At 54.3% G+C, this 54,526-nt stretch carries 31 protein-coding genes; 14 read left to right on the forward strand and 17 right to left on the reverse strand.

The annotated features are described in order from the left end of the window. On the forward strand, nt 1-901 hold a 901-nt coding region (locus RE6C_RS15580; protein ID WP_039962241.1), incomplete at its 5' end, for a Gfo/Idh/MocA family protein. Between the two features lie 465 nt (nt 902-1,366). Then, the gene (locus tag RE6C_RS33575; protein ID WP_039962243.1) at nt 1,367-1,606 is read left to right on the forward strand and encodes a hypothetical protein; all 240 of its coding nucleotides are present in this window, start codon (nt 1,367-1,369) and stop codon (nt 1,604-1,606) included. Here the strand turns inward: RE6C_RS33575 and RE6C_RS15595 are convergent. Continuing rightward, a complete protein-coding gene (locus RE6C_RS15595) occupies nt 1,594-3,129 on the reverse strand; it encodes a hypothetical protein (RefSeq protein ID WP_008657990.1) in 1,536 nt (511 codons plus the stop codon). The genes RE6C_RS33575 and RE6C_RS15595 overlap by 13 nt on opposite strands. Continuing rightward, a complete protein-coding gene (locus RE6C_RS15600) occupies nt 3,122-3,859 on the reverse strand; it encodes a hypothetical protein (protein ID WP_008657991.1) in 738 nt (245 codons plus the stop codon). Before RE6C_RS15600 ends, RE6C_RS15595 begins: the two co-directional genes overlap by 8 nt. A gap of 925 nt (nt 3,860-4,784) precedes the next feature. Here RE6C_RS15600 and RE6C_RS15605 point away from each other — a divergent pair. From RE6C_RS15605 to RE6C_RS15635, 7 genes are all read left to right on the forward strand, one after another. Beyond that, nucleotides 4,785-6,320 (forward strand): ATPase domain-containing protein, encoded by a 1,536-nt coding sequence (locus tag RE6C_RS15605; protein WP_201766880.1) that lies wholly within the window; start codon nt 4,785-4,787, stop codon nt 6,318-6,320. 67 nt (nt 6,321-6,387) lie between these two features. Beyond that, the gene (locus RE6C_RS15610) at nt 6,388-7,953 is read left to right on the forward strand and encodes a response regulator (protein WP_144054789.1); all 1,566 of its coding nucleotides are present in this window, start codon (nt 6,388-6,390) and stop codon (nt 7,951-7,953) included. Nucleotides 7,954-8,438: 485 nt separating this feature from the next. Then, nucleotides 8,439-8,933 carry a fasciclin domain-containing protein gene (locus RE6C_RS15615; RefSeq protein WP_008657997.1) on the forward strand — a complete coding sequence of 165 codons (495 nt, stop codon included), beginning with the start codon at nt 8,439-8,441 and terminating at the stop codon, nt 8,931-8,933. A 586-nt stretch (nt 8,934-9,519) separates the two neighbouring features. Then, complete coding sequence (locus tag RE6C_RS32485; RefSeq protein ID WP_008657999.1) at nt 9,520-9,663, forward strand: hypothetical protein; 144 nt, start codon at nt 9,520-9,522, stop codon at nt 9,661-9,663. A 998-nt stretch (nt 9,664-10,661) separates the two neighbouring features. Next, complete coding sequence (locus RE6C_RS15620) at nt 10,662-11,276, forward strand: chemotaxis protein CheB (protein ID WP_236618247.1); 615 nt, start codon at nt 10,662-10,664, stop codon at nt 11,274-11,276. 571 nt (nt 11,277-11,847) lie between these two features. Continuing rightward, nucleotides 11,848-17,067, forward strand: a complete 5,220-nt coding sequence (locus RE6C_RS15630) for a PAS domain S-box protein (protein ID WP_008658004.1) — start codon at nt 11,848-11,850, stop codon at nt 17,065-17,067. 5 nt (nt 17,068-17,072) lie between these two features. Continuing rightward, nucleotides 17,073-17,579: a response regulator gene (locus tag RE6C_RS15635; RefSeq protein WP_008658005.1), complete on the forward strand. Its 507-nt coding sequence runs from the start codon at nt 17,073-17,075 to the stop codon at nt 17,577-17,579. Between the two features lie 956 nt (nt 17,580-18,535). On the opposite strand, the gene RE6C_RS15645 is transcribed toward RE6C_RS15635, so the two are convergent. Next, nucleotides 18,536-19,267 (reverse strand): hypothetical protein, encoded by a 732-nt coding sequence (locus RE6C_RS15645; RefSeq protein ID WP_236618248.1) that lies wholly within the window; start codon nt 19,265-19,267, stop codon nt 18,536-18,538. Nucleotides 19,268-19,682: 415 nt separating this feature from the next. Between RE6C_RS15645 and RE6C_RS15655 the strand changes: the two genes are divergently transcribed. Next, nucleotides 19,683-21,320, forward strand: a complete 1,638-nt coding sequence (locus RE6C_RS15655; protein ID WP_008658008.1) for an alpha-amylase family protein — start codon at nt 19,683-19,685, stop codon at nt 21,318-21,320. Continuing rightward, nucleotides 21,317-23,407: an amylo-alpha-1,6-glucosidase gene (locus RE6C_RS15660; protein WP_008658009.1), complete on the forward strand. Its 2,091-nt coding sequence runs from the start codon at nt 21,317-21,319 to the stop codon at nt 23,405-23,407. Before RE6C_RS15655 ends, RE6C_RS15660 begins: the two co-directional genes overlap by 4 nt. 302 nt (nt 23,408-23,709) lie before the next feature. Here the strand turns inward: RE6C_RS15660 and RE6C_RS15665 are convergent, their stop codons facing one another. Further along, entirely contained in the window at nt 23,710-26,079 is a 2,370-nt protein-coding gene (locus RE6C_RS15665; RefSeq protein ID WP_008658013.1) for an arylsulfatase, read from the reverse strand. Nucleotides 26,080-26,778: 699 nt separating this feature from the next. Between RE6C_RS15665 and RE6C_RS15670 the strand changes: the two genes are divergently transcribed. Then, nucleotides 26,779-27,849, forward strand: a complete 1,071-nt coding sequence (locus tag RE6C_RS15670) for a diguanylate cyclase domain-containing protein (RefSeq protein WP_008658014.1) — start codon at nt 26,779-26,781, stop codon at nt 27,847-27,849. A gap of 43 nt (nt 27,850-27,892) precedes the next feature. Here the strand turns inward: RE6C_RS15670 and RE6C_RS15675 are convergent, their stop codons facing one another. The 11 genes from RE6C_RS15675 to RE6C_RS15725 all read right to left on the reverse strand — a co-directional run bounded on the left by RE6C_RS15675 (nt 27,893) and on the right by RE6C_RS15725 (nt 45,819). Beyond that, nucleotides 27,893-29,293, reverse strand: a complete 1,401-nt coding sequence (locus RE6C_RS15675; RefSeq protein ID WP_236618249.1) for a right-handed parallel beta-helix repeat-containing protein — start codon at nt 29,291-29,293, stop codon at nt 27,893-27,895. Nucleotides 29,294-29,429: 136 nt separating this feature from the next. Then, a complete protein-coding gene (locus RE6C_RS15680) occupies nt 29,430-30,851 on the reverse strand; it encodes a Gfo/Idh/MocA family protein (RefSeq protein ID WP_236618250.1) in 1,422 nt (473 codons plus the stop codon). After that, nucleotides 30,848-31,930 (reverse strand): sugar phosphate isomerase/epimerase family protein, encoded by a 1,083-nt coding sequence (locus tag RE6C_RS15685; RefSeq protein WP_039962248.1) that lies wholly within the window; start codon nt 31,928-31,930, stop codon nt 30,848-30,850. Before RE6C_RS15685 ends, RE6C_RS15680 begins: the two co-directional genes overlap by 4 nt. A 54-nt stretch (nt 31,931-31,984) precedes the next feature. After that, nucleotides 31,985-32,767, reverse strand: a complete 783-nt coding sequence (locus tag RE6C_RS15690; protein WP_008658018.1) for an SDR family NAD(P)-dependent oxidoreductase — start codon at nt 32,765-32,767, stop codon at nt 31,985-31,987. Continuing rightward, nucleotides 32,764-34,056, reverse strand: coding sequence for a DUF1552 domain-containing protein (locus tag RE6C_RS15695; RefSeq protein WP_008658019.1), 1,293 nt, complete (start codon nt 34,054-34,056; stop codon nt 32,764-32,766). The genes RE6C_RS15690 and RE6C_RS15695 overlap by 4 nt, the downstream gene beginning before the upstream one ends. 22 nt (nt 34,057-34,078) lie before the next feature. Beyond that, nucleotides 34,079-36,628, reverse strand: a complete 2,550-nt coding sequence (locus RE6C_RS15700) for a DUF1588 domain-containing protein (RefSeq protein WP_236618251.1) — start codon at nt 36,626-36,628, stop codon at nt 34,079-34,081. Between the two features lie 313 nt (nt 36,629-36,941). Next, on the reverse strand, nt 36,942-39,617 hold the full coding sequence (locus RE6C_RS15705; protein WP_039962249.1) for a sulfatase-like hydrolase/transferase: 2,676 nt from the start codon (nt 39,615-39,617) through the stop codon (nt 36,942-36,944). Continuing rightward, the gene (locus tag RE6C_RS15710) at nt 39,617-40,897 is read right to left on the reverse strand and encodes a DUF1552 domain-containing protein (RefSeq protein WP_008658022.1); all 1,281 of its coding nucleotides are present in this window, start codon (nt 40,895-40,897) and stop codon (nt 39,617-39,619) included. The genes RE6C_RS15705 and RE6C_RS15710 overlap by 1 nt, the downstream gene beginning before the upstream one ends. A 10-nt stretch (nt 40,898-40,907) precedes the next feature. Further along, the gene (locus tag RE6C_RS15715) at nt 40,908-43,508 is read right to left on the reverse strand and encodes a DUF1592 domain-containing protein (protein WP_236618252.1); all 2,601 of its coding nucleotides are present in this window, start codon (nt 43,506-43,508) and stop codon (nt 40,908-40,910) included. Continuing rightward, entirely contained in the window at nt 43,505-45,250 is a 1,746-nt protein-coding gene (locus RE6C_RS15720; protein ID WP_008658025.1) for a FecR family protein, read from the reverse strand. Before RE6C_RS15720 ends, RE6C_RS15715 begins: the two co-directional genes overlap by 4 nt. Beyond that, nucleotides 45,250-45,819 carry a sigma-70 family RNA polymerase sigma factor gene (locus RE6C_RS15725; RefSeq protein WP_008658027.1) on the reverse strand — a complete coding sequence of 190 codons (570 nt, stop codon included), beginning with the start codon at nt 45,817-45,819 and terminating at the stop codon, nt 45,250-45,252. The genes RE6C_RS15720 and RE6C_RS15725 overlap by 1 nt, the downstream gene beginning before the upstream one ends. Before the next feature lie 865 nt (nt 45,820-46,684). Here RE6C_RS15725 and RE6C_RS15735 point away from each other — a divergent pair. Next, on the forward strand, nt 46,685-48,637 hold the full coding sequence (locus RE6C_RS15735) for a HEAT repeat domain-containing protein (protein ID WP_160167215.1): 1,953 nt from the start codon (nt 46,685-46,687) through the stop codon (nt 48,635-48,637). 625 nt (nt 48,638-49,262) lie between these two features. On the opposite strand, the gene RE6C_RS15740 is transcribed toward RE6C_RS15735, so the two are convergent. Continuing rightward, nucleotides 49,263-51,077: a mechanosensitive ion channel family protein gene (locus RE6C_RS15740; protein ID WP_008658031.1), complete on the reverse strand. Its 1,815-nt coding sequence runs from the start codon at nt 51,075-51,077 to the stop codon at nt 49,263-49,265. Nucleotides 51,078-51,167: 90 nt separating this feature from the next. After that, on the reverse strand, nt 51,168-51,419 hold the full coding sequence (locus RE6C_RS15745; protein WP_236618253.1) for a hypothetical protein: 252 nt from the start codon (nt 51,417-51,419) through the stop codon (nt 51,168-51,170). 659 nt (nt 51,420-52,078) lie between these two features. On the opposite strand from RE6C_RS15745, the gene RE6C_RS15750 reads away from it, so the two are divergent. Then, complete coding sequence (locus RE6C_RS15750) at nt 52,079-54,235, forward strand: ATP-binding protein (RefSeq protein ID WP_008658033.1); 2,157 nt, start codon at nt 52,079-52,081, stop codon at nt 54,233-54,235. Nucleotides 54,236-54,526 lie beyond the last annotated feature (291 nt).

Below are 54,526 nucleotides of genomic sequence, written 5' to 3' on the forward strand. Positions count from 1 at the left end.
GAAGACCGTTGCGGATGCCTACGGAATCGAAAAGAACGCGATCTATAACTACGAGAATTTCGACAAGATCTTAGAAGACGACCGCATTGATGTCGTCTACATCGTCTTGCCAAATTCAATGCACGCCGAGTTCACAGTCCGCGCGCTGCGGGCAGGGAAGCATGTGCTGTGCGAGAAGCCGATGGCGGTGTCCATCGAAGAGTGTCAGCGAATGATTTCCGCGGCCGAGGAGGCAAAACGCAAGTTGATGATCGCCTACCGGCTGCACTACGAACCACTGAATCGCAAAGTCATGCAGATGTGCGATGAAAAACGGTTTGGTGAAATCAAGACGTTTGACGGTAGTTTCAGTATCAACGTCGAAGCCCCCAACATTCGATTGGCCGCGGAACTAGGTGGCGGGCCGGTCGGCGATGTGGGCGTCTATCCGATCAACGCGGCTCGTTATGTCACCGGTGAAGAACCTGTCGAGGCGTTCGCTCAAGCACACCAGCCCGCCGACGATCCACGGTTTCGCGAAGTGCCCGAAAGCGTTTCGTGCGTGCTGCGGTTTCCCTCCGGCGTTCTGGCCAACATCAGTTGCGGATTCGGTACCCATCGCAATGACTTCTACCGCGTCGCATGTACCGATGGTTTGATCGAGCTGACGCCGGCATTCAGCTACAACGGCCAGCGATTGATGACACATCAAAAGAGCAATGCGGATTCGCATTCTGTGGTGACCCATCATGAGATTGCCGAGGTCAATCATTTCGCGTCGGAGATGGATCATTTCTCACGTGACATTTTGGAGGATCGAAAGCCGCGAACGCCGGGGGAAGAAGGTCTAGCCGACATGCGAGTGTTGGCGGCGATGGCCCAATCCATCCGCGACGGCCGAGCGGTTCAATTGAACGAGTAGCGTGACTCATGCGGCGCAACGATCTGAGGTAGCGAAGTCGCCAACAGTCTCGGCTTCTACTGGCTAAGGAACGGTTCGAGAACGACGTTCCGAAGTTGGTCGAGCTGATTGATTGGACCATGTCGTTTCTCTTTCCTGTGAGTCTGTCACGGTTGGATACAACGAAGTCATTGAACAGAATATCGTGAATCTTTACGAGTCACTGAGTGAGAAAGACCGGCGTCGCTACGCTGCGATTGAAGCGGAGAAGCAGCCCCCATTGCGGCACCGAGTACATTGCAACACTGTTTGGCGGCGATCCAAAACCATCCGCCGCGGAACGCGAGAAGTCGGCCAGCTCCCCGAAGATATGGCCGCCGATCGGATCTGGAAAATGTGGGCGGCCGGCGAATTGCTAGCTATCGCCAGCCGGAACCCACTCCGGCGCTCCGGTAAGAAATTGAAACGGAAACAGCGGGCTTGCTGGTGAACCCGGATCAGCTTTGGACCAACCGATCGCCCCGTGATCTTGCATCGGTTTTGAGCGAACAAGGTATCTCGGTCAGACCGAATGCGGTTCACCGTTTGCTTCGAGTTGAACTTGGTCTTGGCCGCCGGCAGGCGTCAAAGGATCGCCCGCTCGGAGACTGCCCGGATAGTGTCTCGCAGGTTAAGCGCATCGACGAACTTCGTCGGCACTTCACGTGTTGGGGTCACAGTGGATGATCGCCCAGACTGCGATGTGGCCCCACTTCAAACCAGACCCATTCTCGACTGCCCCGCTCGAGCTCGATTACAAGCTGCTGAACCACTGGACCGCCTGGCAATGGTATGGAGAGATTCGGATGACGGTCGGAAGTTTGAGCCGATACGTTTTCTGTGATCGAGCGTGGGAGTTTCATTCCGAAGGATGACGGCAGGCCGCGGTTGAGTTGCATTGACGCGTATTGCTGCTTGGTCCGCTGAACGATTTGCAACGGAAGCGTCTCGTTGGTTTGCCATCGGATTGCTATCTCGCTTTCGGTGCCATCGCTGATGTTCAGGGAAATCAGATTTTCGTTTGGCTCAACTGGTGCTTCTGACATCAGTTCGCCAAGCGTCACCGAGTGCTCGCCAATTTCGATTTCTCGCCACAAATGTTCCAAGCCGCCCAGGATGCGAAGCCGCCATCGGGTAATGCGATCGTTTGCTGGCGTATTGGCTAGTCGAAGCCCGACTTCGTCTGGGCGGCTTGCATCCCACTTCAATTCCACCACCGGCTGATACTCAGCTTTGGGACCTAAGGACGCATGCAAGAACGCGGTGAGGGTTTGTTTCGTCGATTCATTTTCCCAACGTTGTGTCGCCGAACCGCTGGCCGCGTCCCGAATCTGCCATGAGGCAAATGACTGCGTTCGATCGGAAAGAACCGATTTTTCGCCGTCGAAAAATTCCGCGACAATTCGCAACATTGGATCGTTGGTAGCCAGGCTTGGTCGCGTGAATGTCCAGTGATAGGGCGGGCGATTGGACATCGTGTAACGCAGACCGTCGCGCAAGCCGATGCCTTGATGCAGTGGATCGAATGGCGGAACCATCAGGGGCGACGGTGGCTGGTAAGTCTGGTCGGCTGAATCGATCCACAGCCTGTATCCCAGCCGCGTCACGTAGTTGTCGCTGTTGCCGTTAAAGTAATTGCGTTTTCCAAAATCGGGCTTTGCACGGTAGCTCCGGGCGGCCAGTTGAAGTGGAGAAGAAGACGATGCTGACTGGCGTGGCCAACCCATGCCGTGGGACGACGACCATCCGCCAGGAATCCAGTCTTGTCCCATCTTTACTGAGATGACTTGCTCACCGTCGACATAGACGACGTATTGAAATTCTTCGTCAGGAGAGTCACCCGACTGGAGCGTCACCCGATGTTGCCCAGCGAGAATTCGCACCTTGTCAACGATTGGCGGAACTCCTTGCTCAGAAATGTCTCCTGCCCCAAGTCGAAGTTCGTAATCGTCGTTTTCTGGAACATGCACTCGCCACGAGAGAAAGTCGTCGGCCACTCGGGGCATCGCTGCCAAAGTCAACTCGTCCTCGTTGTCAACGATCAAACGACTGGACAACGACAGCAGTTGCTCCCTTTGTTGGTGCAGCAAACGGTTCTTTCGGTGCACCATAACGACGGCGATGCCCACCGCGATCAGCGTCGTGAGGATGATTAAATGACGCAACGAGAACTTCAGCCGTGCCGATCGAGGCGAGTTGCCGCTATTCATCACTCACCTCTGACGCAACCCAACTGGGATCGAAATCGCTGGGCGTTTCGCCTTTGTGCAATTGGTTGAATTCTGACGTCCGGGTTTTCGGAAACAACACAAACAGTCCACCGGCGTAGGTCGTGAACTTCTTACCGGCGACTTCCTTCTCCTCAGCGGTGCTCGGGTCATAGATTTTCAGCAATGGCAGGATGGTGTCTTGGTCGAACGATCGCGGTCTTTGGTTGCTGGCTGCCAGCTTTTGCACCACCAGCGAATCGTCAAGTTGCTCTTGATTGAAACGATGCCACGAAGTCGTCCCTGCCGACCCGCCGAAGCAATCAAACAAGACCGAACGGTTATCCTTCTTTTGAAAGCTGATAGTCAGCAACTCGTGAGTCGCTTCGGGATTTGGCGAACCGCTGCTCGAACCGGAGGAACCGCTATGATAGATCCCGTTTTCAGCGACCCGGCCACCGCCGCTCATTCGCATAAAGTCGTAGCCGGGCGGGATGTAACATCGGAATTGCCAAACTCGATCAACGTGAGATGCGACTTCGGGTGGGACTTGTGGCGTCTCGATTTCCACGAGATAAATCCGGTCCGCATCGTCGATCGACATCCGCCCCAGCTCGGCTTCTAGCTGCGCGATCTCTTCGCCTAACCGACCGTTCTCCCGTGTCAATCTGATCAAGACACTCCCCCCAAGAATCAGGGCGAGAATCAGCAACAGACGGAGCGCATGCTTCATGATATGGCCTCACGCAGAGGTTGACGGCGTCGGTACCCGCTCTTTGTCGGTCTACGGCGTGGGGGATACCACCGAACCGCTGACGATCAGGCTGCGTTCGTGCTTGTCGTTAAAAACTGCGGTAGCCCACGACTGGCGGACACCTGAAGATCGTCCAAGCCGTTTTAAGGAGTCCCACTGTATTAAAGAAACCCACTCGCCGTTTGTTCAGCAAAGCGTTTTACCATCTTCTCGGAAATACATCCCACCTGTGGCGCCGGGAAGGTATCGAGCTTTGGGCGACCGGATCAAACGTGAACGTTGACGCATCTCGCACTGGAATATGTTAACGCGTGCTCACTGTTGATGACATTGTTGTCGAACAGATCAGTATCAACAAAAGCAACTTAGCACCGAAGAAGTGGGGTTAAGTTTGGAGTGCGTGCCTGCAGCTTGATGGTGTTCGCGAAAAGCGATGGGGCGAATGTACAGGGCTTAGACCGACGAGGGCTCTTCTTCCGCTTCCTTCGTGAGTGACTGGAAAAGCACTTCGAGCGATACCGAATGCATATGCGGTCTGATCCGAAACCGGTGAACTGAGCCAAGGTGAAGCATCAGTTTGATGTGCCGAAGCATTTTGCATTTCAAAGTCTTCACGATCAGTTGGAGGATTGATCGCTGTCAATCCGAGAAGTCAGCAGAGCATAGACGTCAAAAAATTCACGTCGGGAGTTCCGACGAGAAATCGACATCGTTGACTGCCTGATTCTGACTGAATCAGCCATCTGCAGACTCTGTGTTTGAAAGCTGAATCTGTGAACTGCCGCTCAGACGCGACCGCGAGCACGCTCAATTTACGCAGTCGAGAAGTTCGGTTGGAACAGCGATTGCTTTACAAGAAACCCAAGCCAAACAAGCAACGAATAGCAAGATCGAGGCCAGTTTTTTGAATTCGCGACGACCAATGGATGCAACGGAGCAGTTTCAAGACCAAATCGACAAGCAGAACGAGTCGCTCATCTCAACTGGGAACGATCACTTGGACTATATCCTTGGTGGTGGGCTCTCGGCCAATTGCTTTGTCCTGATTGAAGGAGACCCTGGCGTCGGAAAGACGACCATGGCAATGCAGTTTGCCTTGGAAGGAATCCGGCAGGGTGAGTCGGTTCTTTATCTGTCGCTTTCTGAGGGCGAGGAAGAACTGCGGAGCGTTGCTGCATCGCACGGGTTCGATTTGGAAGGGCTGACAATCGTCGATTTGTCGCCAGGCAGCGAAACTCTCGGTGCGGATGAAGCGACAATCTTCCACCCGTCCGAAGTCGAGTTAACAGAACTAACCCAGGCGATCACAAATTCTTTTGAAGAACATCAGCCCAATCGAGTCGTGATTGATACGCTTCGCGAACTGCGTCACCTCGCTCAAAGTGACCTTCGCTATCGTCGCCAGTTGATTGCGTTGAAAGCGTTCTTTCGGGCCAAAGACTGCACCGTACTGTTGATCGACGATCTGCTACCCGACGCGGACCTGCAACTGCAAGGCGTGGTTCGTGGCGCGATCGAACTGCAGCGGCACACGCCCGACTATGGGCGGGTGCGACGTCGGCTTCAAGTCACCAAGATGCGTGGTCATGTCGTGCGAACTGGGTACCACGATTTTACCATCGTTCGCGGCGGTCTCGCGATCTACCCGAGGTTGGTGGCGGCTGAGCACCATACGAAGTTCGATCACGGCGCGGTATCGGGGGGCGTACCTGAATTGGATGAACTGCTCGGCGGTGGGTTGCAACGTGGAACCAGCACATTGATCATCGGCGCGGCGGGCACAGGTAAAAGTTCGTTGACTGCCAACTACGCTGTTGCGTCGGCCAATCAGCAAGGTAGATCAGCGATTTTCGTCTTCGACGAAACGGCGCAAAACTATTTGGAACGCTGCGAAGGGTTGAACATCCCACTTCGCAAATATCGCGACGACGGTCGGATCACGCTTCGGCAAGTAGATTCGGCAGAATTATCGCCCTCCGAATTTGCGTGGCACATTCGCAGGATTGTTGAAGAAGACAATGTGCGATTTATTGCCATCGACAGTTTGAATGGTTACATGCATTCGATGCCTGATGACGACTACTTGCGTGGTCAACTTCATGAGCTGCTTAGCTACCTCAACGGTAAGGGTGTTACCACGTTGATCACGCTCAGCCAGCACGGCATGGTCGGCGACGTTGAGTCACCGGTGGAGACCAGCTACCTCGCCGATACGAACATCCTGCTTCGATACTTTGAACATCAGGGAAAGGTCCGAAAGGCAATTAGCGTGATCAAGAAACGAACCGGCGGACATGAGAAAGCAATTCGCGAGCTCGCTTTTACCAGTGACGGTATTCGTATCGGCGGCCCGTTGACTGAGTTCCGAGGGGTTTTAACCGGAACGCCTGAATACTTCGGCGATGCGGATCCCTTATTGACCGCGGAGGACGACCGGTAATTTTTTCGGTGTGAGCAGCACGCTATCGCTTGCTCAACAACAAGACCGAAATAGCGGAAACATATTCATGAGTCATCGTGATCGAATCGAAAGACGACTACTGATGGTTGCCGCCTCGGTCCGCGATGAAACACACGCGCAACGCATGTTTCGTGAAGATGGAATCGAGGTCGACTTTTGTCGGTCCCTTTACGATGTGGCAGATTGCATTGAGGACGGTGCTGCTGTGGTGTTGCTCACCGACCAGATAGTTCGGCGGGATCCGCTCCAACCCCTGCTTGACGTGTTAAGGGCTCAGCCTGCGTGGTCAAACGTTCCGTTGATTCTGACTACCACCGACGAACGATTGAGTTGGTTCGCCCAGCAGCCTGGTATCAACGCGACCCTGCTGAGGCAGCCGATTCATGTCGAGACTTTGCTAAGCGTGGTTCGCTCAGCCATTGCGTCCCGGTTGAAACAGTACGAGGTCCGCGATCTGCTCGAACAGCAAGAGCGAACACAAGGAGAACTTCGCGATATCGATCGCCGCAAAGATGAATTTCTAGCGACACTCGCACACGAGCTACGCAATCCGATCTCGCCGATCAAGAACTCGTTGGATCTGCTGGACATGAGCCAAAGGTCATTGCAGGAAGAGATCGAACTACGCGGGATCATGCAAAGGCAAGTTCACCAGTTAACGCGGTTGGTCGATGACTTGCTGGACGTCTCGAGAATCACTCGAGGGAAAATTCGGTTGGATCGAAAATGCTTCGATTTTCGCGAGGCAATCCAGGCGGGAATTGAGTCATCCCGACCGTTCATTGTGCAGTCTCATCAGGAACTTCACGTCGATCTCGGTGACAGCGAGATCCACGTTGACGGTGACCTGGCACGACTGGCTCAGTGTGTTGCAAACCTATTGAACAATGCCGCGAAGTATACACCGCCAAACGGAAAAATTTGGCTGGAATTGAGGCCATCAAGCAGCATGGTAGAGCTGCTTGTTCGCGACAACGGAATTGGAATCGCGACCGAGCAACTCGCTTCGGTGTTCGAATTGTTTCAACAACACGATGTCGATCAAGAACGTGGGCAGGCTGGTCTCGGCATTGGACTGACGTTGGTCCGAAGTCTGCTCGACCTCCATGCCGGAAGCATCGACGTTCAAAGTGACGGCGTGAACAAGGGCTCAACGTTCACAATGCGACTTCCACGTGTGATAGCGGCAGCCAGCGAACCGGTAGCAAACCCATTTCCCGAAGACGCCTATTCCAAACGGTCTTTCGACGTGTTGGTAGTCGAAGACACTCGAGCGATTCGAATTGTGTTGCGTCAACTTTTCGAAGCAATGGGACACAACGTAGTGATGGCGGAAGACGGATGCGAGGGATTGAAATTAGCCAAAAAACTCAGGCCAGAGGTCATCTTCTCGGATATTTCAATGCCCAAGATGAACGGACTGGAAATGGCAAAGCAGCTTCGACGCGATCGGGAATTTGACCGGACGACGCTCATCGCGATGACCGGCTATGGTCGCAATGAAGATCGTGAGGAAGCGCTAGCGGCGGGCTTCAATCGTCACTTGACCAAGCCGGTGGACGTGAACGAGTTGCGAGAAGTTTTCAGGGCAATCTGTTCGGCAACCGCATAGCGCGTTGGCACTTAGGCAATTGCTACTCTGGCAGCGAACCACCACTTTCTTAAGGCGAGAGCAGATTAGCCGCAGGATGTACGGTGGAGCTAGCGTACACAACTGATGCTGCGTCCCGGACGCAAGCTTAGGCAGCCGATAGGGCGTCATTGAGGAAATCTAGTCGTGGTTCAGAGACTCGGGCCGAAGCGATTATTTCCCTTCTTTCCGTGATGAAGATGGTCCGTTTTGCCCGTGCTTCGAGCTCAGTAGAAGTGGCCCCAAACGCTAAGCATTTGTGCTCATTAGAGCGAAGTTGAAACTTGTGCTCGTTGGCAAGTCGACGAACCATCTCAATGAATCTTTGGTAGATCGCTTGTTGAAGTTGTACAGTCGATCGATTCGAGAATCAGCCAATCGAGTGGGGCAATTCGGCCACGGCCGTCGTTGGATTGCTTCTTTCAAGCTCGAGTTCCCACATCATGTTCGATACTTAGGATTTCACGATGAAGAAGATTATTCTGGCTGCACTGGCTCTGTTCGTCTTGCCCGCAACAGTGCAAGCGGCCCATCACAACGAAGCCGCTAAGAAGAACATTGTTGAGACCGCGGTTTCGGCGAAGTTCAACACGCTGGTCGCCGCGGTGAAGGCAGGCGGTTTGGTGGAAACACTGAGTGGCGAAGGCCCATTCACGGTGTTTGCCCCGACTGACGAAGCATTTGAAAAGCTGCCCGAAGGCACACTGCAAAGCCTACTGAAACCAGAAAACAAAGATCAGTTGGTTGCGATCTTGAAGTACCACGTCGTATCGGGAAAGGTGCCCGCAAAGACCGTTGTGACTCTGGAATCAGCTGAAACCTTGGGCGGAGAAGTCAGCATCGAAGTCAAGGACGGAACCGTAATGCTGAACGACAAAACCAAGGTCGTGAAAACGGACGTGATGACCAGCAACGGCATCATCCACGTGATTGACTCGGTCCTCTTGCCGCCTAGCAAATAAGCTGTCACAGGTGCATGCAGCGGCCACGAATTGAAACTCAAGTAGCTCGTCGAAAACGGCGGGCTATTCTTGTTTGTGCCACAAGTAAGCAGGTTGAACGCCAGGAGTAACCGACGCTACTTCACCAAAGGGTTCCGTCAGGCAGCATTTCATTTTTCACCTCTGCAACAAAGTCCTCCGTCTGAGCCGCACATGATCACGGCTCTACGTCGACGAACACCGTGTGCAAACTGCTAGCGAAAGCGGACTACGAAAACGTGCCGGGGCCAAGAAAGGTGAAGCCTACGACATGCGGGCAACGCCATCAGAAAAATACCGCCTAGCTTAGATTCCCCGAATAGAAGACGCGAAAGTCACTGCGGAAAACCGCAGGGCGATTGCGAGTTTTTTCGGCGAGCCTTATTGCGTCACGGAAGAACCGGGCTTTTCATTCGGACTGTTTCCAGCCTGCTAGACGCTTTTCCTCGCAATAAATGGTGACCCGGCGGGAGCTATTCCGGTTCCCGCCGGGTCTCGCTGGCGAGGGGCACTCAGCCAGCGGGGCACGCTAGTTTTAAGCTCGGTCCTAGGCTTAGGGAAATCCCCCATGCAGTCAGACCGAAATCAAGTCGATAGCACCAACAGCGGCATCGCCGACTTGGTACTTGACTTGGGGCACAAACGGGCAGTTACTGAGTCGGCGTCGCCTTTTCAAGTGGAGCAGCAACACGATATTTGCATTGGCGACTGAGTGGTCTGATGCCGCCTAGGTTGGAGTAGATAGCCTCACAAACTATTTCGTCCTAGCCCTCCGCCGATATTAATCCTTGCGGTCAGATTCGACCGATCTTCACATCGCCAGCGAGTCGGCCGGACGCTCGAAACCGACAATCGCATTCGCAAAGCAATCGTTGGATGTCGGGGAATCTTCCGCACTTCGGCATTGTGATCGGGCATTACCCGACAAAAACACGAACTGGAGCTGTGCTCAATTTACGCAATGATTTTTCGGTGCATGGGTGATTCTGTACCCCATGATATGAGTGGGGCAGATGCCAATCCGGTGTACTGGAAGGGGCAATCCAGGCACCGGAAAGGCACCGCTCGTGAAAATGTGCGAACCTTGGCTTAATGAGAAGTCCTTGTGCGGGCAGACATCAAACCAATTGCCTTCTTGCTCGAGACACGATAGCAACACGCACCCCTGCCAACCGCTCGACGACGTCTTCGAGACGCTGCGGCCACCTATGGTTCTAGGCATCAGACCACAATCCTGCGGTCTCTGTCCGCTGCATCCGCTCCGGTGACGTCGGCACGGCCGCCAAGTTCCAATTGTGATTGTCTTGACGCTCGCGTTGCATTTGCTCCCTGGTTCGGGTGCCGTTTGCTGAACGAAATTCCTACAGATATTCGGCTGATTTTAGATTGTTCGAAACGAGCGGGCTGACGATCCACGTCGCTCCTTCCATTCAGAATGGGCTCGTACGCTTGCCTTTGGCATCACGGGTATGATCGGAGCCAACATCTCGATAAGTACCTTCTCGGGTTGGTTCGCGACTGTCGATGACGCGAGACACATGCAAATGCTGTGCAGGGAAAGTCGGTACTTGCCTTCCTTCCCTTTGCGGAGAACACTTAGTCAGAACAAGGTTTTGCTGCGTTCCTGGTAGACAGGGCTAGCTGTTGGTCTGCGAATGATGACTTGGCGACGCCCGATCCCGAAAATACGTTCTCTTTAATTGTGGGGAAATGGTGAGTGAGTCTGAACAGTCGCTTCGCTGCGGGGAGAGCCCCGGGCTGGTGGTCGCTATCGGATCATCGGCGGGTGGCCTAGTGGAAGTGATTCGCATCGCCGAATCGCTCGGTGAATGGTTTCGCGGAACAATCATCTTTGCAAACCATCGGCCGCCCGAAAGCGGCAATCGTCTGCACAGCATATTGGCAGGTCGAGCTCGCATCGAAGTCGAAGAACCTGAGGACGAAGACTGCCTCGAAAAGAGCACGATCTACGTTGGACACGCCAGTGACACGGTGGAGGTCGACGGGGCGGAGTTTGATGTGGATGAAAACACCAGCATGAAATCTCGCCTTCGTCGCATCGATGATCTGTTTGCTTCCGTCGCTGAATCCTCGGGAGTCGATGCGGTCGGTGTCGTATTGTCAGGTGCGTTATCCGATGGTGCTTTGGGGTTGAAAGCAATTTATAACGCAGGTGGGTATTGCATGGTGCAGGATCCCGAGCACGCTGAGCATGACTCGATGCCGGCTTGTGCATTGTCGATGGTCCCAGATGCGTTTGTTGGGACAACCGACGACATCATCAGCAAGCTCATGGAGATCTCCATGCGGCGGAACCAAATTTGATTCAATGAATGGCGGGAATGAATCAGATTTCAAAGCCGGGAAACGGGACGTATCGATGACGCTGTTTGCATGTTTCATCGCTTCCCTTCTTGGATTGCCACAATCGTCAGCTGTCGGACCAAGCTGATTGTGGTCGTATGTCATCGGGGCGAGATGGTCATGTGTCCTCGGGGGTCGCTTGTCCAAAACATAGGAAATCGAGCGATAGACCTTGGGTGATTCGACCGTTGCGTTCCGAAGTGCATGCGTGTTCATTGGCTTGCGATGAGCCGTAGGGCGGCTTGAAAGTCATTGGGTGATGACTGCTCGGTTTGATGCTAAGTTTTAAGCACGTCAGCACTCAGTCATGGCAACATGCCAGTCAATTCGGATTGCACGCGTATTTCGAGGGCACTAAACTGACCCAGCTTGCTGCGAGATTGTTGACCATCCAGTGGGCGAACACACGCACCCATGGCGGCTGCGTTTTGCTCAGTTCAACGTAGCGTCCTGCTCCTTCGTGACTTTCATCCCGTTCGTCGATCGGGTGCGTCGGTATTGCACCGTCGGATAAATCGAACGCCGCCATCCTATGCAAGACGCACCTCGATTCGCCTCCACTCCGATTGTCGCCATCGGAGCCTCTGCCGGAGGTTTGACGGCACTCGAAATGCTTTTTGAGCAGTTACCCGCCAAAACTGGTGCTGCGTTCGTCGTCATTCAGCATTTGTCGCCGGACTACCAAAGTCACATGCCGGAATTGCTCGGCCGGCGGACAAAGATGCCAACCGTGCAAATGACCGATCCGGTCACTCCCGAGGCCAACCGAGTGTATTTGTTGCCTCCGGGAAAGCAGGCTGAACTGGTCGAAGGAACATTGCAGCTGTTTGATCGCGAAAGGGAACGCGAGAGCGACGGTGAGCTGAATTTGCCAATCGACCGATTCTTCTACTCACTTGCCGAACAGGCCATTGGTGAGACGTCCCGAAAGATTGCCGCAGTCGTTCTGTCGGGCACAGGCAGCGACGGCAGCAACGGAATCGTCGAAGTCAACATGTCCGGTGGCATTGTCATGTGTCAGGACGAAGACTCGGCTCAGTTCAACGGGATGCCGCTCAACGCGATCAAGACCGGCGTCGTCCACATCGTCGGTCCGGTGCCGGAACTGGCAGAGTCTTTGTCGCTGTATCTCGGCGGTGATTCAATCGACGAAGTTGTCGCGCACACGTCACCAGCGATTGAGAGGAATGAACTGGATTTGGTCTACGAGCGTTTGGAAGGATCGTGCGGCGTCGACTTCGGACAATACAAGCACGGGACATTCAGCCGCCGATTATCTCGCCGCATGATGATGTCCAAGATCGATCAATTGGACCAATACATTGACAAGTTAGATTCTGATCCGGCCGAGGTGTCACGATTGGCCGACGACTTGATGATCGGCGTGACTCGATTCTTTCGTGACCCAGACGGCTACACTCGATTGCGAAAACGGTGCATCTCCAAGATTGTCGAGAGTAAAGCGGCCGGCGATGAGCTGCGAGCATGGGTCGCCGGATGTGCAACGGGTCCGGAAGCGTACAGCGTTGCGATGCTGATTCATGATGAGGTCAGAAAGAACGGCGTGGACATCACCGTCAAAATCTTTGCCACGGATGTTCATCCCGATGCGATCCGGTTTGCCCAGCGAGGTTTGTACCCGCCGGAATCGTTGATCGAGATTCCGAAAGATTTGCGTGAACGATATATCAACAGTCACGCCGACGGTTTTGAAATCAATCAGGACGTCCGCAACTCGATCGTGTTCGCTCGTCATGATGTATTGCGAGACGCACCGTTCACGAATCTCGATCTGGTCACTTGCCGCAATCTTTTGATCTACTTGGTCGATGAGGCCCAGGCCCGAGTGCTCGGGGCGTTTGCTCACGCACTGCGGAGTCGTGGTGTGTTGTGGCTTGGGCCCAGTGAAACGCCGGGCGATTTGGCTGACGACTTCACGCCACTCGACAAGCATTGGCGGTTGTTTCAAAAAGAACGCGACAGCCACATGCCATTGGACCTAAAGTTGCGAAAGCGACCGCCCACCAATGTCGGCATGTCGATACGACCACGTTCGACTCGGGCACCTTCGGCGGCGTTGGTCAATAGCTACGACGTATTGCTCTCGCAATATGCACCCAATGGTGTATTGGTCGATGACTCTCTTCAGGCACTGCAGGTTTTCGGAGATATTTCGGACTACACCGTTGCAATGCGTGGTCGACTCAGCGGCACGATCGAAGACATGCTGGTTGAGAGCTTGGGCATGCCGCTGACGATTTTGATGCAGCGGATGAAACTGAATCAGCGCAGCGCCGAATCGGAACAAGCGATTGTTGAGGGCAGCTCTGTGGAAATCCGCGTTAAAGCGATTCCGCATCGAAACCTAAGCGAAACGCACTACTTTATCTCTTTTCACCGGGATGGCTCGGTGGGACAAAAAGTATTGGCCTCGCCCGTGCGAGAAACACGGGAGCCGGAGACCGTCGATCGGCACAGAGACACCGATACGGTGACTGCGTCACCGTCAGCAGCGAACGTTCCCATGTTGACCGAGCGAATCCGCATGCTCGAATTGGAGCTTGATTTTACTCGAGAGAACCTGCAAGCCACCATCGAGGAAGTCGAGACTACCAACGAGGAATTGCAGTCGAGCAACGAAGAGCTGACTAGTAGCAACGAAGAGCTACAAAGCACGAACGAGGAACTGCACAGCGTCAACGAAGAACTGCACACAACCAACTCAGAGAGCAGTCGTCGTCTGAATGTTTTGACCGAATTGACAACCGATCTCGAAAACGTGATGCGAGAAAGTGATATCGGTATCGTGTTGGTCGACAACGAAAACAACATTCGCCGGATCACGCCCGCAGCAGCTGATATTTTGCGAATTCGTCGCCACGATGTCGACGGGCAACCACTAGCGACCTATACGCACGCTTTCGAGGATATTGAATTGATTGAGGTGGTCAAGCAGGCCAATCAAGAAGGTCGTTCGATCGAGATGGAAACGATCGACGGACGTCGAGATCCCATTCTGCTGCGGGTAACTCCTTACCAGAATGGCAGCGGCACTTTGCTGACCATGACCAATCTCCGCAGCGTCAAGGAGACATCCGAACGTCTACGTAAATTGACATCAATCTTTGAGGACAGCACGGACGCAATCATCGGTGTTGAATTAAGTGGACGCATCAGCAGTTGGAACAACGGGGCGACACGCCTGTTCGGAAACGACGTGGATGTGGATCGAAACGTTGAGCTGGGAGATGTGATTCCCGCCGTCGTCTGGGGGCATTGCGAAGAACTGATCAAGGAACTCGCCAAGAAAGGCGAGGTTGCTGCCAAAGAAATTTACGTCAAGTTCAATGGGCGAAAAATAAATCTGCTCATACGCGTCACGCCAGTATTGGACGAATACGATCGCGTTTCTTCCGCGGCGATTACGTTCTACGACGTCACGGTGATGCGAGTCGCAGAAGAACAATTGAACCTGCGAACACGGGCAATCGATGCCGCAAGCAATGGATTTGTTATCGTCGATGCGCAAGCCAAAGACACGCCGATCGTGTATGCCAATCAAGGTTTCTTCAACCTGACCGGATTCGCTCCTGAAGAAATCGTCGGTCGCAACTGTCGCTTTCTTCAGGGGCCACAGACGGATCCTTCCAATGTCGACATGATTCGTGACGCCATCCAGAAGAAACAAGAATGCCGTGTGACGCTGCTAAATTATCGCCGCGACGGATCCCAGTTTTATAACGATCTGATCATCACCCCAATTCAGGACAGCCAAGGGGTGGTGACGCACTTTGTCGGCGTTCAGAACGACGCCACCGACATCGTTGAGGCTCGGAGAACGCTCGAGGCCAGCGAACTGGAATACCGCAGCACATTCGAGAATGCCGCCATTGGGATGGCTCATGTCGGGATGAACGGAGAGTGGTTGAGGGTCAACGAAAAGCTGTGTTCAATCGTTGGCTACCCCTCCGAAGAATTGAAAACAAAGACATTTCAAGACATCACGCATCCGGAGGACCTGGACAAGGATCTCGTTCAATTCGCACAAATGAAACGCGGCGAGACCACCGGCTACTCGATGGAGAAGCGGTATATCCATCGCGACGGCCATGTCATTTGGATCAATCTAACAGCGTCGCTGCGTTGCAACCGGGACGGCAGCCCTGAATGTTGTATCTCGTTGATCGAAGACATTACCGCGCGGAAAGAGACGGAGCAAAAATTATCCGCCTCTCGAGCGATCATCACCGAGGTGATCCAGCAAAGCGATGATCCATTCGTCAGTTTTGATGAGACGGGGGAGATTCAGGTTGCCAATCGTTCCGCGGGACAACTCACGGCCCTAACCGGCGATCTCACCGGCCGTTCTTACGAAGAGTTGTTTGCCGGTGAATCCGAGGCACCATTGATCGCGGCGATCGATCGGGTTCGGAGATCTCAAAGGGGTGAACTGACTGAGTTTTTCTCCAGGTTTCTGAATCGTTGGTACGATGCTCGCGTCTTTCCGGTTGAAGGTGGAGCAGCGGTTTACATGACCGATGTGACGGGCCGAAAAGAAACCGAGGCTTATCTCGAACGGGCTCGCTTCGCCGCCGAGGAAGCCAACAAAGCGAAGAGCAAGTTCCTGACGAACATGAGCCACGAAATCCGCTCTCCGATGACAGCTATCCTGGGATTTTCCGACATCGCACTGCGTGATGTTCGCGATGGCAAATCTGTTGACCCGGCCAACTTGGAAACAGTCATCCGCAACGGACGATTCTTGCTTCGCATCATCAACGACATCTTGGACCTGTCCAAAGTCGAAGCCGGAAAATTAGAGGTTCGCAAGACTCGGTTTAAATTGTTGCCGATGTTGACCGACATCAAGGAACTGATGCGTCACCGCAGCAAGTCCTCTGGTGTGCCGTTGTCATTTGAATTTGCATCGCCGGTGCCTGAGCGTTTGCACAGCGACCGTTCGCGTCTTGAACAGATTCTGGCGAATTTGATTGGCAATGCGCTGAAGTTCTCGCCCAATGGTGACGTGAAGGTGCTCGTTGATGTGGATGAAGACACCGGCAGCGATCTTCGGTTCCGCGTCATCGACACCGGCATCGGCATTTCAGAACAAAACCTGTCGCGGCTTTTTCAGACCTTTTCGCAGGTCCACGACAACAAGGCGGTTGGTGTGGAAGGGACCGGATTAGGATTGGTCATAAGCAAACGGCTCGCCAAATTACTTGGTGGAGACATAACGGTGCAGAGCACCGAAGGTGTAGGGAGTTGCTTCACCTTGTTGCTGCCCTTCGACGAGTCGGCCAATCGAATTGAAGCGTCTGCAAGCGATCTTTCTGTCAAGCGAACCGTGCAGAAAGAGGTTCAGCAAATTTCAGCACGGGTCTTAATCGCCGACGACGCACGTGACGTCCGGTTGGTCACCAGTCGCTTTCTGTCTCGCGCGGGTGCCGATATTGTCGAAGTGGTCAATGGTGCGGAGGCGGTGCGAGCGGTGCATGACGCTGAATCAGAGAGACGCCCTTTCGACATCATTTTGATGGACATGCAAATGCCTGAGCTGGACGGTCGCGAAGCGACTCAGCGGATTCGCGATGAAGGTTTCACAATGCCCGTCATCGCCTTGACCGCCGGTGCGACATCCGAAGAAGTCGACGAAGCTCTAGCGGCTGGTTGTACCCAGTTCATTGCCAAGCCGGTCGACGCTCCGGACTTGATTAGCCGAGTCGCCAAGCTGCTAAAGGGTGAGCAGTAGCGACGATGGGTGTGAAGCTTGAAGAAGCTCATGAGACTGCGTGTTTCCGCAGTGTGTTGCATTTTGGCATGTGGGTTGCTCGTCAACAGAGTCCGAAAGGCAACCCAATGGAACTCATCAATTCACATACCGGACAGCAGGCAACCGTGTTGGTCGTCGATGATTCGGCAATGGTTCGGTTTCTTATCCAGCGAACCCTTGTTTCGATTGGGATTGCAACTTTTTCAGCCCCGGACGGCATCGCTGCTGTCGAGCTGCTCATCGCTCGCCGCTTTGATGCTGTCGTGACGGATCTCGAGATGCCGCGTTTGCGAGGAGGGGATTTGATTGATCGCATCCGTCGCCACGACTGTGCTGAGATTCGTGATCTTCCCATCATTGTCGTCAGCTCTCTTGATGATCAAGTCACAAAGAATCGGCTGCGGTTTCTTGGTGCGAATGTGGTGCTGCACAAGCCACTTGATATCGAGAAGCTGATCGAGAACGCGCGAAATTACATTGTAGCTTGTTAGCGGCAAGACGCCTGGATTGGATCGTGGTTCCAGTCATGGAAGACCAGACTTCGCGAGCCTACGCCAGCTGTAGTTTGTGGAATTGAAACAAGGAAACCATTCGGGCGTCGTGCCAACCAGATCGAGTGAACATCTGGTTCTGCGAAGACTATTGATAGGTGTATCCACTCATCGTTTTCGGTGGGCGACTCGATGGTGTGCATGGTGGTGAGAAGTTGCTGTACCATTCGTCTTAGGCGGAGAATCCGAAATACTGAAGACGAAGGCTTGGGGTGTGTCCAGTTTTTCTGTCGCTGGTTTTCGATTTTGGTTGTCTCGATGAGGTGGTGACCGGGACTAACTGTGCCGAGAAAGAGTTAGCCAATCCGCGTTGTGACATGTGGCCTAGCCGCCGAGAGCTGAGGACTAAAACGAACCTCACTCCGCCGGACCTCGAAGGACGACACGACGAGCGGCCTTCGTTTTTCTGGGCGCTGTGGTCGTTAACGGTCCACTGGCTCGTTGAGCTCACTTGTCAATTCGACTGCCCGCTTCAAGGTCAGAAGCAGCGCCTAGGAGACGCGGTAGACCAAATTCAACTGCGACGCCAAACGCGAGCTGGTTTTGGATGCGATCGCATGGATCGGTCTGGCCTGAGGCTTCTCGAAATTTTTGATCGAAGAGGGAACTGTGGAGTCGCGGATCCAAAGCGAACGGGGATTTTGCCAGGCCCAAACAGACACCGCACCGACTCCCTGAGAATACAGGCGTCTTCAGTGCTAATTGACATTGCTGATTGCCCGGCCTTTTAGGTGTTGCGCGGGCGTCTTCAACGGCGGTCCGACGAGCCGATTGTCGTATCGGCACCAAGGTGTTTATCGAATCACCAGCGAGCGAGTTCGCGTTCTCGGTTTCCCGTCATGTCTTGGCCGCGTTGATGCTCGACGGTTTGGAACGGTTAGAACTGGATATTCGCGTCATGGACCGTCTGCAGCGGCACTCTTTGGTAGAACCAAGGTGATGTTGTGTCTGACCTTCTCGTAGTGTTCGCCTGCTTCTTTACCGGGCGTTGAGAACTCAACACTGCTTCGCAACGTCAGATCGCCATTTGGCGGTCGCTGCAATTGGATACGACCCGAAGCGTCGGTCTTCGTGTTCTTCCGGAATCCGTCTTCACCGCGGACGAAGACCATCCGGCCGGCGACAGGCTTGCCGAGCCAAAGCAGTGTGAATTCGAATTGATCGCCCTCGTCATGCGGCAGCAGGTCCAGGTCCATTTGCTCGGCGCGACCGAGTTCGTGCATGGCGTCGTGTGAATCAACAGACAGTGTCCGCGCGTAATAGTGCAAAAGCACCTTGGTTTGACCGTATGAGTAGACGCCGAACTTTCCATATGCGTCGACGCTGAACTCGTCTGCCGATGGCAAAGCGGTTCGCATCCAGCGTTTGTCTCTTTGCTTCATTTCAACTGCACGAATCGGAGTCGGATTGGGATGTTCGATGGTTCGGATCCAAACATCACTCTTTCCCAAAAAGTGGTTCAGGTAGGAGCCATCGCCGGGATGAGGTGCTTCCTCGAAGTAGATGTTGGTACCGACGTTTTTGGCCGGTTCTCGATCGACCGAGATCCAAAGGTAATGGGCGTTGGCTGGCGACGCGACGAAAAGCAAGGCAAACGCTGCCAAGCTACAAGTGCGAGTTCGGTTCAAGGGAATTTCCGCGGTGCAGATTCGAAGGTTGGGGTGAGCTAACTATCTCAACCATTCTACACGGCTTCCGCGGACGAATTGTGGCGACTCGCTTGAGACAAGCATGCGGTCTTTATCTACTCATTTGCTTCGGTTTCCCGACGGAGTTCGCGGGGCAAGCGACGCTAAAGCATCCGCAGTTGAGAGTCCGGCAACCGGCCAAGCCGAGTGCGGATGACGATCAATTTGGTTGACGAACGTCCGATCGCGATTGATTTGATACCGAGTCGATTGCGAGGTGCATCCTCCGCCGCGTTCGTGGCATAGGGTTTGCTCGGGTGGAGGCAAATTAGCGGACGATCGGACTCGGTCCGCGATCTCGTTGGGTGACCGATGAGATTTAACTCGGCCGTCAACTTCAGTCTCGGAATATCCTTTGCTTCAGTATTGGTACAAAAACGCGGTCCTCTACAACTTGGATGTTGAAACGTTCCAGGACAGCAACGATGACGGCATCGGCGACTTCGTCGGATTGACTCAGCGGTTGGACTACCTCGCTGGCCTTGGTGTTACCTGCCTTTGGTTGGCTCCTTTCTATCCGACGCCAAATCGCGACAACGGTTACGACGTGGAGGACTACTACGACGTCGATCCGCGGTTGGGTGACCTGGGTGACTTCGTCGATTTCATTCGGGCGGCGCAACAGCGTGGCATCCGAGTAATCATTGATTTGGTCGTCAATCACACGTCGATCAATCACCCCTGGTTTCAGTCATCCCGATCGAGTGAGGATTCACCGTATCGTGATTACTACATTTGGAAGAAAAGCAAGCCGGAGAACGCGGACGGCTTCCTGGTGTTTCCTGGGTATCAAGAGACGACCTGGACGTACGACCGCAAGCGAAAGGAATATTACTTCCACCGCTTTTACGAACACCAAGCTGAACTGAACATCGGTAACCCGAAGGTTCGCGACGAGATTCGCAAGATCATGGCGTTCTGGCTGCAGCTTGGTGTGTCAGGGTTTCGCGTCGACGCGGTTCCGTTTCTCATCGAGCTGAAGCACATGGACAGTGCCAACGTGGATCAACCGTACGAGTACCTGCGTGAGTTCCGTGACTATCTCAGTTGGGTCAAGGGCGATGCGATTCTGCTGGCCGAAGCCAACGTCGGAATGGAGGAAGTGCCGAAGTACTACGGCAACGGCGACAAACTGCACATGATGTTTAATTTCATGTTGAACCAGCACTTGATGTATTCGCTGATGTCGGGCAATGCGATGACGGTACGAGAAGGCATGTATCAACCGCCCCCGATTCCCGACAATTGTCAGTGGGCAAACTTCCTGCGAAACCATGACGAATTCCCGGTGGGCCGCCTGAGTAAATCCCAGCAGGAAGAGATGTACGAAGCTTGGGCTCCGGACGAAAACATGCGAATATACGATCGCGGGATTCGCCGACGACTTGCACCGATGCTTGAGGGCAACCTGCGACAGCTTAAGCTTTCACACAGCTTGCTGATGACGATGCCTGGCACTCCGGTGCTGCGTTACGGCGAGGAAATTGGCATGGGCGAAGACTTGTCGCTGGACGAACGGAACACGACTCGCACACCAATGCAGTGGCAGAGCGACAAAGGTGGTGGATTCACCAAGGCTGACCGCAGCGACATGGTGCGTCCTATTATTCACCGCGGTGAATTTTCGTACAAAAAGGTAAACGTCACTGATCAACAGCGTGACTCTGAATCGTTGCTCAGTGTCACCGAGCACATGATCCGCGTTCGCAAAGAAAACCCGGCGTTTGGATACGGCAAGTGGTCGATCGTTGAAACGGGGAATACCGAGGTACTGGCGCATCGCTTGGATTGGCGGGACAAGACCGTCGTGGCCGTTCATAACTTTGGGCAATCATCGCTGAGCATCGAGCTGGATTTGCCAGTCCATCTGAAGAAGCAAATGTCCGAGATGTTGTCTGACGCCGCTTACGAAACAATCAACAACGCCGATGGCGAAATCGATATCGAGGGGTACGGCTACCGTTGGTTCCAAATCGATGAAGGCTCATCATGAATCTCCCACTACGACATATCGACTTCTCTGAAGACTCGCTCCAGCGACAGCAGCAATTGGTATCTCGCGAATGGTTGTTAACGGCCGGAAACGGAAGCTACGCGATGGGGAGTCTGGGGTTCGTGCCCACACGACGGCATCATGGTTTGCTGGTCGCCAACTTGCCCGCACCGCTCGGGCGAACGATGTCATTGATCCAATTACGAGAAGAGGTGGTTGGTGCCGACGGTGAAGTGGTCGGTCGCCTGTGGGGGAAGGAGTCCGTCGAGCACGGTCTTCAGATACACGGCGACTCGGCTTTGGAAAGCTTCCGGCTTGAGGGTGGTCTCCCGGTATGGCAATACCGCATCGGTTCGCTTGCCATTGAGAAAGCATTGGTGCTACCTCATGGGAGTTCAACCGCCTGTGTTCGCTATCGTCTTGACTTAGGCTCAGACCCCAGCGAAACGTTGACACTCCGCCTGAGGCCGATGGTTCAGTTTCGTGGGCACAACGATTCCGTCGACACGCCATGTGAAGCGGGCTGCCGTTCCGTCGAGCTTGATCGGTCGTACGAGGTATCCGCTGAACGATGTGCTACTCCGTTGCGAATTCGTTTTAATGGTTGTGAACCATCCTACGTTTGCGATCCAGTGTCTGATCCTGGCTGCTTTTACCGTGTTGAACAATCACGTGGCTATGACCACATGGGAACGTTGCACAGTGATGGCTTTTTCAATCTGGACGTTGCGAAAGCCACCGAAATCTTGGTGACCGCTTCGATGGATCCTTGGGACGATGTCGATCGCCTGCTGACGTCAGATGTGTTCGAAACAGAGCGTCACCGTCGTCTCAGCTTGCTCGAGCAAGCGACATCCTGCAAAATCGACAGCCAGACCTTCGACGACGTCACATCGGAATTGATATTGGCGGCGGATCAGTTCGTGATCGCTCCTGCCCCTCGCCAAGCCGACCGTCCCGATAGTGACCCGCGAATCGAGGAGCCAGTACGGCGAAGCATCATCGCAGGGTACCCTTGGTTCACCGATTGGGGCCGCGATACGATGATCAGTCTGCCAGGATTGACTTTGGCGACGGGGCGATTCGACGATGCCAAAAGCATTTTGTTGACGTTTGCCGATTACGTGCGTGATGGATTGATCCCGAACTTGTTCCCCGAGGGTGGCCAAGAAGGGATGTACCACACCGCTGACGCCACGCTGTGGTTCTTCCAGGCAATCGCAGAATATCAACGAGCGACCGGTGACGATGAACTCGTCCAACAGCTGCTGCCAAAACTCTCGCAGATCGTCGACGCACATCGAACGGGCACGCGGTTTGGCATCCGAGTCGACCCAAGTGATGGCTTGCTCATCCAGGGCGAGGAAGGTGTCCAGCTGACATGGATGGACGCCAAAGCCGGCGACTGGGTTGTGACACCTCGACGCGGCAAAGCGGTTGAGATCAATGCGCTTTGGTACAACGCAATCAAACTCCATTCAGAATGGCTTCGTCAATTCGGTTCATCAGATCAACTTGATTCGATTGGTGACCAAGTGGATCAGACCTACCGCTCGTTCAATGAACGATTTTGGTTCGCCGAGGGCAACCATTTATTTGACATTGTCGACGGCGATTGCGGCGATGACGCATCGCTGCGGCCGAATCAGTTGTTTGCACTTTCGTTGACTCATCCAGTACTCGATCGAAAGCACTGGGATGACGTCATCGATTCTTGCGTCGAACACTTGTTGACGCCTTTGGGATTGAGATCGCTCGCGATGTCGTCACCGGATTATCGCGGCGTCTACCATGGTGACGTTGTCAAGCGGGACGCCGCCTACCACCAAGGCACGGTGTGGTCGTGGTTGATTGGGCCAATGGTCAGAGCATGGTGCCGAGCGAATCCTGATCGCGGCGATGTAGCTGCTGACTGGCTTGTCGGACTGGAAGAGCACTTGGGCGAAAGTTGCATCGGACAATTGAGCGAAATCTTCGAAGGCAATGCTCCGCACGCAGCAAAGGGGTGCAACGCCCAGGCTTGGTCGATCGGTGAGATGTTGATCGCCAAGCAGTTGGTTGGCAGACAGTCCGCCAACAACGCTTGACGTGAGACATTGATCGAGCCAAGCATCACATAATAAAAAGGTGGTGGTGGTCGTTGCTTAGGCATGCTTGACTTCAGCTCACTTTTGCGACATCAGCAAGGCAGCACTGCTGTGAATCATGATGGGAAGCGTGATCGCGTTGAGCAAAATTCCAGCTGGTCGTTTCGAAATGGGATCCTTCTGTCCATGACTGCTCAAGCAGCTTTGGTGGTGTACCGATCCAATTTCGCGACGGCCTTTCATTCTCGGTGCGAGTGGCGCACCGGTTGGTTGGAATAACTCGATGCTCAGATTCGTCGGGTCTATTCCAGTTCGATCACCACTGTTTCGATCTGAGCAGAAAACTTGAACGGTGCTTGATAGGCGTCCGTCACAGGCTGGCCACTGTCTTCGCCGATGCCAAAGGTATCGATCCCGAAGCGAGCAGCTACGGTCGCCTCCATTTTGCCCATGGCAACCGTTTCGCCGTTGACCTTCAGAGCGATCTTGGCGCCTTTGCCCACCTCTCCTTCGGCTCCCTGATAGTCGAAGTCCACTTCGATCGTTGCGTCACCAACTGGAACTGGCGATTGTCCTTTCAACACCGTGTGCTCTTCAAAGAAGTTGTAGTCGAATACCGGTACGCCCTTCTCGAGGTAAAGCGTTATCCCCGCCGCGACTCCGCCGAAACCCATGATCACGCCTTCGGTACTTTCTTCCTTCGTCTTGATGTTCGCAGTAAGCGTCCAGCTTCTGTTCTTCATCGGAGGCGCTGCAGGTTCGGCAATTCGCGTTGCGCCGGGATAGTATGTATAAGTCGACGAATCTTCGTCGGCACCAGGTACCGGCGGTTTGGGCGTAGCAAGTCTCGCTGCACCGCGATCGTCCAACGGGTAGACATCGTGTTTCTCCGCTGCCGCGTCGAACTTGCGCTTCATCTCCGCCAGCTTCTCGGGCATTTTGCTCGCGAGGTCGTTCGCCTCGGAGAAATCCTTTTCCAGATTGTAAAGTTCCCATTGGTCTTTGTCCCAGTTCCCTGGGGCGAGGTCTTGTCGCCAAGGACGGGTGTGCTGCGCGTTCGCCTTCCAACCTTCTTCGTAGATCGATCGGTTGCTGAGCACTTCGAAGTACTGTTCCCTACGCCCTTCAAAACCAGGGTTGTTGAAGCTGTCGAGGAACGATTTTCCGGCCAACGGCTTTTGGTCAACACCGTTGACCGATTCCGGCATCGGAACTCCAGCAGCGTCAAGGATCGTTGGTACCACGTCGACCAAGTGCAAGAACGCATCACGCGGTTTGGAATCGTGCTCGATCTTCGCCGGCCATGAAACAACCATCGGGTTGCGAGTTCCACCGAGGTGCGAGGCGACTTGCTTCACCCATTGGAATGGTGTGTTACCGGCCCACGCCCAGCCAACTGGATAATGCGGTTCCGATTCCGGACCTCCCAGTTTGTCGAGGTTCTTCAAGACGTCATCTAGCTCAGTCGGCAAGCCGTTCAAATTTTTGATCTCGTTGAGTGTCCCATCGGGGCCTCCCTCCGATGACGCGCCGTTGTCACCGACGATGTACATCACAAGCGTGTTCTTGGCATCGGGTAATTCCTTCACTGCATCTAGAAGCCGTCCGACTTCATGGTCCGTGAAGGCAAAGTACCCAGCGAAGTTTTCGAACAGAGCAGCGTAGACCTTTTTCTGTTCATCATTGAGGCTATCCCAAGCGGGGACCCAATCCGGCCGTGGCGTCAGTTCGGTGCCGTCGGGAATGATGCCCATCTCGAGCTGATTCTGGTAGACCAGTTCACGGTACTTCTCCCATCCCATGTCGAACTTGCCCTTGAACGGTTCACGCCACTCGGCCGTCACATGGTGCGGGGCGTGCATGGCACCGGGGGCGAAGTACATGAAGAAAGGCTTCTCAGGCGCGACCGACTTAGAGAACTTCATTCTGGCGATCGCCTTGTCCGTCATGTCGGACATGAAGTGGTAGCCTTCTTCCGGAGTTTTGTCAGGCTCCACGGGCGTGGTGTTTTCAAAGATGACGGGGTAGTACTGGTGCGTTTCGCCAGCGTTGAACCCGTAGAAGTATTCAAAACCCATTCCCGTCGGCCAGCGATCAAACGGACCGGCTACCGTGGTTTCCCAGTCCGGGGTGTTGTGATTCTTCCCGTACCACCACGTGTTGTAGCCGTTGCCTTTCAGAACTTCGCCAATGGTGGCCGTTGTCTTGGGAAGCATCGTGGAATAGTTGGGGTATCCAGTCGCCCATTCCATCAAAAAACCGTTGCCGCACTCATGGTGGTTTCGTCCGGTCAGCAAGGCAGCACGCGACGGTCCGCAGATTGCCGTCGTGTGGAATCTGTTGAACTTCAGACCTTCCGAAGCCAGCTTGTCGAGATTGGGAGTTGGAATCAGACCGCCGAATGTTGAGGTCTGACCGAAACCAACGTCATCCAGGAGAATGACAATGACATTTGGCGCATCCTCCGGAGCTTTGAGAGGTTGCGGCCAATCTGGCTGGCTTTGTTTGTATGTATTCCCGAGCTCGCCCTCGAACGGCGACAACTCGATGGGCAGCCGACTCCGATCCGGCCAATTGTCATTTTGTGCTTGCAGCTCATTTGGTGCGAAGGCGAGAAGTACTAAAGCGAGCAAATGAAGTAAGAAGCCAGACTGCTTCGAAGATGAAATCATGTTTTTCTCACTAAGGGAATTACAAGACACAGGTGCGTCATCCTGTATGCGGAGCATGACGCGGGGAAACAGATGTGTGAACTGAACTCGGTCGTTATAGACTGCGGCGACCACTGACCTCGGACTTCTTTGGGAAGGTTTAGCTTTGACCCCGACGACCTGCGCTGAGACTTCCCGGATAGATTCGAATGCGTTGCGAAGAGCACCGACGGTGCTTCCAACGGCATTGGAATGACGAACGCATTGTTTGAGAAGCTGAACCAGACGCTGGCGACAGCTTCCGGATCTGATTGTACCGAATGATGCCAAACGCCCTCGGAAAAAAGAGCACCCTAACGTAGAGAAGGATTTCGACGAAGTCTTCATGGATGTCGGCGTTTAAGTCGGGACTGGCGTTACCGAGGGCGCGTAGGCAATATCCAGAGATGGCTCTCTCTGACCTCGCGTCCGAGCTTCGTCCATACCTAACCTCATCTGCAGAGTCGCCGCGAGTTATGGCAGATGGGAACGTCGGGCTCGCGAGTGTTTAAAGCAGATCGTTCGCAGAGAACGTTTCGCCAGAGAACATCGAGGCCGGCGATTGCTTCAGGTGGTATCTTGCTTACCTCATTCTGGCGGGTGCGACATGAGCGTCTTGCTAGGTGCTGCAGCGGGTTCCAGAAACTGTGTATTGTCTTCACTATATCGACTGTCGTCTCATTGACTCTGGTCTCGTTCGCTCGCGTGGAAGCGATCGATTTCACCTTGAACTTCCTGAGAGCCATGTCCGCTGCCGATCCATTCGCGATTGCAAAGGCTGCACTTCAACGAGTGGGCCAGTTTAACACCCCACCGACTCCCGAAGTCTTTGAGGTGTGGTACCGATACATCGAAGGACTTAACGAAAATTTAACTGAACGTCTCGACTACGTTGTCAATGAAACGCAGTCTGTTGATACGGACATGTTGCTGACCATCCACAAACAGCACTGCCTGGAGCAGGAAACAATTGCTTCTAAGGTCAGTAGGTCACTCGTCGAGGAACTCCGTAATGCCAAGGACCTTCTCAATGAGCAGCAGACCGTAGGGTCGCAGTTCGGGAACTCCGTTGGGATGGCGGGCAAGATCTTGTCAAGCGAATCGATTGGCCAAGATCAGATTGTTCGCTGCGTGAAGTCACTCGCTCGAGAGACGGCCGAGATTCATTCGAAATTTGAGGAAATGTCGCAGAAGCTTGCCGAATCGCAGTCCCAAGTCAACGCACTTGAGAATGATTTGAGTGAGATGAATAAAGCTCTCTTGGTCGATCATTTGACGGGAATCGGAAACCGCCGCTGCTTCGATTCATTGATTGACAAGTCTTTGCGAATGGCCCCCGCTGAAGATTGCAATGTTTACCTCGCTATCATGGATTTGGACGAATTCAAAGCCATCAACGACACCTTTGGACAAGACACCGGGGATGATGTCATCCAGTTTGTCGCGAAGTCGCTCGCAGATTTGAGACCGGAGATCCCGGTGGCACGGCTTGGCGGTGATGAGTTTGCTGTGGTATTGGCCAACATGGCCAAGAGTGCCGTGGAAGAATTCGAAGAGGATCTACGGGCCTTCTTTTCGAAAAAACGGCTTGTTAGCCAGAGTACCGGAGAGACGATTGGGTTTTTGAGGCTCTCGATTGGCATTGCGAAACGTCGGCCGGACGACGATGCAAAGAGCTGGATGTCTCGGGCGGACCAATTGCTTTATGAAGCCAAAAAACTCGGCCGCAATCGGTCGAGAATCGATCTGTGACCACCGAAGGTTGGCACCACATCAAGAATTGAACTGAACAGCATCACTGGATCGACGGAGTCCTAGAAGTTGACCAACCGTTCACTGTCAATTCTCCGTGGACGCCAACCTCGAACTTCAGCGGTTGTTCCAGACCCACATTGCGATCGGTTGTGGCGTTCTGGAATTGATCTGAGACCGAAACGTTGATGAGCAGGTTGTTCTCGATGGTCATGTCATCGCTCTCGTCTCTTCGCAGCAGCGAACGTGTTTGACCGATGCATTCGATCCGATTGTTGCGAATCTCGATCGTTTTGAAATCGCAGTCCGAATGGAAACCAAACAAGCCCTCGGTGCGCGGGGTCGCTGTGGTGCGTGTGATCACGTGATTGTTGCGGATGACGAGATTGCTGTACGGCTCGTTGATCCAGATGACACCACGCCCCGGATTGTTGACCAGATTGTTGTGAAAAATGGCGGGGCCTGGTGCGGCGGCTTTACCGAATCCGGATATCAGATTGCCATGGTCTTTGGTTAGGTCGAAGTCGAATAAGTTGTGGTCAATATCGACTCCGTTGCGAACGAATTCGATTGAGTAACTGTTTCGGAAATAGTTGTGGTGGATATGAAACGTGCTGCCGCTTTCTGGCACCGGCCCACCTGCGTGTTTTGGGATGGAGACCGTCCCATGGCAAAGGTTGTGATCAATCTCCACGTCCTCGTCGTTCTCGAACGGGAACTCCATCGAGAAGTTGACTTCGATCGTATTGTGGTGAATTCGACATCGCTTTGCTTGGCGGCATTTGATCCCGTAGAACTCATCCTGTTTGGTGGTTTGAGTGCGGAGGAAACGGTTGTGTGAAATCTCGCTGTCCTTCATCCAGATGGCAAAGATCGCTCCGCCAGTGATGCCGCCCTTGACGCCCGGTTGGCCGCGTCTCCAACGGCCGCCCGCGTCGATGAACTCGCAGTCGTGGATCTTCGCTCGTTGCATCGAGAAAGTTCGGATGCCCGACCACAAGGTGTCTTCGATACGCAAATGGTGGAGATGCAAATCGCGGTTTCCCCGACCGAAAATTGCACCGTGCATCCCCGGTCCGCGGAGCGTCAGCCCTTCGATGGTGATTCCCGCAGCGTCATTTTGAAGTCGCATCAGGTAGGCCCGAGTGTCCATGCCTTCGGTTTTCATTTCCGGATCTGGCAATGTATTCGTCGGCGGTTTCCAAGTCGGGACATGGGTGATGATGGTCTTGTCCATCCCCGCACCACGAATGGTCATCCCGGGTTTGGGTTCCAATGGCTCAGATAGTTCGTAAGTGCCCTCCGCGATTTCAATGGTCTGGCCTTCTTCGCCATCTCGCACCGCCGCAACGAGTGCTTCCGTGTTGTCAATTGATTCGGCAAATGCCTCGCACGTCCAAAGGCATGTGGCTGCGAACAGGAATACGCGAAAAACTACCGACATACGTTGTGGCCTCGTTGAGAATTTGGCAGGAACGATCCGTGTCGGTTCGCGAGCAAAACCGGCCATTGAATTGGGGGTGAAAACCGGCAACCGCAAATCAGGAGCGAGTCCGAAGAAATCTCCTGGATACAGGGGATCATGTCGGTAGCTCGAATGTTTTGCGGCGTGGCCGATCCAGAGAAGCGTTGGCTTCGTTATCGTTTTCAAATCTTTCCTTGGCAGGATTCCAGCTCAGCGGTCGGTTTAGTTCGCGGGCGAGGTTCGCCAGATGACACACAGTGACGCTGCGTTGACCAATTTCGATGGATGCGTTGGGTGTCTCTCGAGATCGGATGCAGTCCAGCCAGTTCTGCAAGTGTGGACGCGCCACGTGACCGACTCCGTCCCATCTTGCGGCATCTGAAATGCTCGAAGCATCTTTCACCAAATCAATTGGTTCGGTGACGAATTTGTTACGACTAATCGCCATGGTGCCTCGCTCACCGTAGAACCTTGCGGTGCCAATGCCCGGCAGGAAGTTCAACACCGTGCCATTGGCGTATTCCATTGTGATGGGACGAAAGCGAATCGCATCAGAAAACGACTCGTTCGGGCGGGGCGTTTTTCGACGCCACTTCTCTTTCCAGTCTTGTTCGAGTGCGGATTCGGTGATGTCAAGCTTTCGGTTTCGGGCAGTGTTCTCATCGAGCGGCATGACTTTCACTGGACCCGATTTGTCCATGCCCAGGGCGTACTGAACCATGTCGATGTTGTGTGCTCCCCAGTTGGTCATGAGGTGGCCGGAGTAGTCACGGAACAGGTCCCAACCTCTCCAAAGTAGTTCATTGACTTCGAATTCGTCTTTGACCCATAGCTTTCGATTGTGAGGACGCATGGGCGTTGGGCCGACGAACAGGTCCCAATTGAGACCGCCAGGAATTGCTTCGGCGGGATAGTCAGAACGTGAGATCGGACCGGGATAGTTGGGGCAGTCGACACGTGTGACCTTGCCGAGTCCACCGTCTCGGATGAACTCACAGGCAAAGCGATTGACTTCCATCGTCCGTTGCTGGCTGCCGACTTGCAGAACTCGGCCGGTCGCCTTGACCATTTCCGCAAGCAATCGACCCTCGCGAATCGTTACCGAGATTGGTTTTTCAAGATAAACATCCAGTCCAGCTTGCAGCGCCAGCATCGCGGCCTGGACGTGATGGTGATCGGGCGTGGCGATGATGACCGCGTCGAGCTTTTCTGTGTCCAACAACCGCCGGTAGTCTTGGTAGGTGTTGCAACGCGGCGCCTGGCGGTCACGAAAGTCGGCCAACACTTCAGCAAACTCTTTGTTTGGATCGAGCGTTTTAGCCATGCGTGAAGTCGCACAGTCACAGATTGCGGTGACTTGTGCGGACGCGGGTAGATTGCCGATCAAATACTTGCCGCGAACCCCCGTCCCTATCACGCCGACGCGGATGCGATTCGAGGGACTCTCACCGCGTAACAATGACGTCCGGTCTCTCGCAGTCAAACCGGCACCGACAGCGACTCCACCCGCGATCATCTTTCGTCTTGAGAATCTCATAGACCAAGCTCTCGCTGAGCGTAGTTCAGACTCGATGCGATGTTGATGTCTTCGAGCTTGACCTGGTCAATGAGCGGTAGCGACGTCACGGAGATCGCTTTGGCAGAGTTTCGCCGAACGAACTGCAGCGTCCTGGCAAGATCACCTCCTGTCGGTTCGGTAACGCTTCGCCAGTATTCCTCAGTCAAACACGGCACCTTCAACGCATCGCGAGTGATCACCTCGAGACTAAATTGCAAATTTGGCTTGGCCGTTCGGATGATTTCGACGATGCGTTTCAGATCAAAGCTGCCTTGCCCCAGCGGGATGTCGCCGAGCAGGAAGCCGTCGTCATACTCGCTGAGTGATTGGTCTTTGAAATGGACCGAACATGCAAACGGAGCCAATGCCTCGATGGAGCCATAGACATCGTCTAGCAGCGAAAAACTATTCCCCGTATCAACGCATGCCCCGACCATCGGGCTATTGATTCGCTCGAGCAATGCAACACGATCGTCGATTCTTTCATCCTTGTGATTCTCAATCGCCAAGGGCACTTCGTACTTCTCGACGATGGGCAAAGCACGCTCAACCATAGCGTGTCCCAACTTGGCGGCCGCCTTGAAATCAGCGTAGGAGTTGAAGTACTCGTAGCGTCGACCAGGGATGATGACCGTGCGAGCCGCTTTCGCCCCTGCGTTACGCGCTGCCTTCATCTCAGCATCAAAACGAGACAAGTCGTCACGATCTCTCGGCGGCTTAACGATGGTCTCGATGTACAGGTCGTGTTCGTCGGCGAATTGGCGGAGGTTGTCGCAGTCGCGTCGAGACAGCGAACCGAGTGCCACTTGCGCACCTCCCGCGCCAAGTGAGCGGCAGTGCTGAACAAAAGTCAGGGGATCAAACAAGTTGACCGATGGATCTTGTTTCTTCATCCACTTGCGACGCAAGTTGCAGTCGTACATCACGATCCCCAAACCAGAACGCTTGACCGGTTCGTCCGCAAATCCTGGTTGCACTGTTGCGGAAGCGACAAACGCAGTGATCGCACTCATCTGGCGTATTGCAGCACGGCGATCGATAGAAGAAGGCTTGTTCATGTTCCGTCTCCAAAGTTGTTGCCCATGGCTACCGACGCTGGCTCATGTTCCTGTTCATCGTGCCGTCCATCCGCCGTCGACGGTCAGCATGCTACCGGTCATGTAACTTGATGCGGGACTGGCGAGAAAGATCGCAGCTCCCTGGATCTCCTTCAGGTCACCCCAGCGTTCCAACGCCGTCGCTCCGACGATGAATTTCTTGGCCTCTTCCGTTTCCGCGATTGGCACATTCATCGGCGTCAGGAATGGTCCGGGGCAGATCGCGTTGACAGTGATTTTGTCCAGAGCGAGTTCCAGCCCAAGGGCTCGCGTTAGATTCACGACGGCACCCTTGCTGGTTGCATACGGTGTTCGGTTCGCAAGCCCAACCAGTCCCAGTGTGCTGGCCATGTTGATGATCCGACCGTAGTTTCGCTGCTTCATTGCGGGGATAACATGTTTTGCACACAACCACATCGCATCAACATTTACCTGTTGCACTTGTCGAAATTCTTCCAGCGACAAATCTTCAATTGCTCCACGGATGTTGATGCCCGCACTATTGATCAGAGTATCGATGCGACCGAATTCGGACTGAGCACGGTCGACCATTTGTTTGACTTCGTCTTCCGACGTCACATCCGCCGCGATGCCAATCGCCTTGATGGGATACTCTTCGGCAATCTTGCTTGCTGCTGATTGAGCCTCGGCTTCGTTGCGGCTGACCAGCAAGATGTGCGACCCGGCTGAAGCCAAGCCAGCAGCCATCGCCTCGCCGAGCCCCTTTGATCCGCCGGTGACGATCGATACGTTGTCAGTCAAATCAAATTGTGACAGTCCAGGCCATCGCGTCATCATGTTTCCAGCCCTCTCATAGTCCCTGCACTGCTGGAAAACGATTCATCTTCGATCCCCATGTTCTGCAGCATGCTGACGAAAACGTTCGCCAGCGGCTCGTTGTTCTTTTTGTCAAAGCTCAGGTGCGATCCGTGTTTGAATCCGCCGCCTGCGAGCAATACCGGCAAATTCAGGCCATCATGCCGGGCCGCATTGCCAATGTTGCTTCCCTGTAAAACCATCGTCTGATCCAATAGTGAGACTCCGTTTTCCTTGACGTCCCGAAGCTCTCGCAATAACTTTGCGAGGCAATTCATCTGAGCCGTTTCAATCCGTGCCAATTCGTCCGCGGATTCCTGCTGCGAGGATTGGTGCGTCAATGCGTGGTGCGGTGCGTTCACACCAGGCAGATCGACCGTGGGATTGAAGTCCTCATTGATCAGCACGGTGATCGCACGCGTCGAGTCGGTTTCCAAAGCGAGCCGAGCCATATCGAACAGCATTTGAGTCTTTGGAATCAGACCGCCCGGCGACGTGTTGTCTTGAGGCATCGGCGCGTCCACTTTTGGCTTCGATCGCTGTGACCACGCCTCCTGGATCTCGAGTCGCTTTTCGAGTTCACGAAGCGAGTCGAAGTATTGTTGCAATCGTTGGCTGTCCGCGTTGCCAACCCTGCTCTGAAGCGACTGAATCTCGTCACCGAACTGATCCATCAAACTGCGACCGTCTCGCAACCGCTGCATCTGGTTCTGAACTTGCTCCGCCGAACCATTCATGAACAGTAGCCGGTACACGTCGCTCGGCCGTTCGATCGCCGGCAGCGGAACGCCATCGGCTGTGAACGACAATGATTTGGAACCGGGGCCGACTCGCAAGGAAAGTGACGGAAATCGAGTGAGGTGCCCAACTTCCTGAGCGATCCGTTGATCGAGTGAGAGCGTGTTTTTAAAACCGGGACGTGTTGGATGTGTTGCTCCTGTCAGAAAGCAAACATCCGCCGCGTGCAGTCCGCCCGTACCGGGATGGTGCAGCCCCGAAAAGACGGTGAAGTCATCTCGCAAATCGCTGAGGGGTTGCAGGTAGGGCGACAATTCGTAGTCGCGACCTGACTGCTTCGGGAAAAAACGCTCAGGCATGAACCCGAGATCAACATTGATTCCCACCATCCGCTTCGGCTGCGGAGCTTCTGATTCCGCCGAGAATGCGGGACGCATGGCATCGAGGTAGGGCAACGCCAGACTTGCGCCTGCGGTCCTCAGGAACGTGCGGCGGCTGAGCGACTTGCGTCTGGGAAAATAGATGTTCTTCATTGGTACCAGCTTGGTTGAATTTCTATTTGTTCCGAAACATCGGACTTTGGACGAGACCGTGGATCATCGACCGAAGTCCGTAGCCGCTTTCGGCCGTTGCATCCAAAATGGCTTCGACGTGCTGTTGGTCACTGATGCCGACCGGATGTCCGGTTGAATAGATGACCAACCTCTCTAGCAGGTTTCGAGCGATGGCTCGTTCGTCTTGCAAGATGTACTGTCGAAACTGCTCGATGCCGGCAAACGGACGTCCGTCTTCCATTTCGCCGGAGGGATCCACCGGCAACGACAATTTGTATTTGATGGGCTTTGCACGACGATTGAGACCCACAACCGATTCGCCCTTTTTCAACGAATGGTATCGCTCGCGAAAACGCCCCATCACATCGAACGATTCCAACGCAAATCCTGGAGGGTCTATCTTTCGGTGACAAGAAGCACATGCGGGATCGGCTCGGTGACGGGCCAATTGCTCGCGAATTGTGGTCACGCCGCCGATGTCGGGTTCGACCGCCGCGACGGCTTCGGGTGGCGGTGGAGGTGGATCACCAAGCAGACGATCCATCACATAGACGCCGCGAACCACCGGTGAAGTGGTCGTCCCGTTGGCGCTCACCTTCAGCACACTGGCCTGAGTCAGTAATCCGCCTCGGATTGAATCATCTTCAAGGTTCACCCGCTCCACGTTCGCACCGACTGGACCTTCAATGCCGTAGAGTTCTGCCAACTCGCCGTTGGCCATCAAAAAGTCAGAATCGACAACGTTCCGAATGGGTAGGTCTTTACGGAGCAGTTCATGAAAGAACGAACGAGTCTCCATCAACATGGAATCCAGTGTCCATGTCGAGTATCCGCTATACAGATTTTCGTCCGGCTCGGTGACTCCGATTTCGCGTAAGTTCAGCCATTGGTCTAGGAAGTGCTCGATGAACCGATCGGTGCGAGGATCGCCGAGCATTTTGTCGATGAGTTTGGAATAGGAGCTCCGGTCGCTGGCAACGCTGACTGTCAACGAATCACGCAGTGGCTTGTCCGCGGGTGCGTTCCAAAGAAAGAGCGACAAGCGATTGGCCAATTCGTTCGGCGGCAACTCACCGGTTTGCAGTTCAACGAGAATAAAGCTTGGAGAACACAAGACGGAACTGTACGCCGAAATCATCGCGTCCTGAAACGACGCCCCGGCTAGCAGCCGACGCTCGAACATTGCCATCGGAATCAAGAAATCACGTTGTGAAACTTCTCGGCGATAAGCTTCGTTCATGAATGACGAGAGGAGTCGTTGGGCATCACGAGTTGGATCTTCCGCGTCAACCTGATAGCCGACGGAGGTCGTGTCGTCTGGCTTCAACGGCAGATTCCCAAACAATCGCCGATGGCTCTCTGGCGGCCAGTCATCAATGAAGGGGCCTTCGACCTCGAATCCTTTGATTGCAACCGCTGGCACATTGACCGAAAGGTATCGGGCCGTCTTGTCGCCAATCTCGATACGCCACAATGGCAACGTTGCCATCGCGACACTGATTTCTTCATCGGCCTTCAATTCGACATCGACTTCTTGCAGTCCAGCATTGGCCGTCACATCGAACGTGCCCAACAGTTCAGATTCACCGTAGACAGCGATCACTTCCGTGCGATCGGTGGTCTCGACCGATCCATGGTCGGCCTGAAACGCAAACGCATCAATCCGAATCGTGTATCGACCCGCTGCGGAAGCTCGACCGATCTTCATCGGTGCATTGGACACAATACCAATCGCATCAATGTACGGCTTTTCGTCCAATACGAAGCCGTGTTTCTTGGTCGAAAAATTTCCGGGATGGCTCTCAAACGTGCTGTCTCGTTCGTTCCCGATCAGGGGAATTCCGCTGCCGTGCTTGAATTCGAGATACAGCGGCCTGGCTTCGCGGATCAGCCGCAGCGTTTCCTGTTCCCTTGGCTTGCCTTTGTCCAGGACGATCGTTTGCCCGCGAATGTCCTTCAGCCAGACGCTGGTCTTTTTTGCTTGCGGTTTTTCAAACTGCGGTGCCATTGCCGCTCGCAGTGCATCATCAGCGACCTCCAGATAGCGATCGACTTGCACATGCGAGAATGGCAAAGTCGACGATGACTTGCCGAATCCGTCGGACAACGAATCAGGCGGCAGCTTGTCCCCCGCTTCCAGCAGCGGCATCCTAAGCAAATCACGTAGAGCGTTGATATGCTCGGCGCGGCTAAGACGACGTATCGTTGAGCGTCCTTCGTTTGCAATTCGATCTGTCTCTGCCGAAATTAGGCGGGGGCGAAGTGCTTTCTCGAAGGCATCGACTTCTGACTGCTCAACCGTGCCATAATCCGGTGGAGGCATTTCACCATTTTGTACGCGATCCAAGGCACGCACCCACTTGTCATGGGCGGACGTGTCGGCGAGATCAAACGAAAGCCCGTCTAGGTCGAAGCCCCGCTCCGAATCGTCGCCCGAGTGACAATCCAAGCAATTGTTCTCGACAAATTTCGCGATCTGTTCGGGAACGTCGGCGCGAGCTGGTGCGGTGAGGAGAACGCATGCGAGCGTAAACGCTAGTTGTAAACGCAAGTCCGGATCTCCTGTGTTGTGCATTCCTGAGCCCATAGCATCTTGTTTTGTTGCTTCTCCGTCACATAGCAGTTGCAACGGAATGGTTACCCAATCGCTCTGATTTAATCAGGGTTGCCGCAGCTCGGTTTTGGCTCGTCCGCGGCGACCGCTTGAGATTCGCCTTCCATACTTGATGTGATGCTGTCTGTCACGGCATCCGCTTGGACTCCTGAGCCAACGGTCTTCCGTATCACGCGGCATCAACCGGCAACACGTCAGCAACGTCAGCCCGCACATTCCTGCAAACGTTTGTGAATCAGGTGTTGTTTGGTCATTGTTTCGTGTCTGTATGAGCGGCTGCATTGATAAGCGTTCGCCAAGTCGGGAAACGCTTCGCGTCATCCTGCGTCAAATGTCGAACGACGTGCAATAGGTTGGGATCAAAGTAACTGCCGTACTCCATCACTCCCAGCGCATCTTCGGGATCGAATAATCGGCCGGCGCGATACTTTTCAATTCCGGCAGCGGCACGGCGGCGATCGAGATCGACCTTTGTCTTGACCCATTCCGCGTGAGTCTTTTCGCCCATTGCATACGGCACCAAGAATTTCACCGACTTTTTGAGCGATCCACCTTTTTGCGAACTCCACGAGTACAACGCCAAACCGTCTTCCCCAGCGAGCATTGCCAATTCCATCGGCGGCTTCAGTGAGCTTCCGTGATAGGTCAAACTGTCTCGATGTTTCAGGTCGCGACTGCTCCCGTCGGGGTAAAGACTTTTGCGGACAAATCGCTTGACGCCTTCATTGGCCGCTTTCGCCCAGTCGTCTCTTTGAAGAATCAATCCCGCCATCGCCAGCAGCCGGACACTCTTGGAATACCGATTCGTCACATGTTCGGAGTTCGCGACGACCGGTTCGTGTAGTTCGCCGATCTGTTGAACCCAAGCGTCAATGTGACGTCGCTGGTCGTCATCGAAAGAATCTCGCAGTGCCAAGTACGCTACCAGCAGCGGATGAAATTTGTTTTCGTTGACATCGTTGCCAGTGGGCTTGTAGGTGGAGGCCCAACCAAAGATCAAATTCCGCAGTGTCTCCGCTGTATCGCGGTCGCCGGTGGCCTGCCAATGTCGCATTAACACTGCGATCTCGGTCATCTGATTCAAGTGCTCGACTGTCTTGATCCGATTCGGATCGGTGTTGACCAGCCCCTCGTACTGAATCACCGCGATCGGTCGCGGCGTGACTCCAATCAAGGCAGCGGCGTCCTTTTGAATCGATTCCGCCAATGCGGCAGCTTCGGCGTCTGTCTTCACAAGCTTCCGCAATTTGGCGAGTTGCATGCTGTTTAGCGGACTCACATCTGGGATCGAGAACTCACCGACTTCCGTTTTGTGATTGTCAGCCGGGGCTTCGCGTTTCGGAGGCTTGCGAGCAGAGATCACCCGCGATCGAAGTTGAGTTGCGAGTTTCGACAGCAATGGATTGTCATCCGCGAGCGATGTGGTTTCGCCGGGATCAGCAGATAGATCAGTCGCGACCAACGCAACGACCGACTTCGCGTCGTTCTTCTCCCACCACTGCGTGTACCGATGGGTCTTTGTGCGGATCGAGTGACCAATCGTGTTGGCCTCGCCAACGCGGGCTGGATAAGACGAATAGGCACTGTCACGAATTTTGGCCGATGGATTGCGAAGTATCGGCAGGATTGATCGTCCTTGGAGATGCGAAGGAGGAGGGACATTTGCGACGTCGCAAAGAGTGGGATAAAGATCAATCAGTTCAACCAGTGAGGACGTTCTCGTTCCTCCGTCCCGTTTCATTCCGGGGTGACGAATGATTAGTGGCACACGCGTGTCGACTTCAAAATTGGTGTGCTTGCACCACGACGAATGATCACCGAGCTTCCAGCCGTGGTCGCCCCAAAGGATGACAACCGTGTTCTCCGCAAGACCGTTCTCGTCCAACGCATCCAAAAGGCGGCCAATGTGCGAGTCGGTGTAGGAAACACAGGCGTGATAGCCGTGTAGCAGTCGCTGATTCAGTTCACTGTTCCATTGAGTTGGGGCCTCGTCCGTTGGGATGTCGCCATAGGCTTTGATTTCGCCTGGATCCAGTTTGGCGGCCCCAACCGGGTATCCGGTGGGAATTCCCGCATTGGGCGGCATGGAAAAGCTCTCTCGCTGATACAGATCCCAGTATTTCTTCGGAGCGTTGAACGGAAGGTGCGGCTTGGTAAAGCCAACTGCCAAAAAGAAAGGCTTGTTCTCAGCCAGCATTTTCGGATCGATCGATGCGCTCGTGGTGGATGAAGCTGCGGATTCCCTTTTGCTGGGATTCGTTGCTTCGTCCGCTGCCTCGCTTATCGAACGACCGCCGAGTTGGTTTATCAATTCAGCTGCGAGGTCCGCACGCTGTCCGTCGATATACGCATTGTCCGCGACGTCGACCGACTCGGTCACCGGGCCTCGCTTGGGGCCCTTTCCTGTTTTCCGGTGCTCTTTGTCATTGCGATAGTGCGTTCGGATGTTGTCTGACGCGACCCAATGAGTCTCGTGGGCGAGATCAAACCATCGGTCCCAGTTGTCGCCATCAACGGCGGCGTGTCCGACTCGTTCGTGATAGACCTTTCCAAGTCCGATCGTCAGGTAGCCGTGGCGTCTGAGATGTTGGTTCAGCGTCGTCACACCGGACAGCTTTTTACGCCAGTCTTTGACGTGATAGCTCCGCAAGCCTGTGGCTTCGGGATACAAACCCGTCATCAGAGAGATACGCGATGCACCACAAACTGCTTGGTTGCAGTAGGCGCGATCAAACCGCATCCCGTCGGCAGCCAGGCGATCGATGTTCGGCGTGATCGCCTTGTTCCCGTAGCAGCCAAGTTCTGGGCGCAGGTCGTCCACGGCGATAAACAGAATGTTGGGCCGATCCTCAGCGAGAGTCGAAGTCGAGCAGGCTAGAACAAGAAGCCCGAAGTTCACTAAACGGAAAAGGTGTGCGTAGCTCATCAGATGAATTCCAAACCTCGCATCGTGCCTGTGCTCGTTGCGAACTTGTCGGCCTCTAGTCCGAGACGCTGTAGGACGCTGACGAATAAGTTGGGTAGTGGGTAATCGCCGTTGCCTCCCAGCGAAAGATGTTGAGCGTGTCGAAAGCCTCCTCCAGCGATCAAGACGGGCAAGTTGTTGTTCGCGTGGGAGTTGCCGTTGCCCAAAGCGGTTCCGTAGATGACCGAGGTCGTGTCGAGCAATGACCCGCCGCTGACGGAACGCTCGTCCAAGCTGCTTAGTAGTGATGAGAGTTCCCTGAACTGAGCCTCTTCGATACGTCGAAGTTGCTCAAGCTTCTCAGGCTGATTGCCGTGGTGAGTCAGTGGATGTGTACCGGTGTCGACGCCAGGGATATTTGGTTTGGCATCGTTTTGGTAAACGAATATCGAAATCAGACGCGTTGAATCGGTCTCCATCGCGATACGAGCAAGGTCGTACATCACGCGAGTCCTCTCGATCAATGCGCCGGGATCGTCGAAGTCTCGCGGCGGGGCCATCTCGACTTTTGTTTTGGGTTGTTGCTCCCATTGCTCGCTCTTGTGCAATCGTTTTTCGAGATCGCGAACGCCCGTGTAAAACTGGTCGAGTTTCGCTCGATCGGATCCACCTACTCGACTTCCCAGTTGGCGTGCTCGTTCACCAACTGAATCAAGAATGCTGCGTCCGTGACGAAGCTTGGCAACCTGTGCTTCGACTTCCTGCTTCGATCCTTGCACGAACAATTTGCGGAACAATCGCGAGGGTGAATTTTCGCCGGGAATCTGAACTCCGGACTGGGTGTACGAGAGGCTTCGCTTCGTGCCAACCGAAAGCGCGAGCGACGGGAACCTCGTCAGGTGTCCAATTCGCTCAGCAGCGAATTGGTCTACCGAGATCGAATTGCGAAACCCACCCATGCCCGGATGAGGTGCTGCAGTTAAGAAACACTGCTCGGCTTCATGGCCACCGTCAACTTCGGGGTGGGATACGCCGGAGAAGACAGTCATTCGCTCCCGAAAGTTGTCGAGCACCTGCAGGTACGGCGAAGCTTTGTAGTCGTGCCCTTCGCCCTCAGGGAAGAAGTACTTGGGAAGAATACCCTGGTTGGTTTGGATCGCGATGAGTCGCTGTGGTTGGGTGGATGCTTCCGCAGCCGCAACAGCCGGAGTCATTGCATCGAGCATCGGCAAGGCCAGCCCAACGCCGAGGCCACGCAGCATGGTGCGGCGACTGATGGTGGATTGAGAGCTCTTGGTCATGGCGGGTTCCCTATTTCGATCGAAATGTTTTGCTGAGGATGACTCGTTGGAGCAGAGTGCGAATCGGGTATCGATCTCGCGAGGTTTCTTCAAGGATCGATTCCACCACATCGCGATCCGCGAACGAAACGCTCGCACCGGTCGCGAACGTTAGAAACCGCTCGGTCAAATTGCGTGCAAGTTGTTCGTCCTGAGCGACAAGGATCTTTCGGAATTCGTGGATGTCGTCAAACTCGTGACCGTCTTCCGTGATGCCCGATGAATCAACCGGCAAGCCTTGTCGGTATTTGACATTGCGAAGCGCGACGACCAGATCAAGCTTTTTGCCTTTACCCAAGCTGCGATAGTGATCTCGCCACTTGCCCATCACGTCGAAGCTCTCGAGTGCGAATCCAGGCGGGTCGATCGACTTGTGGCAAGTCGCACAAGTTTCCGATTGGCTATGCATGGCCAACAACTCTCGCACCGTGGTTGCTCCGCGAGTGTCTGGCTCAATGGAGCCGGCGCCAGGCGGTGGCGGCGAAGGCGGCGTACCCAGGATTCGGTCCATCACCCACACGCCTCGCAGCACCGGTGAAGTCGTCAAGCCATTCGCAGTGACCTTCATCACACTGCATTGAGTCAGCAGTCCGCCGTAAGGCGAGTTTGCTGGCAACTTCACACGACGAATGGCGTTTCCTTTCAGCCCATCGATGCCGTAGAGCTCGGCAAGCCGTTCGTTGATCATGACGAAGTCCGCATCAACAATCGTTTTTGCGGGCAGGTTCTCGTCGAGCATTGTGGCAAAGGTTGCTTCGGTTTCTGCGACCGCCGAATCGACAACAAGATTGTCCGAAAAGTACTCTGGGAACAGATAGCGATCCGGAGAAGTGTCGTGGACTTTGCGAAGATCGAGCCACTGGCCTGTGAAGTCGCTGATGAACCGCTTGGACTTGGGATCGGCGAGCATCCGATCGAACTGCTTCTGCAGTCCAGCGTCGGTCAACAATTCACCGGAATCCGCCGAACTGATCAACTTGCTGTCTGGCTTACTGCGCCACAACATGTGAGACAAACGAGATGCGAGAGCATGGCCCTCCAGTTTGCCAGGCTGCTCCTGTAGATAAAGAAAGTCAGGCGAACAAAGCACTGCCTTGTAAGCCAATCGCATCGCATCCTGAAAGCAGGCTTTGTCGTCGATTGCTTCAACGGCGAAAGCGAGACAACGTTGAACTTCAGATTCCTCGGGAACGCGGCGATAGGCTCGCTTCATAAAACTCCGCAGCAATCTTTCGGCATCTTCCTTTGGCTGTTCAGAGACCACCATCATCATGTCCGGTGGCAACTGGAACGTTTCACGCAGCCCGCGTTTGTTGGCTGTCAGATCCGGTAGGTTCAATGGCTGAGGTGGATGGAAACCGGTCGCCTCGGTCCACGGACGCATCGGCAGATCGCCAAATAGCTGACGATAGCTTTCCGATGGCCACGGCTGGTTGGCAGGCTTGCCGCTGCATGATTCATCCGCGAAGGGTCCTTCGATCTCAAACCAATCCACTGCGATCCCGTGACCGCGATACGTCTTCATGAAGTCTTCGTGAGCTTTCCTGGCCACCTCGGGATCTTTTTTGTTCTTCGTCCTGTGTGACACCATGCGGTCATCTGCGGTGGCATAGTGGAACTCCAACAAGTCGCCCTCACGTTGCCAAGCAGTGAATTCAACGATGCCGCCGTCTTCATCTTCCGGCACATCGAATTTCGCGAGAATGCGGTTGGCAGCCGTGTTGACCCAGGCAACCTGCCCTTTCTCGGGTGGCAGTAAGTTTCCGTGGTCCCACAACGTCGCCCGGCATCGGATGCGGAATCGATACCAACCGGGGACACGCTGGGAGGAATTGCGAATGCGGCGTGGTGACTGAGCGTTATTGGGTTGTTGCCAGAACCAATTCCATTCCGGGCGATTGTCGACATTCCCGTAGCGGTCCTTCCAGTCTTTGCCGAGATACCGACCTTCTTCACTAAACCAAGTACGCACCTTCGTTGGCTTCGGAGTTGGGCGCAAACGCATCGCACCGTCGATCGCAACCTCGGCAGCCTCGAGATATCGAGCCAACTGCACATAAGAGATCTCCTGAGCCGCAGCGATGTTGTCAAATCCGTGCGACTCGGGATCGGGTGGTAGCATTTCTTTCAATTCCAACCACGGGGCCGCCAACAGATCTCTCATCGTGTTTTCATACTCGACTGGATTCAATCGTCGGCCGCCGACACGGCCGTGCTTCGCGTACCGATCTTTCCAAGCGGTGAGCAAAGCATCGCTGGTGATTCGAGTGAATTCCGCAACCGCTTCCGTTTCAGGCCGTGCTTCATCCTCCGGAGGCATTTCACCGGCAGCAATTCGATCGAAAACCTTCGCCCACCTCGCGAGGTTCACGGTATCGCTCGGCTCCAAAGTCAACGCCTCAAGATTCAAGCCGCCTTCCGGATTCCCGCCGTCATGACAGTGGATGCAGTGTTCCTGCAGAAAGGTGTGTCCTACCGGTGATTCTGCCGCCATGGAGGCGATTGTCATCGCCCAAGGAAGGAACAATCCGAACGATAGGGGTAGAACGGCTCGCACTGATAAACGCTTCATTGCTGTTTCTCAAGAATTGGGGCAACGCTTCGCCATGTCGGGCCGATCCGCAATTCATCGACAATGCGATCTGTCGTTCCCTCGCTGCTGAGCAAGACGAGGTCCAAGTAAGCTTTCAAGTCCACCTCCCGCGTCACAACGTGCCAAGTTGATGGCTCGGCATACTCCAAAACATCTTCCTCGCCGTAGACTCGGAAATAGACTTCATCGTCGCCTTCTTTGTGCGAGACAATCTTTCCGATCCACAGTGTTGTTTGCTCAGCTGGCAGCGTCTGTGGACTTGATTGCCACACGCCAGCACCCGTTTGAACCGTGGGACGGTACCTTGGTCCATGTCCAAAACTGATGACTTCGCCGTAGTAGTCGTCTGAACTGCGCAAGGTCAGACGCAATCGCTCTTTGTGTTCGCGCTGATTCGATGGTCGCTTTGTCTCACGCAGCATCAAACTCAAGAACGTCACACCCTCGCGATCAAGCTCAATTGCCTTCTTCAGAGGACGCACGTAGTAAACGCCGCCGCCAGACAACTTCAATGCACCGAGCCGACCGCCGGGCACGGGCCAAGAGACATTCATTTGGCCGTGGACAATTTCAAAGTGATCCGGCGAACTGTCTGTGTCCGGTTGAATCCGCTCCGAAGGCATTCGCTTGCGCCAGGGACCTTTCCAGCCGATCCCTACCGTGCTTTGCTCCAACGGCAAAATGCCAGGCGAATAATTGAATCCTTCGTAAGCAGTTAGCAAATCGGATCGCGACCGAGGATTCACACGACGGATAAACTCTTGGAACCTAGGTGAGTCCATAGGAACCGCACGTGGGAGACCGGATCGGTCGATGGCGATACCTTCGCCGGCCTGCAGTATCTTGGCCAATTCGTTTGCAGCATCAATGGGCCGATAGCTGACTTCGCCATCAAGTACGTGCACTTCCGTGTCGCCAACGCGATTTACTTTGACCGCGAACTCTGTTCCAAGATCGATCACTTCGCTCGTTGGAGTTGTAAGCACAAACCCTTCCGCACCCTGTTCCGCTCTGACCACGACATCGCCAAGCAACAATTCGGCACTGCCGGCCGAACGCAACCGCAGCGACGCTTCACCGCTCATGACCAGTTCTGCGCCCCCGTCAAACCGAATGACAGCTAGGCCCGATTTCAAATCGAGCGTTCGCGAAGAAAGACGTTGGCCCTCGGCAGGAGAGTTGCTTGAGCCCCAGTTGCAATTGTCCTCAAGTAGTACAGTCGCGATGTATCGCACCGGCACGGGAACGCCATTGATTGACTCTGCGATGGAGCCGCGACCGCCTGGCTCGTTGGCACGATCGGCAAGAAACCAAGCCAGCGCACCAAACAGAATGGACGCCGCTACGGCGACTGCAAGAAAAGACTGCTGCCAATTTCGTTTTTGAAATGGGCGGACAGCGTTGGCCGCGGGGTCGCTTTGCGTTGCCTTGCTCTCGGCACCTCTGGCGAACGCCTTTGGCTCACGTGACAGTTCCGAAATAACGTTCCCGATGAATTGCTGTCCGTCATTCTCAACGATCGAAACCGCGTCTTGGACGAACTGCTCATCGTCAAATGGTTGCAGGGCGAAACCAAGCAACCGGTGTTCTTCGTACAAGTCGCCGGCACGCACAAGAAGGTCTGAATCAGATGCCAAAAAATTTTGCAAAGCGGCAAAGCCAGCCTCGTCCAATTCGCCTTCGAGGTATCGCGTCCACAATTCTTCAAAATCATGAGACATTAGGCAGTCTCCTCGGTGAGCTTCTTTTCAATGCAGTCGTGCAGTTTTTGCCGGAGAACGAACAAGTGCTTCTTGATTGCCCCGACACTCCGACTGGACCGCTCGGCAATCTCGGCCAGAGGCAGTTCCTTGGCGTAACGCCAATCGAGAACGTCTCGTGCATTGCCTTCGAGCTGTTTCAAGCATTCACGCAGGTGAGCCAGCCGTGTCGGCTCTTCAGCAACGCCCAACGTTCGCCGTTCCAGTTCCTGACTCAGTGCATGCGGTACATACCGGCTGTGGTAATCAGCCGACCGCTTAAGCCGAGTGCATTCAGCCATCAACTGATAGCGAGCAATCGTGAACAGCCACGCCCGGAAATCGGTGCCGACCTCGTACTCGTCAATCCGCTTGAAAGCCGCCACGAAGGTCTGCTGCGCAACATCATCTGCATCACCACCGGGCGGACATCGCGAAACAATCCAAGCACGAACCGGCCGCTGGCAAGCACGGATTATTTCCGTGAAACCATCAAGGTCACCAGCAATGACACGTTGGATTATCTCGTCCAAGCTCGGGGACGTTGCCATCTGCACCTCTAAAAAGCAGCCAAAACTCGACAAAAGCGTGGGTGTGTCTCAGAGATAGCAGTTCCTGAACAATGGTTACCCCAAAACTGCAACGGCTGATCAGACGATGACAGGCAATTCCTACACGGCTGCACCTTTTAGCAGAGTCTCGCTGCCATCTTACTCGTGGCATCGCGGCAACGTGTCATCTGGTTTGGCATCGTGTTTCAACCGAATGGAAACCAAATGGCAGTAGAGATGTTCAGGGGCGGACACGCTCAGCCATTTGATGTCTTCAATCTGGAGGATTTGAACGAGGAGGTGATCCGTTCACTGATCACGCGACTCTTGGTCGAAGCTTCTTCATGACAGTCGCCGCGTTCATCCCGCAAACGATTTAGGGAAAGCTTTCTGATAGCACCGAATGACCAAAAGTGCGCTGCACGTAGCAAGACGTGGGCTCTTGAGAGGAAGCTTCCGATTCCCAACGTTTTGATACTCCACCGGTTCGATCATGAGAAAGCCTATTCTTGTCGCTTCTGCCTTCGCGGTTCTGGTGGGTGGCTATGTCGTCTCCCAGCACTTTCGCAGAACCTCGGCAATGGAGCAGGCGCATGACGACGCAGTGGTTGCTTAAGAAGTATCGAGTGAGTTTCGGCGGCAGCTTGCGGAGCTTGCCCCCGAACATCCAATTCGACAACGATTCGGGAAGTTTGTAGAGCTTCGGGACGCAGGACATCTTCGCCATCAAGGCTTTGTGATGGGGCCACACCTGACGCTATCTGGGACAGCTGTTTTTGAAAAAGCGAATGTTCCCTGTTCCGGAGTCGTCAACGTCCATGGGCCGCTTTCAGTCACGATTCGAATGACACCTTCGAAGGAATGGATGGATAAAAACCCCACCGCGTCTTTGCGAAAGAGTGGTGATGTTTTTGTGGTGAGCAAGCCAGGCATGACCAGCGCAACGTCATTGGAGTACGGTGCGGCCCATCCCAATTTCTTTCACGACCGCTCAGAAAAACGCCATAGCAAAAAGGTAGGACGTTCAGTCAATCAGGCAATCGCGATGCTTGGGAATGAAGTCGCTTCCGCTGAATCAAGCGATGTTCCCGAGACACGTCAGTGGTATCAATCTCAGCGACGTGCGGAAGCAATCGATCGGTTTCTCATCAAAGCATTTCAAAACTCGAGTCTTAATGTCCGTCTCGAGGCGGCAAAGTTACTTGCCCTGCCAAGTCCCGGCTACGGAAAGGTCTCTCATGCCGACTCGACGATTGAGCTGCTTTTGGACGAGGTTGACGATCAACAGCAAAACCCGTCTGTCCGGGCGGCCATCGTTTCGGCGTTGCTTCTGAACTACGAGGACAAACGAAAGGGGCTCTACGAAAGGCTTCACCAGATGGGACCTGACGCACACGTCTATGTGCCGGTAATTGCTTCGTTCCTGGGAGACAGTTCAGCACGCCATCGATCGGATGCAGGGGCGTTCGACGCGCCGGTCGGTGCCGTCAAGCTATTAGGTGACTGGGGACCGGCGTCAGCCGATGCGGTGCCAGCTTTGATGGATGCGTTGAAGAACCATCCCAATCAATGGACGTTCGCAGCGGCTGTCGCAGAGGCCTTGGGTGAAATTGGGTCCGACGCAAAGGACGCCATCCCAGAACTGATTCTCGCTTCAAGCTCCTCACACAACAATTTGCGTGCAGCAGCTACGGATGCGATTGGCAAACTGCATACCGGTGGCAAGCTGCCGATGAACTACGACGTGACCAATGAGACCGACATCGAACATCTCGGAGCGAAGTTCATGCAGGGCCACTCGTATCGCTGGGCAATCGATCCAGATGGAAAACGTATTTGGTCGATTGTCAACAAAGATGGTCTATCGGGACTTTACGAAATCGGCATGGAAGATCTCGTCTACAAGCGAGTGGCGAGCATTTCAACTGACGGGTTGGCGGGGATTCACGTGACGTCAGAGTGCGTGGTCATTCTTAGGATCAATCGCGAGGACGATGCACCGAGTGTCGTCGTCGATCGCTGGTCAAAGGAGCTTGGGAAAAAACTCGATCGTGTCGTCCTGTTTCGTATCGCTGCCATACCTGAAAAATCCCGGGTTTCCCTGCGGAATGTGGTGTGGACTCAAGACGGCCACAAAGTCGCGTTCGTGCAATGTGAATCGGAACCGGTTGCCGGAAGGCCACGAATGAGCCGGCAATCCAATCGATTGAAAGCGTTCAACACCCAAACGGGACAGTCGCTCGTGGTAGGGAAGGTGTCCGAGTATCAAATGAAGCCAATCGCGTTCGCTGCTCACCAGGAGTCGATCTACTTTTACGGTCATTGCTTCGAGACGGGCAATCGCTGTCTTGCCGAATTCGATCTGTCCACAAAGCTGTTTCGTCCCATCGATAACACAGCACTCTCCGGCTACGTGGCCATCCGCGTCCACAACAATCTGGTCGTCTATCAAGGAACTGGAAGCAAGCCAGCACCAATCAAGCTTTTGAATCTTCAGTCCGGCTTGATCACTGATCTTGTGTTCGACGCTGATGCGCCACGTTTGTATGACCCATTTCACTACTTGTTGTCGTTCATCGATGATGAAACCGTCAGTGTCGTCATGGAAACAACAATCGATATTTTTGATGCGATGGATGGCAAGCGTCTGCATCAGATCCCAATCTTCCAACCGAAAGGGCGAAGGACCATCCGGCCGGTCTTGTACGCAAGCACCAGGGATCAAGTTGTTCTGTTGGCATCAAACGGGTTTGGATCGTCAAACAGTCTCGAAGGATTGTGGGTACGTCAGATTGATCATGCAGCTTTGGATCGTTGAACGTCGCGGATTGCTCCCCGTGAGGACAATCTGCTGTTGCTGTTCGCGAAAAACGGTCGTCGTGTTGGGCAGCGCTTCTGAATCAGTGGTGGCGAATGGTGCCAGCCGTACGCTGATGAGGGCGGCTGAAATCGACAGGCACTCCTCACGCAGCGGAATGTGACTGTTGATCGATCCTTCAATTTTGCTCCGCCGGGAGGCGTTTGTAGGAAGCAGGCGAAGGCAGCGTCGGAGGTCCAATCGGAGCCCAGTGAGATTGGTGCTGATCTGGCTGCTCGGACGCCGGTCAGGCGCGGATCGTTTGCGGTACGACTACCGTTTAACGGTAAAATACCCTGAATAGTACCGCAATCAACGCCGTTGATTGCAATTTGCTTTGCACCTGATATGATCAAAAATGTCCCGAAAGTGAGTGTTTTCTCGCGTGAACGGTGATTTAGCTAAGGGCGTCGAATTTTTTTCACACGGCAGAGGCCACAGATTCGAATTCTGTATCGCCCATTTCGGCAGCTCGCCGAATACCTCGTCAATTACCGGTCGAAACGCCTCTTGCGTGTTACCGCGTCGGCGTCCTGTAGGGCTGGAACGTGAATTGGAGGAAGTTGGCGAGCGTTGAACGCACATCTCATGTTGCTGATTCGGTCTGCCGACTTTCGATTGCCAGTTCGCGGTCCGGATCGCTGGCCAGGTAGATGGACTGGGTCGGGAACGCGAAGTCGATATCAGCTTCGTTGAAACGTTGGAGCAGTTTTCGATTGACCAGCGTCGCGTGATCGAGGTAACTGAAGTATCCCCGTTCGCTATCACGTTGGATGCGATTTTCATCGCCATCCATCATGTACCAATAGTCGGCCCGCAAGTTCAGGTAATGCGAACCGAATTTGTCAAACCAAACTTTCGGCGGATGCATGTCCAAGTTCGATTTCCCGTCGCCAACGACGTCGTCACTGGTCAAAATCTGCTGAAGTATTTCGATCGCCTCGTCGACTTTTGCAGGTGGCGTGTCGTAGGTGATCTGCACGTCCATGACGCGCCGCAGATACTTCCGCATGGACAAGTTTTCAACGGTGTTGTCGATGAACTTCATGTTGGGAACGGACAGCACTTCGCCGCTGAGCAAACGAATTCGCGTGACCTGCAAACTGACATCCTCGACGGTTCCGATCTCGCCCTCAAAGCGAACCCAATCACCATCAATGAACGGGCGATTCGCGAAGATGGTAAGTCCACCGAACAGATTTTTGACTGCGTCTTGCGCAGCTAGCGACAGTGCAAGTGCGAAGATGCCAAATCCTCCAATCAACGCCATCACATTCCATTTGAACACGTTCTGGAACACGAACAACAACAGCACGATGGTCGCAACGACCCGAAGACCGCGTCTGACCACCAACGACATCATGCGGGCGTAGGGATCTTCGTCGCCATAGAATGTGCGTCTTGCCCCTAAGCAGGCGAGTTCGATCAGAGACACGATTAGATAGACGCCGGCCAAAACCAGAGCGGCTTCAATCATGTTCCATCGAAACGTCGAGAGAGCCGGGTGCATGTAGATTTTTGCTGACCCAATCGCCGCGCCGAGCACGCCGACAAAGATCACGGCCGGAATCATGATGCTGGTCAAAATGGTCGTCATGATATCGTCGCCACGACTCTCACGTTTGGCAATGATCCGCTGAACGCCTTTGTAAATGAACCATGCGACCATGATGCCGCCCATCGTGAAAATCGCCGCGAGCGCCCAGTCGATGGCGGCCGTCTTCCGTACCGTCGGCTCAACAACGCTCAGAAACAACTGACCTTTGCGTTCCACGCGGGCACGCGGCGGAATCGCCTTTATGCTGTCCAACAGATCGCTGGCTCCGAGTGCGGTTTGGTCGCTGAATCGCCACTTGTCACCGTCTCGCACCAAGACAATGTGGCCATTGGGAGCTTCATCGATTGCTTTGTACGCCCAAGCACAGTCGATGCCACGCGGGAACAACTCGAAGCGAGCGATGTCTTGTTCGGCAACCGTCTTCTCCCCAGGCATCGTACCGGGACTGATTTCGGGAAGACGATCAAACACGTGCAACAGATCCATCGCGACTTTCTCTGCGTCAGGGATGTCTGCGGGCAAGGTGTTCAGTGCGCGTTCAAGCGGTTCCCGGCGACCCTGCGCGACATGATTCATCGCTTCGACAAAGGTCATCACCGTATCGCGTGGGCTTTTTTGCGAATTGTATTCAGGGGATTGGGCAGAGTGCCGGTGCCCGTTTGGCTTGAAGAGATCCAGCAATGCATCGCCGCTGGATTCCAACAATTCAAAGAAGCCGACCTGTGTCGAACGCGGACGGTTTCCATCGGCACTTGATTGTTTGGTCGAGAGAGGCGATTGAGCCAACACAACTGATTGGAAAGCACCGAGCATCAAGGCGATCAGCGAAAGTCGCAGTAGCATGGAAAGTCTGTTTCATTAGGGTTGCAAAAAACCTCGCCGGTCAGCCGGCGAGGTTCGTTCGTGAATGAGTCAATGTTTGTCAGTCGCGAATCAGTTGTTCGACGTCTCGGACAAACGCGTAGGCTCCTCGCCAATCACTTCGCGTTCCAGCACTTTGCTGGTCAATGCAGACTCGCAGCAGACGCTGCCGTTGTCGGTCGGTTTGCATGTGACTGTGTACTCTTCGCGATCGCCGGCCGGCATTGTCTCGATCGGATCGAACGTGACCTTGCCGTCTCCGCTCGTCACTGCTCTGGGATCGTTTGCCGATTCAAAATCCAAACAGTTTGGCAATGTTGCCACGATTTGGACGTCCTGGTGATCGGCAGTTCCTTCATTCCAAACGGGATCGAGTGCTTGATGTTCGATGTGATCTTGGAGGGACCTACCCCGGCGAACGCAAACGATGCGCCAACCGGTTCGACAAGCCACCACGACAATCGGCTTGATGCCTTTCGGTCGTACGCAGTCTCGTCCCGTGTGTCGAGATTCATCCCAAACGCAATCCCCGGTCGGAACGTAGCGTTGAAGGCTGCAGGAATTACATGTTGAACAGCCAGGAACGACTGCGGCTGAAAGGATGTCTACCAGTTGCCGGAGGGTGCCTCTGAAGGTCTGTACAGGCCGCTTGTTGTGACCCTTCTCGTTTTCAGCGGAACCTAACCATCCCCGGCTTGGGATTGCGGCCGGCGAGATAGTCAGCCAGCTATGTGCCAAATCGTTCGGGCAAATCACGCTGATCCACTCCGGCACGCAGCCTCTCGAAACAGTCATTGACGAGAACACGGCGGTCCGCCGGAGGACGTCTGACCGGCTACAGCACCAATACGAGCGATTTCGGCCGTCGATTCCCGCACAAAACTGGCTTCGAAACCCAACATTGGTTGACACGCGATAGCCTGCTAAACTGCGATCTCCAAATCCTTCTGTTGATTGAAGTGACTAGCTAACTCGAGCTACCGATGAGCGAACAAAATTCTCCGCAGGTAGAACGGCACCAGATCGAGTTGTTGGAGGCGACGCTGGCTAGTCTTGATGATGCCGTCGTTTCAACGGACTCGTCGGGCCGAATTTCATATTTGAACGCCGCCGCGGAAAAGCTGACGGGATGTTCGAGTGAGGATGCCATTGGCAAACCACTTGAATCGGTTTGTCGCTCGATCAGCGCGAAAACGGGCGAGCCGGTCTATGAACTTTCGAAGAAGGTTTTGCGAGATGAAGAGTTAGTTGGATCTGACGACGAGAGTTTGTTCATTGCCGCTGATGGAAGCTCCCTGCCCGTTGAGGCTCGTGCCTCCTCAATGCGATCGCCTGACGGAAGGATCGTCGGACACGTCTTTGTGTTGCGGGATCTGACCGAACGTTGGCGTGAAGCTTCGCTGATATCAGAACAGAATCGGTTGCTTGAGCGAGTTGTTCGTGGCGGCTCGGCCTCTGAAATATTGGATGCGATTTGTCTGGCAGTCGAGCAACACATTGCAGCAGACACGATCGCAACCGTTTTGTTGGTTGACGAAACTGGCACGCATCTGCGGCCGGCTGCGGGGCCACGTTGCCCGGCCGAGTACGCCGCCGCCGTCGACCCTGTCTCGATCGGAGCCGATTGCGGGTCGTGCGGGACGGCGGCATACAGTCGACAATTGGTCATCGTCTCTGATATTGCAACCGATCCACTCTGGAAAGATTTTCGGCAGGCTGCTTTGCCCCACGGCTTAAGATCGTGCTGGTCTGTTCCCATCATCAGTTCAGACGACTCCGTGTTGGGAACCTTCGCCGTGTACTCACGGCAGTCGCGAAGTCCCCGGGATCAGGATCTTCACGTGATGGAGTTTCTGAGTCGGACTGCTGGCATCACAATCGAACGCCAACGGAGTGAGGAGGCGTTGCGAAATAGCGAGAGACGCGCCTTGCAAGCCAACGAGGCCAAGAGCGAATTCCTGGCAAACATGAGTCACGAAATCCGGACGCCAATGGCAGCGATCTTGGGGCACGCCGATCTCTTGCTGTCTCATTTGAAAGATCCTGACAACGTTTCATGCGTGAGTACGATTCGACGCAACGGAAATCATCTGCTTGAGATCATCAATGACATTCTGGACATCTCTAGGATCGAGGCCGGCAAATTGGATGTGACGTTCTCGTCATGTTCTCTGGTAGAGTTGCTATCGGACCTTTGGTCGATGATGCATGTCCGAGTGGAGGGAAAGCCGGTTGATCTCTGTTTTGATGCGGTTGGAGAGTTGCCTGAAACGATCCAAACCGACCCGCAACGGCTCAAGCAGGTTTTCATCAACCTACTCGGCAACGCAATCAAGTTCACCGAGTCAGGGCACGTCAAGTTGCGTGTCCAGATGCTCGATCACGATGCCGATCCACGGCTCCAGTTTGACGTGGAAGATACCGGGATCGGTATCCCGGAAGAGAACCTGAAGTGTCTGTTCGAAGCCTTTTCGCAGGGCGACGCTTCGGTCACGCGTAAATTCGGCGGTAGCGGCTTGGGGCTCGCAATTAGCAAACGGCTGACCGAGAAGTTGGGAGGTGAACTGACCGTTGAAAGCACTGAGGGCGTTGGCTCGACGTTCAGCGTCCTGCTGCCTGTCGGTTCGCTCGATAGCGTCAACTTCCGCAACATCGACTGCGATCGACTCTCGCCTGATTTGGAGCCATCCAGATTTGAAATCGGACTGTCATGCCGAGTTCTGCTGGTGGACGATCGACGTGACATCCGTTTTCTGGCTCAACATTCGTTGGAGAAAGCGGGAGCGTCCGTGGTAACCGCTGAAGATGGTTTGGACGCGATCGGTTCAGTAGCACGAGCAACAGAATCGGGTGAGAAGTTTGACATCATCATCATGGACATGCAGATGCCGGAGATGGACGGCTATACCGCAACAGCCAAACTGCGATCGGCTGGATGCGAGTTGCCGATCATTGCGCTAACGGCGAACGCGATGAGCGGTGATCGAGAACAATGCATCGCTGCCGGCTGCGACGATTACCTTTCCAAGCCCATCGATACATCGATGTTGCTCGAGAAGGTTCGATGCTTGACGCAGGGAAATTTGGTCGACGATTTGAAGGCCCACGGGAATCGTTCCGTTTCAGGTGAAGGCTCCTAGCGGGCTGTTGATTCAATGAGCCGTGCCGCGTTAGCTGCGGTTGGTCAAACGCCTACCGGGGCGAACACCCATCGGCCAGTTGTTGTCATTCGGTACACGACTAACGGGCTGTTGATTTAATGAGCCGCACCGCGTTAGCGGCGGTTAGTCAGACGCCAACCGGGGCTAACGCCCATCGGCTAATTGTTGTCATTCGGTACACGACTAAACCAACCGGCTGCTAGCTGACTAGTTCACCTGAAACCTCGCAGTCTCCTCTTGCGTTCCCGATGCGTAGGTTTGCAAGCGTTC

Origin of the sequence: Rhodopirellula europaea 6C, from assembly GCF_000338295.1 — a bacterium.
In the GTDB taxonomy this organism is placed as follows: Bacteria; Planctomycetota; Planctomycetia; order Pirellulales; family Pirellulaceae; genus Rhodopirellula; species Rhodopirellula europaea.

Excerpts from the sequence above, each read along its gene's own strand:
- RE6C_RS15595 (WP_008657990.1), bottom strand. The coding sequence starts at position 3,129 with ATGAATAGCGGCAACTCGCCTCGATCGGCACGGCTGAAGTTCTCGTTG.
- RE6C_RS15600 (WP_008657991.1), bottom strand. The coding sequence starts at position 3,859 with ATGAAGCATGCGCTCCGTCTGTTGCTGATTCTCGCCCTGATTCTTGGG.
- RE6C_RS15610 (WP_144054789.1), top strand. The coding sequence starts at position 6,388 with ATGAGTCATCGTGATCGAATCGAAAGACGACTACTGATGGTTGCCGCC.
- RE6C_RS15615 (WP_008657997.1), top strand. The coding sequence starts at position 8,439 with ATGAAGAAGATTATTCTGGCTGCACTGGCTCTGTTCGTCTTGCCCGCA.
- RE6C_RS32485 (WP_008657999.1), top strand. The coding sequence starts at position 9,520 with ATGCAGTCAGACCGAAATCAAGTCGATAGCACCAACAGCGGCATCGCC.
- RE6C_RS15620 (WP_236618247.1), top strand. The coding sequence starts at position 10,662 with ATGGTGAGTGAGTCTGAACAGTCGCTTCGCTGCGGGGAGAGCCCCGGG.
- RE6C_RS15630 (WP_008658004.1), top strand. The coding sequence starts at position 11,848 with ATGCAAGACGCACCTCGATTCGCCTCCACTCCGATTGTCGCCATCGGA.
- RE6C_RS15635 (WP_008658005.1), top strand. The coding sequence starts at position 17,073 with ATGGGTGTGAAGCTTGAAGAAGCTCATGAGACTGCGTGTTTCCGCAGT.
- RE6C_RS15660 (WP_008658009.1), top strand. The coding sequence starts at position 21,317 with ATGAATCTCCCACTACGACATATCGACTTCTCTGAAGACTCGCTCCAG.
- RE6C_RS15665 (WP_008658013.1), bottom strand. The coding sequence starts at position 26,079 with ATGATTTCATCTTCGAAGCAGTCTGGCTTCTTACTTCATTTGCTCGCT.
- RE6C_RS15675 (WP_236618249.1), bottom strand. The coding sequence starts at position 29,293 with ATGTCGGTAGTTTTTCGCGTATTCCTGTTCGCAGCCACATGCCTTTGG.
- RE6C_RS15680 (WP_236618250.1), bottom strand. The coding sequence starts at position 30,851 with ATGAGATTCTCAAGACGAAAGATGATCGCGGGTGGAGTCGCTGTCGGT.
- RE6C_RS15685 (WP_039962248.1), bottom strand. The coding sequence starts at position 31,930 with ATGAACAAGCCTTCTTCTATCGATCGCCGTGCTGCAATACGCCAGATG.
- RE6C_RS15690 (WP_008658018.1), bottom strand. The coding sequence starts at position 32,767 with ATGATGACGCGATGGCCTGGACTGTCACAATTTGATTTGACTGACAAC.
- RE6C_RS15695 (WP_008658019.1), bottom strand. The coding sequence starts at position 34,056 with ATGAAGAACATCTATTTTCCCAGACGCAAGTCGCTCAGCCGCCGCACG.
- RE6C_RS15705 (WP_039962249.1), bottom strand. The coding sequence starts at position 39,617 with ATGAGCTACGCACACCTTTTCCGTTTAGTGAACTTCGGGCTTCTTGTT.
- RE6C_RS15710 (WP_008658022.1), bottom strand. The coding sequence starts at position 40,897 with ATGACCAAGAGCTCTCAATCCACCATCAGTCGCCGCACCATGCTGCGT.
- RE6C_RS15715 (WP_236618252.1), bottom strand. The coding sequence starts at position 43,508 with ATGAAGCGTTTATCAGTGCGAGCCGTTCTACCCCTATCGTTCGGATTG.
- RE6C_RS15720 (WP_008658025.1), bottom strand. The coding sequence starts at position 45,250 with ATGTCTCATGATTTTGAAGAATTGTGGACGCGATACCTCGAAGGCGAA.
- RE6C_RS15725 (WP_008658027.1), bottom strand. The coding sequence starts at position 45,819 with ATGGCAACGTCCCCGAGCTTGGACGAGATAATCCAACGTGTCATTGCT.
- RE6C_RS15735 (WP_160167215.1), top strand. The coding sequence starts at position 46,685 with ATGGATAAAAACCCCACCGCGTCTTTGCGAAAGAGTGGTGATGTTTTT.
- RE6C_RS15740 (WP_008658031.1), bottom strand. The coding sequence starts at position 51,077 with ATGCTACTGCGACTTTCGCTGATCGCCTTGATGCTCGGTGCTTTCCAA.
- RE6C_RS15750 (WP_008658033.1), top strand. The coding sequence starts at position 52,079 with ATGAGCGAACAAAATTCTCCGCAGGTAGAACGGCACCAGATCGAGTTG.